General features: G+C 51.7%; 55 protein-coding genes, 1 other RNA gene and 1 pseudogene (2 of these 57 running past the window's edge). 27 read left to right on the plus strand and 30 right to left on the minus strand.

Annotation, left to right across the window (positions count from 1 at the left end; translation table 11 throughout):
• Both mscK and acrR read right to left on the minus strand, forming a co-directional pair.
• Nucleotides 1-2,797, minus strand: partial view of a mechanosensitive channel MscK gene (gene mscK / locus BZK40_RS14010; RefSeq protein ID WP_048235963.1) — the 5' portion only. The gene continues 569 nt to the left of window position 1, outside the view; the window shows 2,797 of its 3,366 coding nt (coding positions 1-2,797); it begins with the start codon at nt 2,795-2,797; the stop codon falls past the left edge of the window.
• A 128-nt stretch (nt 2,798-2,925) separates the two neighbouring features.
• Nucleotides 2,926-3,576 (minus strand): multidrug efflux transporter transcriptional repressor AcrR, encoded by a 651-nt coding sequence (gene acrR / locus BZK40_RS14015; protein WP_003831045.1) that lies wholly within the window; start codon nt 3,574-3,576, stop codon nt 2,926-2,928.
• Nucleotides 3,577-3,717: 141 nt separating this feature from the next.
• On the opposite strand from acrR, the gene acrA reads away from it, so the two are divergent.
• The 6 genes from acrA (at nt 3,718) to BZK40_RS14045 (ending at nt 10,512) form a co-directional block, all read left to right on the plus strand.
• The gene (acrA, locus tag BZK40_RS14020) at nt 3,718-4,911 is read left to right on the plus strand and encodes a multidrug efflux RND transporter periplasmic adaptor subunit AcrA (RefSeq protein ID WP_003831044.1); all 1,194 of its coding nucleotides are present in this window, start codon (nt 3,718-3,720) and stop codon (nt 4,909-4,911) included.
• Between the two features lie 22 nt (nt 4,912-4,933).
• Nucleotides 4,934-8,083: an efflux RND transporter permease AcrB gene (gene acrB, locus BZK40_RS14025; protein WP_008783964.1), complete on the plus strand. Its 3,150-nt coding sequence runs from the start codon at nt 4,934-4,936 to the stop codon at nt 8,081-8,083.
• A 488-nt stretch (nt 8,084-8,571) separates the two neighbouring features.
• Nucleotides 8,572-8,946 carry an Hha toxicity modulator TomB gene (tomB, locus tag BZK40_RS14030; RefSeq protein ID WP_003021733.1) on the plus strand — a complete coding sequence of 125 codons (375 nt, stop codon included), beginning with the start codon at nt 8,572-8,574 and terminating at the stop codon, nt 8,944-8,946.
• Between the two features lie 27 nt (nt 8,947-8,973).
• Nucleotides 8,974-9,192 carry a hemolysin expression-modulating protein Hha gene (gene hha, locus BZK40_RS14035; RefSeq protein WP_002892050.1) on the plus strand — a complete coding sequence of 73 codons (219 nt, stop codon included), beginning with the start codon at nt 8,974-8,976 and terminating at the stop codon, nt 9,190-9,192.
• A gap of 181 nt (nt 9,193-9,373) precedes the next feature.
• Nucleotides 9,374-9,925, plus strand: coding sequence for a maltose O-acetyltransferase (gene maa / locus BZK40_RS14040; RefSeq protein WP_079934842.1), 552 nt, complete (start codon nt 9,374-9,376; stop codon nt 9,923-9,925).
• Nucleotides 9,926-10,041: 116 nt separating this feature from the next.
• On the plus strand, nt 10,042-10,512 hold the full coding sequence (locus BZK40_RS14045; RefSeq protein WP_063941318.1) for a YlaC family protein: 471 nt from the start codon (nt 10,042-10,044) through the stop codon (nt 10,510-10,512).
• 78 nt (nt 10,513-10,590) lie between these two features.
• On the opposite strand, the gene ykgO is transcribed toward BZK40_RS14045, so the two are convergent.
• Both ykgO and BZK40_RS14055 read right to left on the minus strand, forming a co-directional pair.
• Nucleotides 10,591-10,731 (minus strand): type B 50S ribosomal protein L36, encoded by a 141-nt coding sequence (gene ykgO, locus BZK40_RS14050; protein WP_005125190.1) that lies wholly within the window; start codon nt 10,729-10,731, stop codon nt 10,591-10,593.
• A gap of 1 nt (nt 10,732) precedes the next feature.
• A complete protein-coding gene (locus tag BZK40_RS14055) occupies nt 10,733-10,993 on the minus strand; it encodes a type B 50S ribosomal protein L31 (RefSeq protein ID WP_008783961.1) in 261 nt (86 codons plus the stop codon).
• A 188-nt stretch (nt 10,994-11,181) separates the two neighbouring features.
• Here BZK40_RS14055 and BZK40_RS14060 point away from each other — a divergent pair, with 188 nt between their 5' ends.
• Nucleotides 11,182-12,735 carry a cyclic di-3',5'-guanosine monophosphate phosphodiesterase PdeB gene (locus BZK40_RS14060; protein ID WP_079934843.1) on the plus strand — a complete coding sequence of 518 codons (1,554 nt, stop codon included), beginning with the start codon at nt 11,182-11,184 and terminating at the stop codon, nt 12,733-12,735.
• A gap of 51 nt (nt 12,736-12,786) precedes the next feature.
• Here BZK40_RS14060 and BZK40_RS14065 read toward each other — a convergent pair whose 3' ends face one another.
• Nucleotides 12,787-13,140 carry a DUF1428 domain-containing protein gene (locus BZK40_RS14065; protein WP_008783959.1) on the minus strand — a complete coding sequence of 118 codons (354 nt, stop codon included), beginning with the start codon at nt 13,138-13,140 and terminating at the stop codon, nt 12,787-12,789.
• Between the two features lie 64 nt (nt 13,141-13,204).
• Nucleotides 13,205-13,834, minus strand: coding sequence for a membrane protein YczE (yczE, locus tag BZK40_RS14070; RefSeq protein ID WP_079934844.1), 630 nt, complete (start codon nt 13,832-13,834; stop codon nt 13,205-13,207).
• Nucleotides 13,835-13,920: 86 nt separating this feature from the next.
• Here yczE and yczR point away from each other — a divergent pair, with 86 nt between their 5' ends.
• Nucleotides 13,921-15,345: a MocR-like transcription factor YczR gene (gene yczR, locus BZK40_RS14075; protein ID WP_079934845.1), complete on the plus strand. Its 1,425-nt coding sequence runs from the start codon at nt 13,921-13,923 to the stop codon at nt 15,343-15,345.
• A gap of 59 nt (nt 15,346-15,404) precedes the next feature.
• On the opposite strand, the gene BZK40_RS14080 is transcribed toward yczR, so the two are convergent.
• From BZK40_RS14080 to ffs, 3 genes are all read right to left on the minus strand, one after another.
• Nucleotides 15,405-15,623, minus strand: coding sequence for a hypothetical protein (locus BZK40_RS14080; protein WP_032942544.1), 219 nt, complete (start codon nt 15,621-15,623; stop codon nt 15,405-15,407).
• A complete protein-coding gene (locus tag BZK40_RS14085) occupies nt 15,620-15,871 on the minus strand; it encodes a hypothetical protein (RefSeq protein WP_003831029.1) in 252 nt (83 codons plus the stop codon). The genes BZK40_RS14080 and BZK40_RS14085 overlap by 4 nt, the downstream gene beginning before the upstream one ends.
• Nucleotides 15,872-16,069: 198 nt before the next feature.
• An RNA gene (ffs, locus tag BZK40_RS14090) (signal recognition particle sRNA small type) lies at nt 16,070-16,166 on the minus strand.
• 84 nt (nt 16,167-16,250) lie between these two features.
• Here ffs and BZK40_RS14095 point away from each other — a divergent pair.
• Nucleotides 16,251-16,640 (plus strand): annotated as a pseudogene (locus tag BZK40_RS14095) (MGMT family protein).
• Between the two features lie 31 nt (nt 16,641-16,671).
• Here BZK40_RS14095 and BZK40_RS14100 read toward each other — a convergent pair.
• Complete coding sequence (locus BZK40_RS14100) at nt 16,672-17,241, minus strand: YbaY family lipoprotein (RefSeq protein ID WP_003021666.1); 570 nt, start codon at nt 17,239-17,241, stop codon at nt 16,672-16,674.
• A 212-nt stretch (nt 17,242-17,453) separates the two neighbouring features.
• On the opposite strand from BZK40_RS14100, the gene tesB reads away from it, so the two are divergent.
• Nucleotides 17,454-18,314: an acyl-CoA thioesterase II gene (gene tesB, locus BZK40_RS14105; protein ID WP_003831027.1), complete on the plus strand. Its 861-nt coding sequence runs from the start codon at nt 17,454-17,456 to the stop codon at nt 18,312-18,314.
• 50 nt (nt 18,315-18,364) lie between these two features.
• On the opposite strand, the gene amtB is transcribed toward tesB, so the two are convergent.
• The 5 genes from amtB to decR form a co-directional block, all read right to left on the minus strand.
• Entirely contained in the window at nt 18,365-19,651 is a 1,287-nt protein-coding gene (gene amtB / locus BZK40_RS14110; protein ID WP_008783954.1) for an ammonium transporter AmtB, read from the minus strand.
• 31 nt (nt 19,652-19,682) lie between these two features.
• Entirely contained in the window at nt 19,683-20,021 is a 339-nt protein-coding gene (gene glnK / locus BZK40_RS14115) for a P-II family nitrogen regulator (RefSeq protein ID WP_003021657.1), read from the minus strand.
• A 248-nt stretch (nt 20,022-20,269) separates the two neighbouring features.
• A complete protein-coding gene (locus BZK40_RS14125; protein ID WP_008783952.1) occupies nt 20,270-22,048 on the minus strand; it encodes a SmdB family multidrug efflux ABC transporter permease/ATP-binding protein in 1,779 nt (592 codons plus the stop codon).
• The gene (locus BZK40_RS14130; protein WP_079934846.1) at nt 22,041-23,813 is read right to left on the minus strand and encodes a SmdA family multidrug ABC transporter permease/ATP-binding protein; all 1,773 of its coding nucleotides are present in this window, start codon (nt 23,811-23,813) and stop codon (nt 22,041-22,043) included. The genes BZK40_RS14125 and BZK40_RS14130 overlap by 8 nt, the downstream gene beginning before the upstream one ends.
• 44 nt (nt 23,814-23,857) lie before the next feature.
• Entirely contained in the window at nt 23,858-24,316 is a 459-nt protein-coding gene (gene decR, locus BZK40_RS14135) for a DNA-binding transcriptional regulator DecR (protein WP_003831023.1), read from the minus strand.
• Nucleotides 24,317-24,432: 116 nt separating this feature from the next.
• On the opposite strand from decR, the gene BZK40_RS14140 reads away from it, so the two are divergent.
• Nucleotides 24,433-25,488, plus strand: a complete 1,056-nt coding sequence (locus tag BZK40_RS14140) for a PLP-dependent cysteine synthase family protein (RefSeq protein WP_220471131.1) — start codon at nt 24,433-24,435, stop codon at nt 25,486-25,488.
• Nucleotides 25,489-25,538: 50 nt separating this feature from the next.
• Here the strand turns inward: BZK40_RS14140 and cof are convergent, their stop codons facing one another.
• On the minus strand, nt 25,539-26,357 hold the full coding sequence (gene cof, locus BZK40_RS14145; RefSeq protein WP_008783948.1) for an HMP-PP phosphatase: 819 nt from the start codon (nt 26,355-26,357) through the stop codon (nt 25,539-25,541).
• A 144-nt stretch (nt 26,358-26,501) separates the two neighbouring features.
• Here cof and BZK40_RS14150 point away from each other — a divergent pair, with 144 nt between their 5' ends.
• Nucleotides 26,502-28,202, plus strand: coding sequence for an SgrR family transcriptional regulator (locus tag BZK40_RS14150; RefSeq protein WP_048214789.1), 1,701 nt, complete (start codon nt 26,502-26,504; stop codon nt 28,200-28,202).
• A gap of 65 nt (nt 28,203-28,267) precedes the next feature.
• On the plus strand, nt 28,268-28,963 hold the full coding sequence (queC, locus tag BZK40_RS14155; RefSeq protein ID WP_079934847.1) for a 7-cyano-7-deazaguanine synthase QueC: 696 nt from the start codon (nt 28,268-28,270) through the stop codon (nt 28,961-28,963).
• A 105-nt stretch (nt 28,964-29,068) separates the two neighbouring features.
• Here the strand turns inward: queC and fadM are convergent, their stop codons facing one another.
• The 9 genes from fadM to bolA form a co-directional block, all read right to left on the minus strand.
• Nucleotides 29,069-29,467: a long-chain acyl-CoA thioesterase FadM gene (fadM, locus tag BZK40_RS14160; protein WP_003021636.1), complete on the minus strand. Its 399-nt coding sequence runs from the start codon at nt 29,465-29,467 to the stop codon at nt 29,069-29,071.
• Nucleotides 29,468-29,573: 106 nt separating this feature from the next.
• Nucleotides 29,574-29,948 carry a helix-hairpin-helix domain-containing protein gene (locus BZK40_RS14165; RefSeq protein ID WP_079934848.1) on the minus strand — a complete coding sequence of 125 codons (375 nt, stop codon included), beginning with the start codon at nt 29,946-29,948 and terminating at the stop codon, nt 29,574-29,576.
• A 146-nt stretch (nt 29,949-30,094) separates the two neighbouring features.
• Complete coding sequence (gene ppiD, locus BZK40_RS14170; RefSeq protein ID WP_003831016.1) at nt 30,095-31,969, minus strand: peptidylprolyl isomerase; 1,875 nt, start codon at nt 31,967-31,969, stop codon at nt 30,095-30,097.
• 268 nt (nt 31,970-32,237) lie between these two features.
• Entirely contained in the window at nt 32,238-32,528 is a 291-nt protein-coding gene (hupB, locus tag BZK40_RS14175) for a nucleoid-associated protein HU-beta (RefSeq protein WP_219352570.1), read from the minus strand.
• A gap of 190 nt (nt 32,529-32,718) precedes the next feature.
• The gene (gene lon, locus BZK40_RS14180) at nt 32,719-35,073 is read right to left on the minus strand and encodes an endopeptidase La (protein WP_003831014.1); all 2,355 of its coding nucleotides are present in this window, start codon (nt 35,071-35,073) and stop codon (nt 32,719-32,721) included.
• Nucleotides 35,074-35,257: 184 nt separating this feature from the next.
• Nucleotides 35,258-36,532: an ATP-dependent protease ATP-binding subunit ClpX gene (clpX, locus tag BZK40_RS14185; RefSeq protein WP_003831013.1), complete on the minus strand. Its 1,275-nt coding sequence runs from the start codon at nt 36,530-36,532 to the stop codon at nt 35,258-35,260.
• 126 nt (nt 36,533-36,658) lie between these two features.
• Nucleotides 36,659-37,282 carry an ATP-dependent Clp endopeptidase proteolytic subunit ClpP gene (gene clpP / locus BZK40_RS14190; RefSeq protein ID WP_003021624.1) on the minus strand — a complete coding sequence of 208 codons (624 nt, stop codon included), beginning with the start codon at nt 37,280-37,282 and terminating at the stop codon, nt 36,659-36,661.
• Between the two features lie 247 nt (nt 37,283-37,529).
• On the minus strand, nt 37,530-38,828 hold the full coding sequence (tig, locus tag BZK40_RS14195) for a trigger factor (RefSeq protein WP_003021622.1): 1,299 nt from the start codon (nt 38,826-38,828) through the stop codon (nt 37,530-37,532).
• A 344-nt stretch (nt 38,829-39,172) separates the two neighbouring features.
• Entirely contained in the window at nt 39,173-39,490 is a 318-nt protein-coding gene (gene bolA / locus BZK40_RS14205; RefSeq protein WP_003021619.1) for a transcriptional regulator BolA, read from the minus strand.
• A gap of 306 nt (nt 39,491-39,796) precedes the next feature.
• Between bolA and BZK40_RS14210 the strand changes: the two genes are divergently transcribed.
• The 7 genes from BZK40_RS14210 to cyoE all read left to right on the plus strand — a co-directional run bounded on the left by BZK40_RS14210 (nt 39,797) and on the right by cyoE (nt 47,341).
• Complete coding sequence (locus BZK40_RS14210) at nt 39,797-40,375, plus strand: lipoprotein (RefSeq protein WP_016152050.1); 579 nt, start codon at nt 39,797-39,799, stop codon at nt 40,373-40,375.
• Between the two features lie 44 nt (nt 40,376-40,419).
• On the plus strand, nt 40,420-41,895 hold the full coding sequence (gene ampG, locus BZK40_RS14215) for a muropeptide MFS transporter AmpG (RefSeq protein WP_048214791.1): 1,476 nt from the start codon (nt 40,420-40,422) through the stop codon (nt 41,893-41,895).
• A 652-nt stretch (nt 41,896-42,547) separates the two neighbouring features.
• Nucleotides 42,548-43,495 carry a cytochrome o ubiquinol oxidase subunit II gene (cyoA, locus tag BZK40_RS14220; protein ID WP_032942534.1) on the plus strand — a complete coding sequence of 316 codons (948 nt, stop codon included), beginning with the start codon at nt 42,548-42,550 and terminating at the stop codon, nt 43,493-43,495.
• Between the two features lie 19 nt (nt 43,496-43,514).
• Complete coding sequence (cyoB, locus tag BZK40_RS14225; protein ID WP_003831008.1) at nt 43,515-45,506, plus strand: cytochrome o ubiquinol oxidase subunit I; 1,992 nt, start codon at nt 43,515-43,517, stop codon at nt 45,504-45,506.
• Nucleotides 45,496-46,110 (plus strand): cytochrome o ubiquinol oxidase subunit III, encoded by a 615-nt coding sequence (locus BZK40_RS14230; RefSeq protein ID WP_003831007.1) that lies wholly within the window; start codon nt 45,496-45,498, stop codon nt 46,108-46,110. Before cyoB ends, BZK40_RS14230 begins: the two co-directional genes overlap by 11 nt.
• Nucleotides 46,110-46,439, plus strand: coding sequence for a cytochrome o ubiquinol oxidase subunit IV (locus tag BZK40_RS14235; RefSeq protein WP_003831006.1), 330 nt, complete (start codon nt 46,110-46,112; stop codon nt 46,437-46,439). Before BZK40_RS14230 ends, BZK40_RS14235 begins: the two co-directional genes overlap by 1 nt.
• 11 nt (nt 46,440-46,450) lie before the next feature.
• Entirely contained in the window at nt 46,451-47,341 is an 891-nt protein-coding gene (cyoE, locus tag BZK40_RS14240) for a heme o synthase (protein WP_003831005.1), read from the plus strand.
• A gap of 64 nt (nt 47,342-47,405) precedes the next feature.
• Here the strand turns inward: cyoE and BZK40_RS14245 are convergent, their stop codons facing one another.
• The 3 genes from BZK40_RS14245 to BZK40_RS14255 are packed head-to-tail and all read right to left on the minus strand — an operon-like array spanning nt 47,406 to nt 48,708.
• Complete coding sequence (locus BZK40_RS14245; RefSeq protein WP_048214792.1) at nt 47,406-47,765, minus strand: DUF1493 family protein; 360 nt, start codon at nt 47,763-47,765, stop codon at nt 47,406-47,408.
• Nucleotides 47,765-48,214, minus strand: a complete 450-nt coding sequence (locus BZK40_RS14250; RefSeq protein ID WP_048214793.1) for an STM2901 family protein — start codon at nt 48,212-48,214, stop codon at nt 47,765-47,767. The genes BZK40_RS14245 and BZK40_RS14250 overlap by 1 nt, the downstream gene beginning before the upstream one ends.
• An 11-nt stretch (nt 48,215-48,225) precedes the next feature.
• A complete protein-coding gene (locus BZK40_RS14255; protein ID WP_079934863.1) occupies nt 48,226-48,708 on the minus strand; it encodes an Hcp family type VI secretion system effector in 483 nt (160 codons plus the stop codon).
• A gap of 182 nt (nt 48,709-48,890) precedes the next feature.
• Between BZK40_RS14255 and BZK40_RS14260 the strand changes: the two genes are divergently transcribed.
• A complete protein-coding gene (locus tag BZK40_RS14260) occupies nt 48,891-50,255 on the plus strand; it encodes an MFS transporter (protein ID WP_071445875.1) in 1,365 nt (454 codons plus the stop codon).
• A gap of 46 nt (nt 50,256-50,301) precedes the next feature.
• Here the strand turns inward: BZK40_RS14260 and BZK40_RS14265 are convergent, their stop codons facing one another.
• Entirely contained in the window at nt 50,302-50,793 is a 492-nt protein-coding gene (locus BZK40_RS14265; RefSeq protein WP_003831002.1) for a YajQ family cyclic di-GMP-binding protein, read from the minus strand.
• Between the two features lie 174 nt (nt 50,794-50,967).
• Between BZK40_RS14265 and panE the strand changes: the two genes are divergently transcribed.
• The 3 genes from panE to BZK40_RS14280 are packed head-to-tail and all read left to right on the plus strand — an operon-like array spanning nt 50,968 to nt 53,547.
• Nucleotides 50,968-51,879, plus strand: coding sequence for a 2-dehydropantoate 2-reductase (panE, locus tag BZK40_RS14270; RefSeq protein WP_032942532.1), 912 nt, complete (start codon nt 50,968-50,970; stop codon nt 51,877-51,879).
• Nucleotides 51,842-52,432, plus strand: coding sequence for a protein deglycase YajL (gene yajL / locus BZK40_RS14275; protein WP_008783935.1), 591 nt, complete (start codon nt 51,842-51,844; stop codon nt 52,430-52,432). Before panE ends, yajL begins: the two co-directional genes overlap by 38 nt.
• Nucleotides 52,433-52,464: 32 nt before the next feature.
• Nucleotides 52,465-53,547 (plus strand): hypothetical protein, encoded by a 1,083-nt coding sequence (locus BZK40_RS14280; RefSeq protein ID WP_079934849.1) that lies wholly within the window; start codon nt 52,465-52,467, stop codon nt 53,545-53,547.
• A gap of 65 nt (nt 53,548-53,612) precedes the next feature.
• Here BZK40_RS14280 and thiI read toward each other — a convergent pair whose 3' ends face one another.
• Entirely contained in the window at nt 53,613-55,061 is a 1,449-nt protein-coding gene (gene thiI, locus BZK40_RS14285; protein WP_008783933.1) for a tRNA uracil 4-sulfurtransferase ThiI, read from the minus strand.
• A 196-nt stretch (nt 55,062-55,257) separates the two neighbouring features.
• On the opposite strand from thiI, the gene xseB reads away from it, so the two are divergent.
• The 3 genes in view from xseB to dxs are tightly spaced (at most 24 nt apart) and all read left to right on the plus strand, a layout consistent with a single transcriptional unit that may run on beyond the window.
• Nucleotides 55,258-55,500 carry an exodeoxyribonuclease VII small subunit gene (gene xseB / locus BZK40_RS14290; RefSeq protein ID WP_003021586.1) on the plus strand — a complete coding sequence of 81 codons (243 nt, stop codon included), beginning with the start codon at nt 55,258-55,260 and terminating at the stop codon, nt 55,498-55,500.
• Complete coding sequence (ispA, locus tag BZK40_RS14295; RefSeq protein WP_008783932.1) at nt 55,501-56,400, plus strand: (2E,6E)-farnesyl diphosphate synthase; 900 nt, start codon at nt 55,501-55,503, stop codon at nt 56,398-56,400. It abuts the gene before it with no gap.
• A gap of 24 nt (nt 56,401-56,424) precedes the next feature.
• Nucleotides 56,425-57,671: the 5' portion of a 1-deoxy-D-xylulose-5-phosphate synthase gene (dxs, locus tag BZK40_RS14300; RefSeq protein WP_003830996.1), read on the plus strand. Its footprint extends 616 nt past the window's final position; 1,247 of the gene's 1,863 nt are visible here — the first part of the coding sequence; the start codon lies at nt 56,425-56,427; the stop codon falls past the right edge of the window.

The following is a 57,671-nucleotide window of genomic DNA, read 5'->3' on the forward strand; positions in this document are numbered from 1 at the left end:
TACCGAAGATTTCCTGCAAGCCAAAACCAAGACCAACCGACAGGGCTGCTGCCAGCCACTGTAGCTTATCCCATGAAACACCGAGCGATCCGAAGACCGTCATCGCGCCGATGGCGATGATCGCGTAGTTAAGGATCGTGGTGATCGCATACGAAGCGCCCTGACGCATCTTCAGTCGCGACAGCACCAGCACTTCCAGCAGGCCGGGTAAGTTACGGATCAGCGCCCACGCGACCATTGAGGCAATAATCGCAAACAGCAGGCTGCCCATGGTGACGTCTTTCACCACCGCAGCTCCCGCTTCGGTGCCGTTGTAATGCCAGAGCGTAATGCTATCGAGATAACTGAACACGGTAATTAGATCGGACCAAATTGCCCAGAACAGAATACCAAACAGCGCAACCATCACCAGCATTGTTATACGCAGCGTTTGCTGGTTAACCTGCTCAAGCGCAATGGTCGGTTCTTCCTGCGGCTCGGCTCCTTCCGCCCCTTCTTTCACCAGGTTCTGACGACGCGCTAAGGCACGGCGCCAGGCGATACGACGTGCCGCCACGCTCAATCCACGCAGTACCGTCTGATACAGCAGGTTCCAGAGGATAACCAGATAGACCGTTTCAATCCAACGACCGGCCAGGCGCAACGTGGTGTAGAAATACCCTGTCGCCGTCAGCACCATTAATGCAATCGGGATAATTGAGAGGACAGTAATGGTAACCAGACGCAAGCCATGCGACTCTTTGTCGCGCCAGCTTTCACGACACATTGGCCATACCAGGAAGGCGATCAGCAGCAGGTTGAGGAAAATAACTACCTGACCCAGCACATCGTCCATCAAATTAAGCGGCGACAGCTCAGCAATGACCGACCAGAAGTTGAGCGGTAACAGCGCCAGGCTAATACGCACGATCTGGCGGCGCCAGTGGCTTGTCTGTTTCGCTGGCATACCAAAATGACGAATTGCCACGCCATCTTTTTCCAGCACCTTCCAGCACAGACCAAACACCAGCCAGAAGACTGTCATCTTCTTACTGAACGCCCACAGCAGATCGCTGATATTCAACTGCATGGTAAGCAGAATCAGGCCCAAGGCGAGGATAATCAGGCACGCAGGTAACGCTCGGATCAGATCGATCAGAATCGCTTTTGGTGTATTGAGCTGACTGTCATTACGCAGGTTCCCTACTGCGGCGGCTAATTTCGCCTGATACTCTTTCAACCATTTCAAACGCCAGCGGATTAACCCGGCAATAAGCAGCAGTGGCAGCCCCGCCAGGAACGCAATAAAGACGGCGGGCCAGGCTTTTTCCCAGTTCACTGTGATTTTCATCGACTTAAACTGGTCTTTTAGCGTTTGCGGGAAGGCTTTGATCCAGTCCCAGTCCATCGGACGGTTACTATTAACCCAGAAGATTTGCTGCGTGAGGATCCCTTTCAGGTTCTTCGACACGCTCATTAGCTGCTGTTGATTGATTTGCAGGTTAATCGCCATCATCAACTGGTTGCCCAGCTGCTTGTTCAGCTGATCCAACAGTTCACGGCGCATATCCACAACCTGCAGCAGGGCATCATGGACTTCACCATTCACTTCGTTGCTGTGCCCTTCTTCCAGTTTGGCGACAAACGCATCGTTCTGGAATAGCGCATCACGCTGCTGGTTAATCTCAAACTGTTCCAGACGCAAATCAGCGATCCGGTTAGTCATATCGGCAAGTTCATCCGCCGACGGCAGTGTTTGTTGTTGCTGATACAGAATACGCGACAGCAGCAGACTGCCTTTCAGGACAGCAATCTGTTCTTTAATGTTGCGTTCGGATTGCAGCGCGCGGTCAAGCCAGTTTTTGACTTTGATATTCTGCTGCATCAGGTTGTTGCCGTTTTCGGTCGCGGCTATCAGACGCTGACTTAGCTGATGGTTAACGTCCAGTTCCTGCTTCACTAACGGATTTGACTGAATACGCTCGGCTTCATCCGGCGTTACCGCTTCCTGAGCTGTCTTTTCGGTTAACGTCAGTCGTTTGCTGTTCACCGCTTCTTGCAGAAGCTGGAGCTGATGTTCAAGCCGGTTACTGTTAGCTGTTACGTAATCACGTTGTTTTTGCAAGGTATCCTGCAAAACAGTATTACCTTCGAGGCTCTTACGCTGTTGGTCGATCTGCGCACTCAGCAGCGCCTGCTGTGCCTGCAGCAACACCTGCTGGCTGGGGCGTAACGCAGCCTCTCCCACATTGTTGCCATCGAGTCGATTACGAATTTGCTGCATTTGCTGCGACGCGGTGTACATCGCATTCTGCACACGCTCTGGCTGCGTCTGGAGCGACACCAGTTGGCTGTTGTAAGCGGCAAGATCGTTTTGCGCACTTTGCAGGTCATCCAAAACCTGTGCCACGCGCGACTCAAGCTGTCGCAAGGAGAGTGTACTCAGCGTTTTTCGCGTTTCATCGTCGTTATCGACATCGCTGAGCGAATTTAACGCATCCGTCGCCTGACGCATTTTCTCCGGTGCCTGGGCAACTTTCTGGCGAAGCTGTACGGTCTCATCTTTCACGCGATCGATTTTATCCAACGTGGCGATGGTATCGATGAGATCCTGTTGGACCAGCTTATCCTGCGCGGAGAGATCTTTTTGTTTACTCAGCGCGTCCAGTTGGCTCTGAATATCCGCTTTCGTCGGCAGTTCACCACTCTGTTGCGCCCGCGCAAAAGCAGACGACTGGCAAGATAGCAAGAGAATGAAGAAAAGAATGGTAATAGCAATAAGATGCTGTGAACGTTTATAGAGCTGCAACATAGTCATGAGAATGAACGTTTCTGAACCGGAAAAGTGACCGAAAATAGTCAAGCGGCAAGAATATCACGGCTGTGACCGGCAGAATAGCAGCAGGCAAAACGACCAGGAGAATTCCTGGTACAGGCCCAAAACGTTTAGTGGATTTCCGCCACGCCAAGCCGCAGAGTTGGGCACATAAGGCACATCTCCAGCAGCACAGCGACGTATTCCCGAGCTTCTTTTTTCAGATCAAACGATTCGGGGGCAAATAACCAGTTTTCTATGATTCCGGTAATATAGCTGCGCAACAGGACCGCCACGCGACGGGTGTTCAGGTTTTCCGGCAGCATATTGGCATCCATACAGTGCCGCAATGTTTGTTCGATACGATCGTAATTTTCAATACAAAGATGGCGTTGAGCTAACTGAACAGAGGCCATTTCCCCGACAAATTCGCATTTGTGGAATATAATTTCCAGCAACAAACGTCGGCGTTCTTCTGTCACGGTAGCTTCAAGAACGTAAATTAAAATTTCTCTTAATACTGATAGTGGATCGTCGGGGAATTTTGCCTGATACTCAGTCTCTAACTCATCAATGTTAGGTTTTGCTAGCTCCCAGATTTCACTGAATAAATCCGACTTGTTTTTGAAATGCCAATAGATTGCGCCGCGCGTGACACCAGCGGCTTTTGCGATCTCCGCAAGCGAGGTGGATGATACCCCTTGTTGCGAAAACAAATGCAGAGCAACATCGAGAATATGCTGTCGTGTTTCCTGTGCTTGTTGTTTGGTTTTTCGTGCCATATGTCAGTGAATTTACAGGCGTTAGATTTACATACATTTGTGAATGTATGTACCATAGCACGACGATAATATAAACGCAGCAATGGGTTTATGGGCTTTAAGCCATTGATCAATTTGAAATCGGACACTCGAGGTTTACATATGAACAAAAACAGAGGGTTAACGCCTCTGGCAGTCGTTCTGATGCTCTCAGGCAGCTTAGCGCTAACAGGATGTGACGACAAACAGGCCCAACAAGGGGGCCAGCAGATGCCAGAGGTTGGAGTTGTTACGCTCAAAACTGAACCTCTACAGATAACAACTGAGCTTCCGGGTCGCACCAGTGCGTTTCGCATTGCAGAAGTTCGTCCTCAGGTTAGCGGTATTATCCTGAAGCGTAATTTCACGGAAGGTGGCGATATCGAAGCGGGTGTATCTCTCTATCAGATTGATCCTGCAACTTACCAGGCCGCTTATGAAAGCGCAAAAGGCGATCTGGCCAAAGCACAAGCCGCAGCAAATATCGCTCAACTGACGGTTAAACGTTATCAGAAACTGTTGGGTACCAAGTACATCAGTCAACAGGACTATGATAGCGCGCTGGCAGACGCACAGCAGGCAAACGCCGCCGTTGTCGCCGCGAAAGCCGCGGTAGAAACTGCACGCATCAATCTGGCCTATACCAAAGTGACGTCGCCGATCAGCGGCCGCATTGGTAAATCATCCGTTACGGAAGGCGCTCTGGTGCAAAACGGTCAAGCGACCGCGCTGGCGACCGTTCAACAGTTGGACCCGATCTACGTGGACGTGACGCAGTCAAGCAACGACTTCCTGCGCCTGAAACAAGAGCTGGCCAACGGCACGCTGAAGCAAGAGAACGGCAAAGCGAAAGTCGAACTGGTAACCAATGACGGCATTAAATTCCCGCAGTCCGGCACGCTGGAATTTTCTGATGTGACGGTTGATCAAACTACCGGGTCGATTACGTTACGCGCCATCTTCCCTAACCCGGATCACACCTTACTGCCGGGTATGTTCGTTCGCGCACGTCTGGAAGAAGGGATTAACCCAACGGCATTACTGGTTCCACAGCAAGGCGTTACCCGTACACCGCGTGGCGATGCCAGTGCATTGGTTATCGGTGCAGACAACAAAGTTGAAACTCGTCAAATTGTCGCCGCACAAGCGATTGGCGACAAATGGTTAGTCACTGATGGACTTAAGCCGGGCGACCGCGTGATTGTCACTGGGCTGCAGAAAGTACGTCCTGGCGCGCAGGTAAAAGCGCAGGAAATCACCGCTGATAACAACCAGCAAGGCCAAAGCGGTAGCCAGCCTGAACAGTCCAAGTCTTAACTTAAACAGGAGCCGTTAAGACATGCCTAATTTCTTTATCGATCGCCCAATATTTGCGTGGGTGATCGCCATTATCATCATGTTGGCAGGGGGGCTCGCGATCCTCAAATTGCCGGTAGCGCAATATCCGACTATTGCACCGCCAGCAGTGACGATCTCCGCGACCTACCCTGGCGCTGATGCCAAAACAGTACAGGATACTGTTACGCAGGTTATCGAACAGAACATGAACGGTATCGATAACCTGATGTACATGTCCTCTAACAGTGACTCCACGGGTACCGTGCAGATCACCCTAACCTTCCAGTCTGGTACTGATGCGGATATTGCGCAGGTACAGGTGCAGAACAAACTGCAGCTGGCCATGCCGTTGCTGCCTCAGGAAGTACAGCAACAAGGGGTTAGCGTTGAGAAGTCATCCAGCAGCTTCCTGATGGTTGTCGGTGTTATCAACACCAACGGCACCATGACGCAGGAGGATATTTCCGACTACGTTGGCGCCAACATGAAGGATGCCATCAGCCGTACTTCAGGTGTGGGTGATGTTCAGCTGTTCGGTTCTCAGTACGCGATGCGTATCTGGATGGATCCGAACAAACTGAACAACTTCCAGCTGACGCCGGTTGATGTAATCAGCGCCATCAAAGCGCAGAACGCCCAGGTTGCAGCCGGTCAGTTAGGTGGTACACCACCGGTGAAAGGCCAGCAGCTTAACGCGTCAATCATCGCGCAAACCCGTCTGACCTCTGCTGATGAGTTCAGCAAAATTCTGCTGAAAGTGAATCAGGATGGTTCCCAGGTTCGTCTGCGTGACGTGGCGAAAGTGGAACTGGGCGGTGAGAACTACGACATCATTGCGAAGTTCAACGGTAAACCGGCATCCGGTCTGGGTATCAAGCTGGCGACAGGTGCTAACGCCCTGGATACAGCAAACGCTATCCGCGATGAACTGAAGAAGATGGAACCGTTCTTCCCGTCAGGTCTGAAGATCGTTTACCCGTATGACACCACGCCGTTCGTGAAAATATCTATTCACGAAGTAGTGAAAACGCTGGCGGAAGCAATCATCCTCGTGTTCCTGGTAATGTATCTGTTCCTGCAGAACTTCCGCGCGACGCTGATTCCGACTATCGCCGTGCCGGTGGTGCTCTTGGGTACGTTTGCCGTCCTTGCGATTTTCGGCTTCTCGATAAACACCCTGACGATGTTCGGGATGGTGCTCGCCATCGGCCTGCTGGTGGATGACGCCATCGTTGTGGTCGAGAACGTTGAACGTGTAATGGCTGAGGAAGGACTACCGCCGAAGGAAGCAACGCGTAAATCAATGGGCCAGATTCAGGGCGCACTGGTGGGTATCGCGATGGTACTGTCAGCGGTATTTATCCCAATGGCGTTCTTCGGGGGTTCTACCGGTGCAATTTACCGTCAGTTCTCCATCACCATTGTTTCCGCGATGGCGTTGTCTGTACTGGTGGCATTGATTCTGACCCCTGCCCTGTGTGCGACCATGCTCAAACCGATTGCTAAAGGCGATCACGGAGAAGGCAAAAAAGGCTTCTTCGGCTGGTTTAACCGCATGTTCGATAAGAGTACGCACCATTACACCGATAGCGTAGGCGGTATTCTGCGCAGCACCGGTCGTTATCTGGCGCTGTATCTGATCATCGTTGTGGGCATGGCCTATCTGTTCGTTCGTCTGCCAAGTTCGTTCCTGCCAGATGAAGATCAGGGGGTATTCCTGTCTATGGCTCAGCTGCCAGCGGGTGCAACGCAAGAGCGTACCCAGAAGGTGCTGGACGAAATGACGGATTACTATCTGACCAAAGAAAAAGCGAACGTTGAATCGGTGTTTGCCGTTAACGGCTTCGGTTTTGCAGGTCGTGGTCAGAACACCGGTATCGCATTCGTCTCTTTGAAAGACTGGAGTGAACGTCCAGGTAAAGAGAACAAAGTTGAAGCGATTACTCAACGTGCAATGGGCGCATTCTCGCAGATCAAAGACGCGATGGTCTTTGCCTTTAACCTGCCAGCGATTGTGGAGTTAGGGACCGCAACCGGTTTTGACTTCCAGTTGATTGACCAGGCAGGTCTGGGCCATGAGAAGCTGACTCAGGCGCGTAACCAACTGTTTGGTGAAGTCGCGAAGCATCCTGATCTGTTGGTCGGTGTTCGTCCTAACGGTCTGGAAGATACGCCGCAGTTCAAGATCGATATCGATCAGGAAAAAGCGCAGGCTCTGGGCGTTTCCATTAGTGATATTAATACAACGCTGGGTGCAGCATGGGGCGGAAGCTACGTGAATGACTTCATCGACCGTGGTCGTGTGAAGAAAGTTTACGTCATGTCTGAAGCGAAATACCGTATGTTGCCGGAAGATATTGGAAACTGGTATGTCCGCGGCAGCGATGGACAGATGGTACCGTTCTCCGCCTTCTCTACCTCACGTTGGGAATACGGTTCACCGCGTCTGGAACGCTATAACGGTCTGCCGTCCATGGAAATCTTAGGCCAGGCCGCTCCGGGTAAAAGTACCGGTGAAGCCATGGCCATGATGGAGCAACTGGCCAGCAAACTGCCATCCGGTATCGGTTATGACTGGACCGGTATGTCCTACCAGGAACGACTGTCCGGCAACCAGGCCCCTGCCCTGTATGCCATTTCACTGATCGTCGTGTTCTTGTGTCTGGCAGCGCTGTACGAGAGCTGGTCAATTCCGTTCTCCGTAATGCTGGTTGTACCGCTGGGTGTTATCGGTGCATTGCTGGCAGCAACGTTCCGCGGCTTGACCAACGACGTTTACTTCCAGGTAGGCCTGCTCACAACCATTGGGTTGTCGGCGAAGAACGCGATACTTATCGTCGAATTCGCTAAAGACTTGATGGATAAAGAAGGTAAAGGTCTGATAGAGGCGACGCTGGACGCAGTACGCATGCGTTTACGTCCAATCCTGATGACGTCACTGGCCTTTATTCTGGGCGTAATGCCGCTGGTCATCAGCTCCGGCGCAGGTTCCGGTGCACAGAACGCCGTTGGTACTGGCGTAATGGGCGGGATGGTGACGGCAACCGTGTTGGCGATCTTCTTTGTTCCGGTGTTCTTTGTGGTGGTACGCCGCCGCTTTAGCCGCAAAAATGAAGATATTGAGCATAGCCACTCAGTAGAGCATCATTGATACATCTCTAAAGATAAGGCCGCGCAAGCGGCCTTTTTTCTGGAAAAATCATAAAAATCACTTATTGCCATTCCGTTTATTTTCTATCGGATAAATAAGCGATATAATCCTTGCAGCCTTAAAGGCTATTCTTAAAAAAACAGCGAGAGTTCTTATTTACTTTAATAAATATTAAGATTAATCCTATCCACTGGTTCACATTGTCGGTTGTTGCCTTTCGTTGCTAAACCTAAACAAGATAACCCGATGATTGCCCGAAGAATAAAGAAATTGTCCCATTTCGAATAGCGGCATTTATCTGTTAAAATGTAAAAATGACGTAGCATCATAATTTTACATAATTGTAATTTTTCGTGATATGACGATGAAATCTTTTTTAGAGTAGATTATAGTTAAATCATCAGGAGTCGCGGGCAAGTTCCAGGTAGTTGTTGTATCCATCCCGAAAGGTGTTCGGTTAGTTTAAGCCACTAAGAAGGGGATGCGTTATGGATGAATACTCACCCAAAAGACATGATATCGCGCAGCTTAAATTTCTCTGCGAAACTCTGTATCATGACTGTCTTGCAAACCTTGAACAAAGTAACCATGGCTGGGTTAATGACCCTACCTCTGCAACCAGCTTGCAGCTCAATGAACTGATAGAGCATATTGCAACCTTCGCACTTAATTATAAAATTAAGTACAATGAGGACAATAAGCTGATCGCGCAGATAGATGAATACCTGGATGACACTTTTATGTTGTTCAGCAGTTATGGTATTAATACGCAGGATCTGCAGAAATGGCGGAAGTCAGGTAATCGACTGTTTCGCTGTTTTGTCAATGCCACCAGGGCTAATCCTGTAAGTTTGTCTTGTTAAAAATTATTACAATCATAGGTAAGAGTTATGTCCGATAAACCATTAACTAAAACAGATTATTTGATGCGCCTGCGACGTTGCCAGACAATTGATACGCTAGAGCGCGTTATTGAAAAAAATAAATATGAATTGTCCGACAACGAACTGGCTGTATTTTACTCAGCAGCAGATCATCGCCTTGCTGAATTGACCATGAATAAGCTTTACGACAAGATTCCAACTTCTGTTTGGAAATTCATTCGCTAATTGCACTCAAGGTTAAGTCAGGTATAGCGGTACAGTTGTCTGGCTGACCATTTTCGTATTTACAATGGTTATTTAATTAAAATCGCGTGACTATGATCACAGTAAAGAAGCGGGAACGTTCCCCTTTTCTGCATTACGTTTTACTGTGCTGAAATAACCTTCAGTACACAGGGAATTCGTAATGCGTAATGAAAAGCAAAAAATGATCGCCGGCGAATACTATCGCCCGGCAGATGAAACGCTGCGCAGTGACCGACTACGCGCTCGTCAGTTGATCCATCGCTACAATCTCACCGCACCCGATGAAAAAAATGAGCGTCAGGCAATCCTGCACGATCTGTTAGGTCAGAGTGAGGGAGCCTATATTGAACCCTCTTTCCGTTGTGATTACGGTTATAACATCTATCTTGGTAAAGACTTTTACGCTAATTTCGACTGCGTTATGCTCGACGTCTGTCCAATTCATATTGGCGACAACTGCATGCTGGCACCAGGCGTTCATATCTATACCGCGACCCATCCGCTGGATGCTACCGAGCGCAACAGTGGCCTGGAGTTCGGGAAGCCCGTGACTATCGGCAATAATGTCTGGATAGGTGGCCGTGCAGTGATCAATCCCGGCATCACGCTGGGCGATAACGTGGTTGTGGCATCAGGCGCAGTGGTCACTAAAAGCGTTCCGGCAAACACCGTGGTTGGGGGCAATCCCGCAAGGATCATCAAAACGCTGTGATCTTAAATGTAACTGTTATGCTAAATTGCGGTTAATCTGTTACTTTCTTCAAAGGGTATCCCCTTTTAAAATAGGGCGATCCCTCCTGAATTTTGCAGATATCACGAAGGCAAGAGATGACAGAAATACAGCGCCTGCTTACTGAAACAATCGACGACTTAAATATTCGCGAGAAGCGCGACAACAAACCGCGCTTTAGCATCAGCTTTATTCGCAAACACCCAGGGCTGTTTATCGGCATGTATGTTGCGTGGTTTGCCACGCTGGCGGTGATGCTACAGTCAGAAACGTTAGTCGATTCGGTATGGCTGCTGGTGGTACTGTTCGTTGTACTCAACGGCTTTTTCTTTTTCGACGTTGCGCCACGATACCGCTTTGAAGATATCGACGTTCTGGATTTTAGAGTTTGCTATAACGGAGAATGGTACAACACGCGCTTTGTCCCCTCCTCGCTCATCGATACTATCCTGCACTCACCGTCCGTGGATAGCGAACATAAAGCACAGTTGCAAAAGATGATATCGCGCAAAGGCGAACTCTCGTTTTACGATGTCTTTACGCTTACCCGCGCCCAGAACAGCCAGTAACGGCATCTCAGCACAGATAAAAAAAGTGCGTTCCTGCGAAGGTAACGCACTTTAATCCCTGAAATGCTGGCAAAGAAACTAACGTCTTTTTTTACGCCCCTGTACTGCTTTAAAGCGCGGATTCGTTTTGCAGATAACGTACAAACGCCCTTTACGTTTCACTATCTGGCAGTCAGGATGGCGCTGTTTTGCGCTGCGAAGTGAATTGAGTACCTGCATTTTAACCCCGCTTAACGCCAATAAAATGACCAAAACGTTTTTGGAAACGTGCTGCACTACCTTCATTATCAAAGGTTTTTTGTTTCCCGGTATAGTACGGATGTGATTTAGAAGAGATATCGAGGGTCACGTACGGGTACATTTTCCCCTCAAACTCAATTTCACGCTCAGTCTTGATGGTCGAACCGACCTTAAAGAATTCATTGGCACTGGTATCGTGAAACACTACGGTACGGTAAAAAGGATGAATATCCGGTTTCATGGCAACCTCAATTTGATACGTTATAACATAACCATAAAAATACACCACTCTTGCACAAACCACAACCTGATTTACGCTACAGGGAGTCAAACGGGATGATAAATGGCCGTAAATATATGATGCCAATCGAATAGCTTTTTGGGGTTTCGGATATACTTTCCCTACGCTGTGTAAATAAGGATATCACTGTGACAACACGACATTTGATAAGCCTGGTGACTGGGGTACTGTTCCTTTCCATCCTCGCGCCGGTAGGTTTAAGCCTGTGGCTGGCACATCGACAGGTCGAAACGAAATTTATCGATGAACTCGATATGTTCTCAACGCGAGTCGCATTACGTACGGAACGCGTAGGCGAGCAGGCGAAAAAAGCATTGCGCCATATTGAAGCATTTCAGGGGGTGCCTTGCAGTGAAGAGCATCTGCTGGAAATGCGTCGTTTGTCCTATAGCTACCGCTATATTCAGGAAGTGCTGTACCTCAAAGATAATGTTCCGCAATGCTCATCTCTGGAAAAAAGAAGCCAGGCAGAGGCATTTCCACCCGCAATGAAAGTCACGCCTGATGGATATCGCGCATGGCTTACCACGCAAAATGATTTGGGCATCAAGCGCTTTATGGCAGCATTAGGGAGCGAACATTATGTTGTGATGGTCGATCCGGGTTCTTTCATTGACGTCATCCCTTTTGGCTCATGGCCGATTGAAGTGACTATCATTGGCACCGTGCGCAACGTTGTTGTTGCCAGTAGCGCCGATCTGCCATCGGACGTTTTGCAGCATGTACAGCAAGAAAAATCGATTACTCATTTTAAAAAAGATGGCAGCATTTATAACGCCCGCCCCTTTCCTGAGTTGGGTATTACGATCGTAACCTGGGCATCTACCCTGCCGTTACAAAAAACCTGGCACCGACAGGCGCTGATCTGGCTTCCGGCAGGCATTCTTATCGGATTGCTCACCGCCGCCTTTGTTTTGCGCATTTTGCGCCGCTTACAGTCGCCCCATCACCAATTACAGGACGCTATCCAGCATCGGGATATCAAGGTCTACTACCAACCGATTATCTCGCTCAAAACGGGAAAAGTCGTCGGGGCTGAAGCACTGGCTCGCTGGCAACAGGCTGACGGAAGCTATCTGTCGCCAGAAATTTTCGTCGCGCTGGCGCAAGAGACCGGGCTGACAGAGCCTCTCACACGGTTGATTATTGAAAGCGTATTTGAAGATTTAGGTAAATGGCTGCGTCAGCATCCGGAGCAGCATATATCCATCAATCTTGAGTCAGCCGATCTCGCCTCCGAAACGCTTCCTGCTCTGTTAAGCCAGAAAGTGAACCACTGGCAACTTAAGCCTACGCAAATCGCGCTGGAACTAACCGAACGCGAGTTTGCCGACCCGAAAAACAGCGCGCCGTTTATTGCTAAATACCGTCAGGCAGGCCACTCGATCTATATCGATGATTTTGGCACCGGCTATTCCAGCCTGAGCTATTTACAGGATCTGGATGTCGACATCCTGAAAATAGACAAATCGTTCGTTGATGCACTGGAGTACAACAACGTGACGCCACATATTATCGAGATAGCGAAAACGTTGAAGCTGGAGATGGTGGCGGAAGGTATCGAAACCGAGAATCAGGAAGCCTGGCTACGCCAGCACGGCGTCCAGTACGGTCAGGGCTGGCTTTACAGCAAAGCGCTGCCGAAGGCGGAATTTATTCTGTGGGCAGAAAAACGGCTTTAACATTGCTGTTGATGTTGAGATGGCTGGCGGCACGCCGCACAGCCAGTCACATCACTCTTCCATAATGGGCGCAAATCCACCGTAGATCATTCGCTTGCCATCAAATGGCATAGATTCACCGAACTCCTTCATACGGGGATCGGACATCATCTTCTGATTCGCCGCATCGCGGACCTCTTTGGAAGGGTATTCAATCCAGCTGAATACCACTTCTTCATGCTCCTGTGCTTTCACAGCCATGCGAAAATCGGTCAGTTTGCCGTCGGGGACATCATCTGCCCAGCACTCCACTACGCGCAATGCACCGAACTCCTTGAAAAGCGGAGCTGCTTTTGCCGCCATCGCAATGTACGCCTCCTTGTTTTCAGCGGGTACGGCAACCACAAAGCCATCAACATACTTCATGAGAAAAACCTCCGAAGTGTACTGCGCGGCAAGCCGATTCCGGCCGCGTCAGTCGAGGTTAAGTTTAGTCGCCAGTAGGCGATCGCGCCCCAGGTGCATTCCTGATACGCGTACATGACTGCGGCTGATGCCGAAACCACGGCAGGCAAAGCTGAATCAACGGTCCGATAGCCAAGGCATACAGCACCGTACCAACCCCCACGGTTCCCCCCAGCAGCCAACCGATAAGCAGCACCGACACTTCGATTGCGGTTCGAATTCGTCGTACTGGCCAGCCGGTACGCGTGTGGATACCGGTCATCAGACCATCACGCGGACCGGCGCCAAAACCTGCGCCAATGTACAGGCTGGTTGCTAACGCATTCAATATTACCGCTGACACCAGCAGCCCGCTGCGCGCCAGCAGAGATTCAAATCCAGGAATCACCAGCAGCGCGGCATCTGCCGCCAGCCCGATCATAATCACGTTGCTCAGCGTGCCAAAGCCTGGACGCTGGCGTAACGGTATCCACGCCAGCAACACCAACACGCCAACGGCAATAATCACCACGCCGATATTCATCGACAATAAATTGGCTACACCCAGGTGAAACACGTTCCACGGATCGGCCCCTAAATCAGCACGGACAAACATGGCCGTCGATACACCGTACAGCGCCAGCCCGATATATAACTGAAGTAAACGACGCAGCATGCATTTCCCTCCCACTCTCGGATAACTTTCATCTTCACCGCAATTGGCACTATGATTAATGTCCAGTTTTCAAAAAGTGGACTGTTATGTCATCTCGCCGTTATGGAAGTCAGTCTTTGCAACGCCTGCTCGGACACTGGCTGGAAAGCCCCTCGCGAACGCCCATCTGGCGACAGCTGGCAGAAGCGTTACGTCTGCTTATTCTCGATGGTCGGCTGGCGCTGGATAGCCGCTTACCGGGTGAACGCGAGCTCGCCGTCGTCCTGCAAGTAAGTCGAACTACCGTCGCCAGCGCTATGGCGCAACTGCGTGAAGAGGGATATCTGGAAAGCCGTCATGGTAGCGGCTCACGGGTGATCCTGCCGGAACATATTCGCCATGTGCCAACCCGGACCAGCACCGGCACAGCGCTTGATTTGTCCACGGCGGCGCTAAGTGCCGGTCCCGAAATTCATCAGGCTTACCAGCAGGCGCTGTTTGCTATGCCACAGCATTTGCTGAGCTCCGGGTATTTGCCGCAGGGGCTGTCGGTATTGCGTGAGTCCATCGCTCAGCATTATTGCGATCGCGGGCTCCCGACGCAGCCCGATGAAATCATGGTCGTGAATGGTGCAGTCAGCGGCCTGGCGCTGATCCTGCGTTTGCTCACCGGCCCCGGCGATCGCGTAGTGGTCGATCACCCCACTTATCCGCTGGCGATTGCCGCGATTCAAGGCGCATCCTGTCGCCCCGTCGGCGTGTCGCTACCCGAGCACGGTTGGGATACCGCGGGTCTGGTCGCCACCATCGCGCAAACCGCACCGAGAATGGCCTACCTGATGCCGGACTTTCACAATCCGACCGGGCGTTGCATGGACGCTGCAACTCGCCAGGTCGTGGCGGATATTGCCGAACGAACCCGCACTACCCTGGTGGTCGATGAGACGATGGTGAACCTGTGGTATGACGCCCCGCCGCCGCCGCTTGCCGCATTCAATCGCGACGCGCCGATCATTCTATTGGGTTCAGCCGGGAAAAGCTTTTGGGGGGGATTACGTCTGGGCTGGATCCGGGCGTCGGCGCGAACCATTGCGGCGCTGGTACAAACCCGCGACACCTTCGATTTAGGCTCCCCGGTGCTTGAACAACTTGCCACCAGCTGGCTGCTGGATAACGCCGCCGACTTTCTTCCTGACAGAAGACGGCTACTCACATCGCAGCGCGATCTGTGCTCGAGCCTGATGAACGCACATTTCCCGGAGTGGCAGTTTACCCAGCCACAGGGAGGACTCTCTTTTTGGGTTGAACTGCCCGATACGCTGGCAACGCTATTCGCTACGCGCGCCGAAAGCGTAGGCATTCAATTAGGAACCGGTACGCGGTTTGGGCTTGATGGCGCATTCGATCGTTTTTTGCGTATGCCTTTCACGTTGCCGGATGACACAGCGCGTGCCACCTTCAGGGTGTTACAACCCATTTGGGATAACCTGCGTTTGCAGGCCAGCAGCGGGAAAGTACGCAAAATAATCTAAGCGACGAGTCAAAGGACTCGCCCTTATAAGCCGGGATGGATGAGAGAGTCCCGGTGATATTACCGCTGAGGGGGAACCGGAAAACCCTTCAGTGAAATCACGAAATTTTCACCGTCTTTCTTAATTTTTGCCCCGGCATCACACCAGTCTGAGGCAATACGGAAGAACTCGTCGCTGCCGACATTCCAGCTCAGGCGGACATGTTTCACATAACCGGAGCGCAGCATTTCACAAGCTTCTCCGTAATTACTGGCAGTTGAGAGCGGTTGTTGTTTCATTTTTTCTTCTTCAGTAGTCTGCGCAATGCTTTGATTTCTTTAGGAGTCAGTGCTTCAACTACGGACTCTTCCGTATGCTGGCTATCGATATCCTCAGCGGAGACTCCCGCCTCTTCAACGGCGGTAAACGCAATCAGCAGCAGTTTTTCCGTCGCAACACTTAAATTTTCATTATGCACTTCAGCGTAATGGCGAAGCTTTTCTTTTAGCGCCTCATCAATTTTGACATTCAATACAGCGGTCGACATCGTAGAAAATCCTTGTGGTCAGCCAAAACACACCGAATGTAAGACCCTGTCGTTACAGCGCGATGGCGGTGGCAAAAGCATCAAATAACATCCCCGAAACACATTGACAGCATTTGATGACAATAAAATGACATTACGATGACAAAGAAAAGAAGATAAGCAGAAGGGAAATTGCCGGACGGCAGAATTGGGTGGGGGCCCTGCCAGCTACATCCCGGCACACACGTCATCTGCCTTGGCTGCTTCCTTCCGGACCTGACCTGGTAAACAGAGTAGTGTTGCGGGAGAACCAACAGAGCCCCCATTGAGAGCGTTGTTAACCAACGCGCAGGCGCATTATCACTGCTGCACCCTGTAATTGCAACCCATCCAGCATCGGATGCTGTTTTCTTGTGCAATGCGGCTTCACTCCCTCGCCATTCGGCATTATGCTGGAGGATTAGCGCAGGAATAAATAATGGATATACAAGACACTTTCCCCCAACGCGTCTGGCAAATCGTCGCGTCAATCCCCGAAGGTTTCGTCACCACGTATGGCGATGTTGCCAGGCTTGCCGGTTCGCCGCGCGCTGCGCGCCAGGTCGGCGGCGTGCTTAAGCGTCTCCCCGAAGGCAGCACTTTGCCCTGGCATCGGGTGGTTAATCGTCATGGTGCCATTTCGCTGACCGGCCCCGACTTACAACGGCAGCGTCAGGCGTTGCTGGCAGAGGGAATAGTGGTTTCAGGAAGCGGGCAGATCGATTTACAGCGCTATCGCTGGGTGTACTAACCCTCTCCAGGCGGAGAGGGTTACGACTGCCTTAGTACTGCGTGGGAGCAGGAACGGCAGAAGAAGGATTCACCTGGGTTGGTGACGTTGACGGCACCGTGGTGGCTGCCCCACCGCTTGCCTGAACCGGTACTGCTGTTTGCTGTACAGGAACCAGCGTCAGATCGGCTTTCGTACCACCCTGATTAATGACCGTCTGAACGGTATCAGTAATAAAGACCAGTTTGTCATTAACCGTAATTGCCGCACTCAGCAGAATACGGGCGTTAGGCTGAATATCTGCCGGGTTAAATGGTAATACAAAGCTGAATGGGGCCTGCTTACCTTCAGTACGGACCGCTTTTTGCGACAGCACTTTTGACGGTGCATCGGCCAGCGACGCATCTGACAGCGTGACGGTCAGCACCGCATCGGGTGGCAAGGCCACTTTCTGGCGGATCCATACCGTACCAGAAACATTTGGCTGTTGAATTTTAGACTGTGTGTCAGCAATTGACGTATTAGGGCTTGGCGCAGGTGTCTGAATATCTGCACTTTTATCAGCACAGGCCGCCAGAGCGACCGCAACCGCTAAACCACTTACCATGTGCACGAGTTTCATTAAATTCTCCTTATCATCTATGCACCAGCGAGAACTTTCCTCGCCAGAAGAGTGGTTAACAAAAACATAACGTGACTAAGTGTGGCACAAGACAGCTGTTTTTGCCTGTAATAGGCCTTTAATTCAGACAATTGCACCCATCGGACCACTTTCAAAATTGCGTTATACTCTGCCTACCTCGCTGCGAGATCGATATAACCTGGAGAGCACGTATGAGTCTGGCGCTGAAAAATTTGCTGACATTGTTAAATCTGGAAAAAATTGAAGAAGGACTCTTTCGGGGCCAAAGTGAAGACTTAGGGTTACGTCAGGTTTTTGGGGGACAGGTTGTCGGTCAGGCGCTGTATGCCGCCAAAGAAACCGTACCGGAAGAGCGTCTGGTGCACTCCTTCCACAGCTATTTTTTACGCCCCGGCGATAGCCAAAAACCCATCATCTATGATGTAGAAGTCTTGCGTGATGGTAACAGCTTCAGCGCGCGCCGCGTTGCCGCAATTCAGAATGGTAAACCCATTTTTTACATGACCGCCTCTTTCCAGGCACCGGAAGACGGATTTGAGCATCAGAAAACCATGCCGGATGCGCCGGGTCCCGATGAGCTGAAATCAGAAACAGAAATTGCCCGGTCAGTGGCGCATTTGCTGCCGCCGCTGTTGAAAGAAAAATTTATCAACGATCGTCCGTTGGAAGTGCGCCCGGTTGAATTTCATAACCCCTTAAAAGGTCACGTCGCACCTCCGGCGCGCCAGGTATGGATCCGTGCAAACGGCGAGCTGCAGGACGATCTGCGCGTCCATCAATATCTGCTGGGTTATGCCTCAGACCTGAACTTCCTACCTGTAGCGCTGCAACCGTACGGGATTGGTTTTCTGGAAAAAGGGATTCAGATCGCCACCATTGACCATTCAATGTGGTTCCACCGTCCGTTCAATATTAATGAGTGGCTGTTGTATAACGTCGAGAGTACTTCGGCCTCCGGTGCCAGAGGTTTTGTACGCGGGGAGTTTTATACGCAGGACGGCGTGCTGGTCGCCTCTACCGTGCAGGAAGGGGTAATGCGTAATCGCAATTGAGAATTACCGGATGGTGGCGCAAAAGCGTTACCATCCGGCAGATTGAAACATCAAGCGTTGTAAGCGTTCTCGCCGTGACTGTTCACATCCAGACCTTCGCGTTCCTGCTCTTCCGGTACGCGCAGACCCACCGTCATATCCGCCAGCTTATAGCCAATGAAGGCCACCACGCCGGACCAGACGATGGTGATCGCCACGCTTTCCAGTTGCACCAGCAGCTGATGCCCCATGGTAACACCCTCAGCAAATCCCACGCCGCCCAGAGAGCTGGCAGCGAAAACCCCGGTCAGGATGCAGCCAACAATACCGCACACGCCGTGCACGCCAAACACGTCACACGGATCGTCCACGCGCAGAAAACGCTTCAGCATGGTTACGCCCCACAGACCAGCCAACCCCGCAACCACACCGATAATCAGCGCCCCGCCGACACCGATGTAGCCACATGCAGGTGTTACGCCCACCAGACCTGCAATAGCACCGGAACAGGCGCCCAGCAGAGACGGTTTACCACGCAGCGCCCATTCACCGAAGATCCATCCGAGGATGGCGGCAGCGGTGGCGACCACGGTATTGACGAAGGCCAGTGCAGCAATTTCATTCGCCGTTCCCGCTGAACCGGCGTTAAAGCCAAACCAACCAATGTAGAGAATAGCGGTACCGGTGAAGACCATCGGCAGGTTATGCGGTTTAAAGGCTTCTTTGCCAAAACCGACGCGTTTGCCAATCAGATAAGCGCCAACCAGACCGGCAATCGCTGCGTTGATGTGCACGACCGTCCCGCCCGCAAAATCCAGTGCGCCGTGAGAAGCCAGCAATCCGCCGCCCCAGACCATATGTGCAATGGGGATGTACGACAGCGTTAACCACACCACCACAAAAATCAGCACCGCAGAGAAACGAATACGCTCAGCCAGCGCCCCGACAATCAGCCCAACGGTGATGCAGGCAAAAGATCCCTGAAAAGCAACGTGAATGTACTGGTAGAAGCTCCCCGTGACCGCCGTCAGCGCGATGTTCTTCAGCAATACCCAGTTGAAGTTGCCGAAGAAATTATTCCCTTCGCCAAAGGCCAGTGAGTAGCCATAAACCACCCATAGAATACAAACCAGAGCGAATGTCACCGTCACCTGAGTCAGCATCGACAGCACGTTCTTACCGCGAATCAAACCGCCGTAGAACAACGCAATGCCAGGGATAGTCATAAACAGCACCAGCGCGGTACAGATCATCATAAAAGCGTTATCTGCTTTATCCGCAACCGCCGGTGCCGCCATCGCCAGTCCCGGCAGTAGCGCCAGTGAAGCAATACCCGTTTTCATCGTTGCTATCTTCATTTTTTGGTTTCCTATCACTGTGTGCCAGAAGTTACAGTGCGGCTTCGTCGGCTTCGCCGGTACGAATACGAATCACACGTTGCAGCTCGGCGACGAAGATTTTGCCGTCGCCAATTTTTCCGGTGTATGCCGCCTTACTGATGACATCAATCACGCCATCCAGTTGGTCGTCGGCAATCGCCACATCAATCTTCACCTTTGGCAGAAAATTGACGCTATATTCAGCCCCACGGTACAGCTCAGCATGACCTTTCTGTCGGCCAAACCCCTTCACTTCGGTGACGGTCAGCCCCTGAATACCAATAGACGACAGTGCTTCACGGACGTCTTCCAGTTTGAACGGTTTGATTACCACGGTAACCAGCTTCATAGATCCCCTCCAGTCAGAATTCAGTAGTGGCTGCAGATACACGAGAGGAATATTGCAAGGGGTGTGCCAGGAATGAAAAACGCGGAATGATTCAGGTTCGCCGGGTACTGCCGGGAGAGAAAAAGAAAAAACGCACTATAACGGTGCATAGTGCGTTACATTTTTGCACCAGATTGTTGATTGCCGGATGGCGGCGTAAACGCCTTACCCGGCCTACGATACCGCGTGGCCGGATAAGCACTGCGCCGTCAGGCGATAACAGAATCCTCTTGTGTGCTGGCGGCTAACTCTTCGCCCGCCAGTTGCAGCTGATACATCTGCCAGTAACGGCCTTGCGCCGCCAGTAATTGCTGGTGCGTACCACGCTCAACCGCCTGACCGCGATGCAGCACCAGAATGGTATCCGCATCGACAATCGTCGATAACCGATGCGCAATCACCACCAGCGTAGTGTGTTCACGGACCGCCGCCAGCGCGTGCTGAATGGCCTGTTCAGTACCGGAATCAATACTGGCCGTGGCTTCATCGAGAATCAGCACCTGCGGTGTTTCAACCAATACCCGCGCCAGCGCCAGCAGCTGTTTCTGCCCAACGGAGAGATTATTGCCCTGCTCGCCCAGCCGGGTATGAATCCCCTCGCTCAAACCCCGAGCCAGTTCTGCCAGTTGCACGGTCTCCAGAGCCTGCCAGACCCGCTCTTCTGAGATATCGCGACCCAGCGTGACGTTTGCCAGGAAGGTATCCGCCATCACCACCGGATCCTGCTGCACCATCGCGATGCCCTGACGTAACGCACCGTGGCTCAGAGAAGACAACGGACGTCCGTCAAGGCGGATTTCCCCCTGCGTCAGCGGGTAATATCCCATCAGCAGGCTTGCCAGCGTGCTTTTGCCGCTGCCTGTGTGTCCGACCAAAGCCACAAAGCTGCGCGAAGGCACGGACAGACTGATGTTTTGCAGCACCAGGTTGTCGTCGCGATAGGCAAATGACACGTTATCCACCTCAATGTCTCCGCTTTTGAGCGGGCGATCGTCTTCACCATAGCGCTGACGAGGCCCATCCATCAGTTCGAACACTCGCTCACCAGCGACAACCGCCTGCTGCAGCATTGATTGCTGGGTGGTCAACTCGATCAGCGGTTCGTTCAAACGGCCGAGGTAGCTGATGAACGCGTACAGCACGCCAACCTCGATGGAGGTGCCAGAGGTAAAACTGAACAGCATCAGCAAACCGCAGAGGATCAGTGCCGAGAACAGGCTCAGCAGCGGACGCAGCAAAAAACCATCCAGTCGCAGGGTTTGCATACGCGCCATATAGTGCGAGCGGCTGGCCTCGCCCATTCTCTCGCCAAACCTTGCCTGCTGGCGGAACTGCTGGATAACGCTCATGCCGTTGATGACTTCGTTAAAGCCATCGTTAATATCCGCCAGATAAGCGCGCACCCGGCGCACAATCGGGGTGCTGTAGCGTTGGTAAATCACCATCACCACCAGCACGGCCGGGAAAATGGCCATTGCCACCAGCGCCATGCGCCATTCCAGGCTGAACATTGCCACCAACATCGCGCCGATTAAGGCCGCGCTGCGCAGGACCGTTGCGACCACCGTCACGTAAAGGTCGCGAATAACTTCAGTATCATTGGTCACGCGGGAGATAAGCTGCCCGACGGGCTGAGTATCAAAAGCGCTGAGCGGCTGACGCAGCGCAGCGTCCATTACGTCGGTGCGTAACTGTTGTACTACGCCAACCGCCGCCTGGTTAAACAGCAATGACTGAGCGTAATGCAGACCTGCCGCCAGCAGTTGCAGACCGACATAGGCCGCAACCAGCCCGGCAACCATCGCCAATGGCAGATTGTTCTTCGCCACCATGTTATCGATAAAATAGCTAATCAGCAGCGGACCGCTGACTTCCGCCGCAGCCGCCACCCACAGCATAACTACCGCAATCGCCAGCTGTTTTCGCCATGGGGAACCATACGCCAGCAGTCTTTTCAGAGTTGGCCATAATTGCCCGAAACTACGCATTAGCCGCCTCCTCGTTTATCTCTGGTGCATCAGACAGCGCCGCTTCAAGTTGCTGATAGCGGTACATGTCGCGATACCAACCGGGCTGTTGCACTAAAGATTCATGCTCACCGCGCTGAGCAATATGCCCATGCTGCATCACGATAATCTCGCTGGCTTCCGTCAGAGCCGATAAACGGTGTGCGCTGATAATCACGGTTCTGCCTTCGCCCCACTGGCGCAGGTTATGTAGGATCTGATGTTCGGTACGACCATCCACCGCCGACAGCGCATCATCCAGAATCAGAATTTCAGCGTTCAGCAATAACGCTCGAGCGATAGAAATACGCTGTTTTTGCCCGCCAGACAGCATCACCCCGCGTTCGCCCACTTCGGTGTTGTAGCCCTGAGGAAGACGTAAAATATCCTCATGAACGCTGGCAAGGCGCGCCACATGCTCGATCTCTTCCTGCGTGGCCTGCGGGCGTCCTAAGGCGATGTTATTACCGACGGTATCGGAAAACAGGAATGGCGTCTGGCTGACAACCGCCAGTCGGCTGCGCCAGCTATCCAGCTGTAAGCGCATTAATGGGATATCATGAAAGCGCACATCGCCTTGGGTGATATCAAAATGACGCTGGATCAGCGACAGTACCGTACTTTTTCCCGCGCCGGTCGGACCACAGATGCCCAGCATCTGTCCAGGTTTGAGCTGGAAATTCACATTTTCCAGCGCCGGGTGGGTGGTTTGCGGGTAACAAAATTCGCGAATCGCCACCGCCAGCTCGCCGCGTCCTTCCGGCACCGGTTCAGTACCGTCATCCACTACCGGCGCTTCTGCCAGCATGGCGCGAATTCGGCTATACGCGGCGCTGCCGCGTTCGACGATATTAAACATCCAGGCCAGCGCCAGCATCGGCCAAATCATCAGACCGAGATACATCATAAAGCTGGTGAGCTGCCCGAGCGTCAGCGAGCCGTGAACCACCATCCAGCTTCCCCCGGCAATCGCCAGCAGGTTAGCCATACCAATGGCGATATAAATGGTAGGATCAAAGCGGGCATCAATGCGCGCCACACGAAGGTTTTTCTTACCGGTATCTTCAGCATCAGCGGCAAATAATGCCGACTGCCGATCCTCCAGCCCAAAGGCCTTGATCATACGAATACTGGTCAGGCTTTCCTGAGTACGATCGTTGAGACTGGAAAACGCCGCCTGCGCCAGCTTAAAACGGTTATGGAGTCGATCGCCGTAACGTTTGATCATCAACGCCATCACCGGCATCGGCAGCAGCGCAATGAGCGTCAGTTGCCAACTTATCTGCGTTGACATCACGATCAGCACCGCACACCCCATAACCAGCGAATCTACCAGCGTCAGCACCCCTTCTCCGGCGGCAAATACGACGCGATCGACATCGTTGGTTGCCCGCGCCATCAGATCGCCCGTACGGTGACGCAAATAAAATTCAGGATGCTGGCGACTCAACTGACGGTAATAATCTTCCCGCAGCTCAACCGCCAGTTGGTAGGATGCGCCAAACAGCAGCACGCGCCAGACATAACGCAGCAAATAAACCACCACGGCAATCAGGGCAATTGTCCCCACCCACATCAGCACCCGCTCGGTGGTGAAGCGTTGAGTCGTCACGCCATCCACAATGATCCCGACCACTTTCGGCGGAATAAGCTGAAGGATAGCGATGATGATAAGCAAGGCCACTGCCCCGAGGTAGCGACGCCACTCCCGGCGGAAGTACCAGCTTAATTGAGCAAATAATCGCACGCGTTATGTCCTGACAAGGTTTCCGGCAATAAGCGCCGGGAGAATTATTCAATAGGTAGAGCAGTTGTGTATTTAATCTGTTCCATGGCAAAGCTGGAAGTGACGTCAGACAGGCCCGGTACGCTGTTCACCAGGCGCTTATAGAATTCATCATAGCTTTTCATATCAGCAACCTGCACTCGCATCAGGTAGTCATACTCCCCTGCCATACGCCAAAACCCCAGAACCTCGGGCATTCCGGTCACTTCAGTGACAAAGCGGCAATACCATTCGCTGCTGTGATGCTGAGTTTTGATCAGCACAAACGCGGTGAGTCCCAGCCCCAGTTTTTCTGGATCCAACAGGGCGACTCTGCCCAGCAGGATACCGTCATCCTCAAGTCGTTTGAGACGTTTCCAGCAAGGGGTGGTAGTCAGATTAACGGCATCTGCTAATGCCTGCAAAGAAAGGGTGCAGTCCTGTTGCAGTAAGCCGAGTAGCTTGCGGTCAATTTTGTCTAACATATCCACTCCACAGAGAAGAATTTTCTCCTTACATTCTATTTTAAAGGCTAAATGGCAACAATTTTTTCCGTGCTTTTCGCTATTCTGGGCACAAAATGACAAATGGATATCTATTAATGATGAATAGCTCCTGGGTTAAAAACGCCATCAATGAAATCAACGCGGATTATCAGCGTTCTGCGGATACGCATCTCATTCGCCTGTCGCTACCGGCGTTCCCGGGCATTCAGCTCTATTTAAAAGATGAGAGCACGCATCCGACCGGGAGTCTGAAGCATCGTCTGGCGCGCTCACTGTTTCTGTACGGATTGTGCAATGGCTGGATCAAAGAAGGCACCACCATCATTGAATCATCGTCCGGTTCAACGGCGGTCTCTGAGGCTTATTTCGCTCGACTGTTAGGGTTGCCATTTATTGCCGTCATGCCTTCCTGTACGGCAAAACGTAAAGTTGAACAGATTGAATTTTACGGCGGTCGCTGTCATTTCGTGGAAAGCGCCTGCGAAATCTATGCGGCCTCTGAGCAACTGGCGCGTGAGCTGAACGGTCATTACATGGACCAGTTCACTTACGCTGAGCGCGCCACCGACTGGCGCGGCAATAATAATATCGCCGACAGCATCTTTCGTCAGATGCAGTGCGAGCCCAACCCCGTTCCCCGCCATATTGTGATGAGCGCCGGAACCGGTGGCACCTCAGCAACCATTGGCCGCTATATTCGCTGTCAGGGCTACGATACTCAACTGATGGTGGTAGACCCGGAAAACTCGGTCTTTCTGCCCTTCTGGCAGGATCGCGATGCCACGTTACGCAGTCCGGTAGGAAGTAAAATTGAAGGCATTGGCCGCCCGCGTGTCGAACCGTCTTTCATTCCTGACGTGGTCGATGAAATGCTGCGCGTGCCGGATGCCGCAAGCGTGGCCACCGCACACTGGCTGGAAACGCAGTTGGGCCGCAAGGTCGGCGCCTCTACCGGCACAAACATGTGGGGAACGCTACAACTTGCCGCCCGTATGCGCGATGCAGGCGTTACCGGTTCGCTGGTGACACTGTTGTGTGACAGCGGCGAACGCTATCTGGAAACCTACTACAACCCACAGTGGGTCGATGCACACATCGGTGATTTAACGCCGTGGAAAGCGGAGCTTGCCCAACTACTGAACACCCATTAATGGGATAAAAAAAAGCCAGACGCGAAGTCTGGCTTGCTGGAAGGGATCTCTCATTCGGGGGAATAAGGTAGATGTGGATTGTCCAGCCAATGCGTCAAAAAGTGTGACACTGCCTGATTACGGCAATGCCCAATCACCGATAAATGAGGCAGTTCAGCAATCAGTTGCGGCATCGCGTTACCCATAATCAGCCCGCGCCCAACGCTGCCTAACATTTCGCGATCGTTCATGGCATCGCCAAACGCCATACACTCGGCCATTGAATAACCTAAATGGTCGCTCAACACCGCCAATGCCGATCCTTTATTACAGCCCAGCGGCAGCACCTCAAGGCAATCAAACGCGGAAAAACAGAGATTCGCCTGTTCACCCAGCGCTTCATTCAGTTGAATGCGCAATTGGATAAGAGAGTCATGATCGCCGCAGAAGCAGACTTTGGTGACCTGATGCGCCGGAATACGTTTCACATCGACGATCTGATAGCGAAATCCGCTATATACATGCGCCTGCAGCAGCGAGGGGATCTCTTGTCCGGTGAACCAGCCATTGTCATTAAAGACATGCATGCTGGCGGTAGTGTCCCACTTCTGATGCAACACAATATCCGCGACATTCGGATCCAGATCCTGACGGTGTAACACATCGCCCTCAACAGAGTGAATGCGCGTGCCATTACCCGTGATCAAAAAGGCGTCCAGTGAGATCGAGCCTAAAATATGGCGCATCTCAAGCACATGTCGGCCGGTAGCAAATGTCAGAGTAATATCGCGTTCACGCAGGCGCGACAGCGTTGAAAGCGTTTCGTCACCTAAATGGTGATTCGGCATCAAAAGGGTGCCATCCATATCAAATGCAGCCAGACGAGCCATTTCTTTCTCCACACTGTGACGCGGTTAACTTGTGATCCAGTATCACCTGAGATATACGGAAGTAATAGTGAATAGATAAAATGAATTGTTCCGGGTTTCTCTACGCATAAACCGTTAACGAACATCCTGAAGGAAAAAGTATTAATGCGTCTGCTTAATCGCCTGAACCAGTACCAACGCCTGTGGCTGCCCTCGAACGGCGAACCGCAGTCGGTGACCGTCGGGGAACTGGCCGAACGCTGTTTTTGTAGCGAACGCCATGTACGTACCCTGCTAAAGCAAGCGCAGGATGCGGGCTGGCTGGAGTGGCATGCCCAGTCGGGGCGCGGGAAACGCGGGCAGCTGCGGTTTTTAGTGACGCCAGATTCACTGCGCAACACCATGATGGAACAGGCCCTGCAAAAGGGCGAGCAGCTTAGCGTACTGGAACTGGCTCAGCTGGCGCCGGGCGAATTGAGAACACTGCTACAACCGTTTATGGGCGGTCAGTGGCAAAACGACACGCCAACCCTGCGTATACCCTATTACCGCCCGCTCGACCCCTTGCACCCCGGTTTTCTCCCCGGTCGCGCGGAGCAACACCTCGCTGGACAAGTTTTCTCTGGCCTGACCCGGTTTGACAGCACTACGCAACGTCCCTGTGGAGACTTAGCCCACCACTGGAATATCTCCGCTGACGGCCTGCGCTGGGATTTCTATATTCGTTCCACCCTGTACTGGCATAACGGCGATGCGGTCAGCAGCACACAGCTACATCAGCAGTTGCTGAAGCTGTTAGAACTCCCCGCGCTGAATAAGCTGTTTATCAGCGTAAAGCGCATTGAGGTGACGCATCCCCAGTGTCTGACCTTTATTCTGCATCGTCCCGACTTCTGGCTGGCGCACCGTCTGGCAAGCTACAGCAGTCACCTGGCGCATCCTGAGCACCCGTTTGTGGGTACCGGCCCGTTCCGGCTGACGCTGTTTACTCCTGAGCTGGTGCGTATCGAGAGTCACGATCACTACCATCTGAGTCATCCGCTGCTAAAAGCCATTGAATACTGGATAACCCCGCAGCTCTTCTCCCAGGATTTGGGCACCAGCTGTCGCCATCCGGTGCAAATTGCGATTGGTAAACCCGAAGAGTTGCCTATGCTAAGCCAGGTAAGCAGTGGGATCAGCCTCGGTTTTTGCTATCTCACGCTCAGAAAAAGCGCGCGACTGAATACGCAGCAGGCCCGTAGACTGATCAATATCATCCACCGTTCTTCCCTGCTACAAACGCTTGAAGTGGATGAAAATCTGATCACGCCAAGCAATGCACTGCTCCCCGGATGGACTATCCCGCAATGGGATGAACTCGACGAGGTAGCGCTGCCGGAAAAGCTGACGCTGGCTTATCACCTGCCGGTAGAACTTCACGCTATGGCTGAACAGCTTCGCCAGGCGTTGGCGCTGCTCGGCTGTGAATTAACGCTTATTTTTCATAATGCTAAAAACTGGGATGGCGATCATCCCTTAGCCCAGGCCGACCTGATGATGGGCGACAGGCTGATTGGTGAGGCACCTGAATATACTCTCGAACAGTGGTTGCGCTGCGATCAGCTCTGGTCACATGTATTGAATGCGCCAGCATATACACATTTGCAAACGACCCTGGATGCCCTTCAAATTCAGGCCGATGAGGACGATCGCCACGCGGCTTTACAACAAGTTTTCGCCACGCTAATGCATGACGCTACCCTGACGCCACTGTTCAATTATCACTATCGCATCAGCGCGCCACCGGGCGTGAACGGCGTACGCCTGAATCCTCGTGGCTGGTTCGAGTTTACCGAAGCCTGGCTGCCACCTCCTTCCGCGTGAAGAAGCTGGTCGACGGCACGCCCAGGCGCTACCATAAGGGCTTCGTTATTTTGTCAGGAAAAGCCATGAAACGTGCCGTTGTTGTATTCAGTGGAGGTCAGGACTCCACGACTTGTCTGGCGCAAGCGCTGCATCAGTATGATGAAGTGCACTGCGTGACCTTTGATTATGGTCAGCGCCATCGCGCTGAGATTGATGTCGCACGTGACCTGGCCTTAAAACTTGGCGCGCGCGCGCACAAAGTGCTTGATGTCACATTGCTCAGTGAACTGGCTGTCAGCAGCCTGACCCGCGATAACATTCCGGTACCCGATTACGAACCGGATGCGAACGGCATTCCCAATACCTTTGTGCCAGGACGCAATATTCTGTTCTTAACGCTGGCAGCAATTTACGCGTACCAGGTGCAGGCAGAGGCGGTCATTACCGGCGTTTGTGAGACCGATTTCTCCGGCTATCCGGACTGTCGCGATGAGTTCGTTAAAGCCCTGAACCATGCTGTAAGCCTGGGGATGGCGAAAGATATTCGCTTTGAAACCCCACTGATGTGGATCGATAAAGCCGAAACCTGGGCACTGGCCGATTATTGGGGCAAGCTGGACCTGGTACGCGAAGAAACGCTGACCTGCTATAACGGCATCAAAGGTGACGGTTGCGGTCACTGTGCGGCGTGTAATCTGCGTGCCAACGGCCTGAACCATTATCTGGCGGATAAACCGGCAGTGATGGAGGCAATGAAGCAGAAAACCGAGTTAAAGTGATTGTATTGCCGGATGGCGCTTTGCGTATCCGGCCTACATGCAGTTGCAGCAACTCTTGTAGGCCGGATAAGACGCTTGAGCGTCGCCTTCCGGCAGTCGCAGCCACTACTGCACCATCTGCTCCAGTTTTTCGCGCAACTCCCCTTCCAGCGGCAACGCTTTTTGCGTTTTCAAATCAATACAGACGAACGTAATCAGCGCGTCTGCCACCACCTGCCCTTCCGGCTCCAGAGTAATGGTCTGATTTAACACACCACTTTTGCCATTTAACTGTTGAACCTGACTGGTGATAGTCAGCAGGTCGCTCAGCACCGCAGGTCGTCGGTAGTTGATATTAATATTCACGACCACAAAAGCGATGTTGTGTGCTGTCATCCACTGAAAGCTGTCGCTGTTTTCCAGACCATCCCAGCGGGCTTCTTCCAGAAACTCCAGATAGCGGGCATTGTTAACGTGCTGATAGACATCAAGATGAAAACCACGAACTTTGATTTGTGTTTGCATAGCGCAGGAGCCTTACGTTGTTTTTATAGGAACAGATTTTTGGGTAAAGAGGTCATAACTGGTATGACCTCTACAGTCTGGCAAACTTTCAGCGCTCTGCAAGTTATTAAAGTGTTAAAACTGCCAGGTTACGCTCAACCAGTGAACTGCCCATGCCCGGCACCTGTTTTAAATCGTCCACCGTTTTAAACGGCCCGTACTCCTCACGATAGCTCACAATCGCCTGCGCTTTCTTTAGACCCACGCCATTCATAACTCGCGCTAAATCCTCCGCAGAAGCGCTGTTGATGCTTACCCTGGTGCCCTCATCGTCGCTTGCTTTAGCGGGCTGTGTGGCTTTGCTTTGTGCCGCCCCTGGGTTTTCCGCTTTGGTTTGAGTCGCCTGGCTTTTGGCGACAGGCTCAGCCGCCAATGCGGTTTGGGCCATACCAGCGCAGGTCAATGAAAGAGTGATAAGCAGAGCTTTGATTCCATGTTTCATACTGTTTTCTCCTTGTTTGTTAACAGTGGAATCACGATAGCGAGGTGCAGAACGGCAGACAAACGGCAAATATCAGAAATGGAAAAGGCCGCGAAAGCGGCCTTTGGTAGATACAACTTTTTGCAATTTTTTGCGAACTGCCTCGGTTATTGCTGCTGTTCCAGCGCATCCCCGATTTTAATTTTTGCGGCTTTACGCAGGTTGCTCATCAGCGCTTCGAAGACAATCTGCGCGTTGTTCTGAGTGATCCCCTGAACCATCGCTTTCTTCTGCGCTTCAGGCATAGAACCGGCTTTCACCTCGTCCAACGCCAACAGAACAACGTTACCCTGCATGTCGTTCGCGACGCCGTAGCTCGGTTTGTCTTTCGCCGGCAGGCTCAGACCAAAGGCAGCCTGGCTCAGCGGATCCTGACCCGTACGGCTCAGCGTTTTCGCCTCGCCAAAGCTCAGACCCGCCGCTTTCATCGCTTCATCGCCTTTACCGGCTTTCAGATCCGCCAGCAGTTTATCGGCATCAAGCTTCGCCTGCTGCTCTGCTTTATTGTGCTTAACGAGCGCAGTTACCTGCTCTTTCACTTCAGCCAGTGGCTTCACGGCTTCGGCTTTGTGCTCTGCAATACGCAGCACGAACGCACGATCGCCGTCCACGGTGATGATATCGGAGTTACTGCCAGGCGTACCGTTCTCACCAACCAGACCACCATTGAAAATGATGTCAGCGACTGGTTTGAAATTCAGTTCTTCCGGCAGGCTGTCACGGCTAAACCAGCCCGTTTCAACCGCTTTCATACCCGCAGCCTGCTCTGCACCCGCCAGAGATTCGTTATCATTGCTGGCCGCGTCGCTGACTTTCTGCTGCAGCGCATAGTACGCATCCAGCGCTTTTTCCTGCTTAACTTTTGCCGCAATCTCGTCACGGGCTTCGCTCAGCGGTTTAACTTGCGCAGGCTGTACGTCGTCAAGACGCGCAACGAGGAAACCAACGGAAGACTTAATTACGCCAGACAGTTGGCCTTTTTCTTTCAGACCAGCATTTTTCAGCTCATCCGGGGTGGTGGAATCTTCCAGCCATCCCATATCGCCGCCTTTACGGGCAGAGATGATATCGGCAGATTTTTCTTTCGCCAGCGCAGCAAAATCACCGCCTTTGTTCAGCTCGTCCAGTACCGCTTTGGCTTCATCTTCCGTTTTGGTCTGAATGATGCTGTAGCGGTTACGCTGCGGCTGAGTGAACTGATCCTGATGCTGGTCATAGTAAGACTGAATATCAGCATCGCTGGCCGTCTCCTGCATTGCAGCAGCGTCCAGCTTGATGTAGCTCACGCGGAACTGTTCCGGCGTCATAAAGTTGTTTTTATTCTGCTCGTAGTAGCTGGCAACTTCCTGCTCGGTAACAGACTGCTTCGCGGCCAGTGCGTTAACGTCAATCGTCGCCTCGCGCACGATACGCTGCTGTGCGACCAGCGCCGCCAGTTCGTCCGTTTCACCTTTCAGCATGAAGTCCGTACCGGCAACACCGTTAATCAGCTGCTGTGTCGTAAGCTGATTACGTAATGCCTGAGCATACTGGTCTGCAGTCATTCCCATTTGATTGACAATCGCGTTGTAGCGGTTGTTATCAAACTTGCCGTCCACCTGGAACGCAGGCGTGGCGAAAATGGCCTGTTTAACCTGATCGTCGCTGATGTTGAGCTTAAGCTCGCGGGAATACTGATCCAGCAGTGCTTCGTCAACAAGACGATTCAGCACCTGCTGACGCAGCGTTTTCATATAACCTTCGTTAGCGGCCAGCTCGGAGTATTGATCGCCCAGCTGTTGCTGCATGCGGTTACGTTCGCTGTTGAACGCATTCTCGAACTGCCCGCGGCTGATCTCCTGGCCATTCACTTTGGCGGCGAAGTTATTGCCTCCGCCAATCAGGTAACCACTCACGCCGGTCAAAATGAACGACACGATAATGATACCGAAAATAATCTTGAGCACGAGACTGTTAGCAGCCGTGCGTAAGCTGTCCATCATGGTGTAACCACACTCCGCTGTAGATGACTATACGCGTTATCCTCTCTGCTGCCCCCGCGTTGATGACAACAACGGCAACAAGGATTTTGAGTATATATGCTTCACGCAGCATAGCGTTTCCTGAACGCTGCGCACAAAGGTCTATTGTGACAAGAAACAGGGGCAATTGTCAGCCCACAACGCGTAGAAAGTACCGGAATTACAAATAAAAAAGGCACATCAGTCGATGCGCCCTTGTACTTCGTCACATCCCCAAAGGGGAAATCACTTAGTTTACCGCGTCTTTCAGTGCTTTACCTGCACGGAAGCCCGGTACTTTAGCCGCGGCGATGGTGATCTCTTTACCTGTTTGCGGGTTGCGACCAGTACGGGCAGCACGCTCTTTAACGGCAAAAGTACCAAAACCTACCAGCGCTACGTCATCACCTTCTTTCAGAGATTCGGTAACAGAAGCAATAATTGCATCTAACGCACGTCCAGCCGCAGCTTTAGAGATATCAGCCCCTGCAGCAATTTTGTCGATCAGTTGAGATTTATTCACTCTTCTCTTCCTCTTTATAATTTATATCGCACCTGAATCCTTCAAAGTGCGACCGCGCAGCAGTTATATCAGGCCTGCCATGCCCTTACAACACCCGTTAATGATGGCAAGCCTAATCCGTTATCTAAATTAGCTATACAAAAAAAGGCTGGCAAGCCCGAAATGGCCTGCCAGCCCTGTTTTTATTAATGCTCTTTGCGCGAGGTCACTATTTTGCCGTCACAACCTGCATTCCAGAGGGTTCATTTTGCAATGCAAGAGTCAGAACTTCCTCAATACGTTTCACCGGGTGAATATTAAGATCGGCAATTACGTTGTCCGGAATCTCTTCCAGGTCACGTTTGTTCTCATCGGGAATTAAGACCGTCTTAATGCCGCCACGGTGTGCCGCCAGCAGTTTTTCTTTCAAACCACCGATAGGCAGAACCTGACCACGCAGGGTGATCTCACCCGTCATCGCCACGTCGGCGCGAACTGGGTTACCGGTAAGACAAGAAACCAGCGCAGTACACATAGCAATACCCGCACTTGGACCGTCTTTCGGCGTAGCCCCTTCAGGTACGTGAACGTGGATGTCGCGTTTTTCGTAAAAGTCCGGGTTAATACCCAGTTTTTCCGCACGCGCACGCACCACGGTCAGCGCAGCCTGAATCGACTCCTGCATGACTTCACCCAGAGAACCGGTGTAGGTCAACTTACCTTTACCCGGTACGCAGGCGGTTTCGATAGTCAGCAGATCGCCGCCAACTTCCGTCCACGCCAGACCCGTCACCTGACCAACGCGGTTTTCGTTGTCCGCGCGGCCATAGTCAAAGCGCTGTACACCCAGATAATCGTGCAGGTTGTCGCCATTGATCTCAATATGTTTCAGCGATTTATCCAGCAGCAGCTGTTTCACCGCTTTACGGCACAGTTTAGAGATTTCACGTTCCAGACTACGTACGCCTGCTTCACGGGTGTAGTAACGAATAATGCCCACAATGGCGCTATCGTCGACCGTCAGCTCACCTTTTTTCAGCGCATTACGCTCAATCTGTTTCGGCAACAGGTGACGTTTGGCAATGTTCAGCTTTTCGTCTTCGGTATAACCGGACAGACGGATCACTTCCATACGATCCAGCAACGGTGCCGGAATATTCATGGAGTTAGAGGTCGCAACAAACATTACGTCGCTGAGATCGTAGTCCACTTCCAGGTAGTGATCGCTGAACGCCACGTTCTGCTCTGGATCCAGCACCTCAAGCAGTGCGGAAGCCGGATCGCCACGCATGTCGGAAGACATTTTGTCGATCTCATCAAGCAGGAACAGCGGGTTTTTAACGCCCACTTTGGCCATTTTCTGGATCAGTTTACCCGGCATAGAACCGATATAGGTCCGGCGGTGGCCACGAATTTCGGCTTCATCACGCACGCCGCCCAGCGCCATACGGATGTATTTACGCCCAGTTGCCTTAGCGATGGACTGCCCCAGAGAGGTTTTACCTACCCCCGGCGGTCCAACCAGACACAGGATCGGCCCCTTGATTTTATTTACACGGCTTTGAACCGCGAGATACTCAAGGATACGGTCTTTGACGCGCTCCAGACCATAATGGTCGGTATCGAGGATTTCCTGCGCCTGACGCAGGTCTTTTTTGACCTTGCTACGCGCATTCCACGGCACCTGTACCATCCAGTCGATGTAGCCACGCACCACGGTCGCTTCCGCCGACATAGGAGACATCATTTTCAGCTTCTGCAGTTCTGCTTCCGCTTTCTCTTTTGCCTCTTTCGGCATTTTCGCCGCGTCGATTTTACGCTTCAACGCTTCGTTTTCGTCCGGTGCATCGTCCATCTCACCGAGTTCTTTCTGAATAGCTTTCATCTGCTCGTTCAGATAGTACTCGCGCTGAGATTTTTCCATCTGCTTTTTCACGCGGTTGCGAATGCGTTTCTCAACCTGCAGCAGATCGATTTCAGACTCCATCATCGCCATCAGATATTCCAGACGTTCGTTAACGTCGGACATCTCCAGCACGGACTGCTTGTCAGCCAGCTTCAGCGGCATGTGTGCAGCGATGGTATCCGCCAGACGTGCAGGATCGTCAATGCTGTTCAGCGACGTCAGCACTTCTGGTGGGATTTTCTTGTTCAGCTTGATATAGCCTTCGAACTGGCTGATAGCGGTACGCACCAGCACTTCCTGTTCGCGCTCATCAATAGCAGGCGAGTCAAGGTACTCTGCTTTCGCAGAGAAATGCTCGCCGTTGTCAGACAGCGCAGAAATACGCGCACGCTGTAACCCCTCGACCAGCACTTTTACGGTGCCGTCAGGCAGTTTCAGCATCTGCAAAATAGAGGCCACGGTCCCGACGGTGAAAAGATCGTTTACACCCGGCTCATCCGTTGACGCTTCTTTCTGTGCGACCAGCATGATTTTTTTATCATGGTCCATAGCCGCTTCCAGACAACGGATAGATTTTTCCCGCCCTACAAATAAGGGTATGACCATGTGCGGATAAACCACCACATCGCGCAACGGCAATACGGGGATTTCAATGCGTTCAGAACGCTCAGGATTCATAGAGCTCTCTCTTAGTTTAGTTTCCGCCAGGTAATCAGGTGGTACGACTGTGCTTCACACCACCTTTAACATGTATGTCAGTATATGGGGATGTTTCCCACACATTCAACGCCATGTTTACGGAAAAATAAAAGGGGAGATAAAATCCCCCCTTTTTAATTAAATGTCTGTATGAATTGATGAATTATTCGCCAGATGCCTGCTGCGCTTCCGGCTTACCGTAAATCAGTAATGGCTTGCTCTGACCGCCAATCACCGACTCATCGATCACCACTTTTTCGACGTCTTCCATAGAAGGCAGATCGTACATGGTGTCGAGCAGCGCGGCTTCGACGATAGAACGCAGACCACGAGCACCGGTTTTACGCGCCATCGCTTTCTTAGCGATCGCATCCAGCGCTTCCTCACGGAATTCCAGATCGACACCTTCAAGATTGAACAGCGCCTGGTACTGCTTGGTCAGGGCGTTTTTCGGCTCTTTGAGGATCTGGATCAACGCTTCTTCGCTCAGCTCGCTCAGCGTTGCCACAACCGGCAGACGACCGATGAACTCAGGGATCAGACCAAATTTGATCAGATCTTCCGGTTCAACCTGCGACAGCAGTTCACCTTCGCTGGCTTTATCAGACTGTGCTTTTACCGTTGCGCCAAAACCAATGCCGGAGCCGGTTTCAACACGGTTAGCAATCACTTTATCCAGACCGGCAAAGGCACCACCGCAGATAAACAGGATCTTGGAGGTATCAACCTGCAGGAATTCCTGCTGAGGATGTTTACGACCACCCTGTGGCGGAACGGCAGCAACCGTCCCTTCGATCAGTTTCAACAGCGCCTGCTGTACACCTTCGCCGGAAACGTCACGGGTAATAGATGGGTTATCAGACTTACGAGAAATCTTGTCGATCTCATCGATATAGACGATCCCACGCTGTGCTTTCTGCACGTCGTAATCGCACTTCTGCAACAGCTTCTGAATAATATTTTCAACATCTTCACCCACATAACCGGCTTCGGTCAGCGTGGTGGCATCAGCCATGGTGAACGGAACGTCCAGCAGGCGCGCCAGCGTTTCAGCCAGCAGCGTTTTACCGGAACCCGTCGGGCCAATCAGCAGGATGTTACTTTTGCCCAACTCGACGCCATTGCTGGTGTCGCCGTTGCGCAGACGTTTGTAATGGTTGTATACCGCGACCGCCAGCACTTTCTTCGCCTGCTCTTGACCGATAACGTAATCGTCCAGGTGGTTGCGAATTTCATGTGGCGTCGGCAGCGCACTGCGTTCACGGTGCGGTGCTACTTCCTTAATCTCTTCGCGAATGATGTCGTTGCATAAATCAACACATTCGTCGCAGATATACACGGATGGACCGGCAATCAGCTTACGCACTTCATGCTGGCTTTTGCCGCAAAAAGAGCAGTACAACAATTTGCCCGAGCCATCTTTGCGTTTATCTGTCATGGGTCAAAACCTCTTCTTTGTTCTTTGTGCCGCACACGACGACGCAAATGCCATTCTCAGGCGCAAGACGCTAGTCAGCGTTGTGCCGCTCCAGGTAATTATAGCGGCACACCTGCGCACTGGGCATTAATTACGATGGGTCAAAATCGAGTCAACCAGACCATACTCTACCGCTTCAGAAGCGGAGAGGAAGCGATCGCGCTCGGTATCACGTTCAATCTGCTCAAGAGATTGACCCGTATGATGCGCCATAAGTTCGTTCATGCGCCCTTTTACCTTCAGGATTTCACGGGCATGAATTTCAATATCCGTTGCCTGGCCCTGGTAACCGCCCAGAGGCTGGTGGATCATGACGCGAGAGTTAGGCAGGCAAAAACGTTTGCCTTTCGCCCCGGCGGTCAGCAGGAACGCGCCCATTGAGGCCGCCTGGCCCATACAAATGGTGCTGACGTCCGGCTTAATAAACTGCATGGTGTCATAGATAGACATCCCGGCAGTGATCACTCCACCAGGGGAGTTGATGTACAGGTAGATATCTTTTTCTGGGTTTTCTGCTTCCAGGAACAGCATCTGCGCCACGATCAGGTTAGCCATATGGTCTTCGACCTGGCCGGTCAGAAAAATGACGCGTTCCTTAAGTAGACGAGAATAGATATCAAAAGAGCGCTCACCACGTGAGGTCTGTTCAATGACCATCGGCACCAGCGCCATATGGGGTGCAAAGTTATCTCGTTCGCCGCTGTATGACATTTCCGTCTCCTGGATAAAATTTGAAAAAACCTGCTGTGCTGATTGTAACCTTATGGACGGATTATCAGCTAGTCCCTCAGTAATGGGTACGACATCGCCATAATTCAAGCATAACAATCTTTTGTTGTAACGCTAACACTGAAACGCTGTTTTCGCACTCTTCCCATGCAAAATGCGTGACAAAAAAAAACCCGCCACCAAAAGGTGACGGGCTTGCGTACGAAATTCGAGCTAAAAAAGCGACGAATTACGCCTGCTGGTTCATCAGTTCGTTGAAGGAAGTGGCTTTTTCAGTCACTTTCGCTTTCGCCAGAACGGCTTCAACAGCCTGCTCTTCCAGAGCGACGTTACGCATGTTGTCCATCAGCTCTTTGTTTTTGCTGTAGAACTCAACAACTTCTTTCGGATCTTCGTAAGCAGAAGCCATCTCTTCGATCAGGCCTTTAACGCGATCTTCGTCAGCTTTCAGTTCGTTGGTACGAATCACTTCGCCCAGCAGCAGACCAACAACTACGCGACGCTTAGCCTGTTCTTCGAACAGTTCACGCGGCAGTTCCAGAGCTTGTTTCTCGTTGCCGCCGAAACGTTGTGCAGCCTGACGACGCAGAACGTCGATTTCGCTGTCGATCAGAGCAGCCGGAACGTCGATGTCGTTAGCTTTTACCAGGCCTTCGATCGCCTGAGACTTAACGCGGTTACGCACAGCGCCTTTCAGCTCGCGTTCCATGTTTTTACGGACTTCAGCGCGCAGACCTGCTACGGAACCATCTTCAACGCCGAAACGTTTGATGAATTCTTCAGTCAGTTCTGGCAGTTCGCGTTCTTCAACTTTCTTCAGGTTGATAACGAACTTCGCAGCTTTACCTTTCAGGTTTTCAGCGTGGTACTCTTCCGGGAAGGTCACGTCGATAGTGAACTCTTCGCCAGCTTTGTGGCCTTTAACGCCTTCTTCAAAGCCCGGGATCATACGACCCTGGCCCATCGCCAGTACGAAGTCAGACGCTTTGCCGCCTTCGAACTCTTCGCCGTCTACAGAACCGGTGAAGTCGATGGTTACACGGTCTTCTGCATCAGCAGCGCCGTCTTTGTCTTTCCAGGTAGCCTGCTGCTTGCGCAGGGTGTCCAGCATTACGTCAACGTCAGCGTCGGTAACTTCAACAACCGGTTTTTCAACTTCGATTGCTTCCAGGCCAGTCAGCTCAACTTCCGGGTAAACTTCAAACTCTACCGCGTAAGTAAAATCTTCACCCAGTTTGTATTCGCCCGGAACGTAGTTCGGTGCGCCAGCCGGATTGATTTTTTCTTTGATGATCGCGTCAACGAAGTTGCGGCTCATCAGGTCACCCAGAACGTCCTGGCGAACAGACGCGCCATAACGCTGAGCAACAACATTCATCGGTACTTTTCCTTTGCGGAAACCGTCAATACGCACTTTCTTCGCTACGTTGACCAGCTCGCTTTTCACAGCGGTCTCGATGCTGTCAGCAGCGATAGTAATCGTTACACGGCGGCCAAGGCCTTGAGTGGTTTCAACTGAAACTTGCATCTTGTTACCTCAAAAAATCACAGTGCTCGGTCAACTCTTCTCCGCAAGCACAGGTTGTTGGCTTCGCGGAACTGGGATGTTCTCATAAGCAATCACATTCCCTGTCGTCAGAATCATCCCGAAGACATTCCGAAAAATAAGACGCGCATTATAGCGGCATCACTTTTATGAGTCGAGAACGGTTATCGCGCGTTGCTGCGGCTTTTTTCACAATTCCCGGCTAATTTTTGTCTGAATACTGTACGACTGCCCCAGAATTCAGACAAAACAAAACGGCCCGCAGGCCGTTTTCACATAATCTGTAGCAACATACTGGAAAAGCGTCGGTTGTTGCAAATCCGTTTTTACGCGATGCTTCCCGCTCCACGACACGGAGGCGATGCAAAAATCGTATCCTGCAACGCTTCCCACTCCTTAATAGTGTAGGTATGCAGGGCAAGCGCATGAACGGTTGTGGAAAGCTCCGCCGTTAACGTGCTGTAAATCATCCGATGACGATTAAGAAAACGTTCACCTGTAAAGCGATCGCTAACCAGTACAACCTTAAAGTGGCTTTCAGAACCAGCCGGGACATTGTGACGATAGCTTTCATCCACAACTTCGAGGAACACGGGTTCGAACGCTGCCCTTAATTTTTCTTCTATTTGCTCACGAATCATCATGAAATTTTTCCTCCGACAACGCTGAGATGTCACCCATCCCTTTAAATACTAGCCGCTTTTACCGTTTTCATTACACCTTAGCAACAAAAAATTAGCGCTTGTCTGATTTTCTCATTCAAACGGATGAAGTTCACTGATTCCTCACTCCAATTTATTGCAAAAAGTCCGTTTATAGTCTCCACAAAGTCATAAAACGGACAACACAATGAATTTACATGCGTTACCCACTTCCCCTCATCGTTGGCGATGTTATGATGGCGGGAATTTTCTCTAACCATACAATTTAGATTCGCTGAGAGCCCTGGCATGTTTAAAAAAATCCTCGTCCCGTTTGTCGCACTGTTTATGTTAGCTGGATGCGCAACGCCGCCGACCACTATTGAAGTCTCCCCGAAAATTACCCTGCCGCAGCAGGACCCGAGCCTGATGGGTGTGACCGTTAGCATCAACGGAGCCGACCAGCGCCAGGATCAAGCGCTGGCAAAAGTCACCCGCGACAACCAGTTGGTGACCCTGACCGCATCCCGCGACCTGCGTTTCCTGCTGCAAGAAGTACTGGAAAAACAGATGACCGCACGCGGTTATATGATTGGACCGAACGGTGCAGTCAACCTGCAAATCATTGTTAGCCAGCTGTATGCTGACGTGTCTCAGGGTAGCGTGCGCTATAACATCGCCACCAAAGCAGACATCGCCATCATTGCTACCGCCGCCAACGGCAACAAGATGACCAAAAACTACCGCGCAAGCTATTCTGTTGAAGGTGCACTGCAAGCCTCTAACAAAAATATCGCTGATGCCGTTAACAGCGTGCTGACCGACACCATCGCTGATATGTCTCAGGACACCAGCGTTCACGATTTCATCAAGCAGAACGCTCGTTAATTTCTGCCCATATGGCCCGGCGTTCGTCGGGCCTATAGAAGCCCATGTCCAGTCAATACTTACGTATTTTTCAGCAACCACGTTCAGCTATCCTGCTCATTCTGGGGTTCGCCTCCGGTTTACCGCTCGCACTCACCTCCGGTACGCTTCAGGCGTGGATGACAGTCGAGAATATCGATCTTAAAACCATCGGTTTCTTTTCCCTGGTCGGTCAGGCCTACGTATTTAAATTTCTCTGGTCCCCGTTGATGGACCGTTACACGCCACCGTTTTTAGGTCGGCGTCGCGGCTGGCTGCTGGCGACCCAGGTGCTGTTGTTAATTTCTATCGCTGCGATGGGCTTTCTGGAGCCTGGCACACAGTTACGCTGGATGGCCGCACTCGCAGTAGTGATCGCTTTTTGCTCGGCATCGCAGGATATCGTCTTTGATGCCTGGAAAACCGACGTATTGCCCGCAGAAGACCGCGGTACCGGCGCGGCTATCAGCGTGCTGGGCTATCGATTAGGGATGCTGGTTTCAGGCGGATTGGCCTTGTGGATGGCCGATCGCTGGCTGGGCTGGCAAGGGATGTACTGGCTGATGGCTGCACTGTTGATTCCCTGTATCATCGCCACTCTGTTAGCACCTGAACCAACTGACACCATTCCGGTGCCTAAAACGCTGGAACAGGCAGTTGCGGCTCCGCTGCGAGACTTCTTTGGTCGTAACAACGCATGGCTGATCCTGCTGCTTATTGTGCTGTATAAGCTCGGGGATGCTTTCGCCATGAGCCTGACCACCACCTTTTTAATCCGCGGCGTTGGGTTTGATGCGGGTGAAGTTGGCGTGGTGAATAAGACGCTGGGGCTACTGGCCACCATTGTTGGCGCGCTGTACGGTGGGATCCTGATGCAGCGCCTTTCGCTGTTTCGCGCCTTGCTTATTTTCGGCATCCTGCAAGGGGCGTCGAATGCGGGCTACTGGCTACTGTCCATCACTGACAAACACATGTTCAGCATGGCGGCGGCCGTCTTCTTTGAAAACCTGTGCGGCGGAATGGGCACGGCGGCATTTGTCGCCTTATTAATGACGCTGTGCAATAAGTCCTTCTCAGCGACCCAGTTCGCCCTGCTCTCCGCGCTTTCAGCCGTTGGTCGCGTTTACGTTGGCCCGGTAGCGGGTTGGTTTGTCGAAGCACACGGCTGGCCGACGTTTTATCTGTTCTCCGTGTTTGCCGCGATCCCCGGTCTGATACTGCTGCTGGTATGTCGCCAGACCCTGGAACATAGCTGGCAAAATGAAAGCTTCATTCCGCGCACGGAATTTCGTGGAGCATACAGTCTGGCATTAATGACGCTAGTTGCGGGCTGCTGCCTGCTGCTGGTTTGGCTGTTGCTGTTAACCATGAACGCGCTGGATTACACCAACTTCTCCTTCCTGCCGGAACTGCTTGAAGTCTCAGTGGTGGTCGCGGTCTGCGGGGTCGTTTTTGGTGGATTGCTTGATTATCTGGCATTGCGCAAAACCCGTCTGGCATGATGTTGCATATTTATGCTCTAAATAATTCGAGTTACGGGACAAAAGGCGTGAGCGTTTTGAACAGCGCTTGCGCTGGCCCCGTAGGGGAGAGGCCGAGAGGCCGAATCACGCGGCGACGCAGCAAATCCCCAGGAGCTTACATAAGTAAGTGACTGGGGTGAGCGAGGAAAGCCAACACACCCGTAGCTTGAAGTATGACGAGCATATTTGGTCGTTGTAATCACCCTGCGTAATTATAACGGCGAAATAAGCAACAACTGCTAAAAATAATATTTGTTATTTTGTGCGCCAAAGAATTTGGAAATTATTGACGCCTTTTATATATACTATTTTCCTTACTCGATTCAGCCAAGAAAGATTTATTTTTTGTTCCTCAATTGTCCGTTTATTGATAATCAATTGTTAAGCAATTGTTTTATTTTCGTATTGGTTATACCAATTGCCCTCAGTACGCCCCCCACCTGCCCGCTTTCGTTATAACGTGATGTTGCAACAGGTTCTTAAAGCCAAAGCGACATATATTGCAACATATGTGACATGCACGGCAGAACCCAGTAACACAGATCTAGAGATGTTTACAGTAATGTAACCTTCCCGTAAAATGCCCTCACACTTTAAACGCCACCCGGTCCCGTGGAATTGAGGTCGTTAAATGAGACTCAGGAAATACAATAAAAGTTTGGGATGGTTGTCATTAATTGCAGGCACTGCATTACTCAGTGGCTGTAATTCTGCGCTGCTTGACCCTAAAGGACAGATTGGACTGGAACAACGGTCATTGATACTGACGGCATTTGGCCTGATGTTGATTGTCGTTATTCCCGCCATCTTGATGGCTGTTGGTTTTGCCTGGAAGTATCGTGCAAGCAATAAAGATGCGAAGTACAGCCCGAACTGGTCACACTCCAATAAAGTGGAAGCTGTGGTCTGGACGGTGCCGATCTTAATCATCATTTTCCTTGCCGTTCTGACCTGGAAAACCACTCACGCTCTTGAGCCAAGCAAACCGCTGGCGCATGACGAGAAGCCCATTACCATCGAAGTGGTTTCCATGGACTGGAAATGGTTCTTCATCTATCCGGAACAGGGTATCGCTACCGTGAATGAAATCGCCTTCCCGGCGAATACTCCGGTTGAATTCAAAGTGACTTCCAACTCCGTGATGAACTCCTTCTTTATCCCGCGTCTGGGTAGCCAGATTTATGCCATGGCCGGTATGCAGACTCGACTGCATCTGATCGCCAACGAAGTCGGTACTTATGATGGTATCTCCGCAAGTTATAGCGGACCAGGCTTCTCCGGTATGAAGTTCAAGGCTATCGCAACAAAGGACCGCGCCGAATTCGACCAATGGGTTGCTAAAGCTAAACAGTCCACGAACACCATGAGCGACATGGCAGCGTTCGAGAAAGTGGCTGCGCCAAGCGAATACAACCAGGTGGAATACTTCTCCAACGTGAAACCGGATTTGTTTAAAGATGTTATTAACAAATTTATGGCTCACGGTAAGAGCATGGACATGACCCAACCCGAAGGTGAGCACAGCGCACACGAAGGAATGGAAGGCATGGACATGAGCCACGCGGAATCCGCTCACTAAGGGGCCGAGGAAGAATACGATGTTCGGAAAATTGACGCTGGATGCAGTTCCGTTCCATGAACCTATTGTCATGGTTACGATTGCTGCCATTATCATCGGTGGTGCGGCCTTACTGGGCCTTATCACTTACTTCGGTAAGTGGACCTACCTGTGGAAAGAGTGGCTGACTTCTGTTGACCACAAACGCCTTGGCATCATGTATGTCATCGTCGCAATCGTCATGTTGATTCGTGGCTTTGCCGACGCCATCATGATGCGTAGTCAGCAAGCGCTGGCTTCTGCAGGTGAAGCGGGCTTCCTGCCACCTCACCACTACGACCAGATCTTCACGGCTCACGGCGTGATTATGATCTTCTTCGTGGCAATGCCATTTGTTATCGGTCTGATGAACCTGGTGGTTCCGCTGCAGATCGGCGCACGTGACGTTGCATTCCCGTTCCTGAACAACCTGAGCTTCTGGTTCACCGTTGTCGGCGTAATCCTGGTTAACCTTTCTCTGGGCGTGGGTGAATTCGCGCAGACCGGTTGGCTGGCGTATCCGCCACTTTCGGGAATAGAGTACAGTCCAAGCGTCGGGGTCGACTATTGGATATGGGCAGTCCAGTTGTCCGGTATTGGTACAACTCTGACCGGTATCAACTTCTTTGTGACCATCATTAAGATGCGTGCACCAGGAATGACCATGTTCAAGATGCCAGTGTTTAGCTGGGCATCTCTGTGTGCAAACATCCTGATTATCGCTTCTTTCCCAATCCTGACGGTTACCGTCGCGTTGCTGACCCTGGATCGCTATCTGGGCACCCATTTCTTTACCAACGATATGGGCGGCAACATGATGATGTACATCAACCTGATTTGGGCCTGGGGCCATCCGGAAGTGTACATTCTGGTTCTGCCAGTCTTCGGCGTGTTCTCCGAAATCGCAGCAACCTTCTCGCGTAAACGTCTGTTTGGTTACACCTCGCTGGTGTGGGCAACCGTGTGTATCACCGTTCTGTCGTTCGTTGTTTGGCTGCACCACTTCTTCACCATGGGTGCAGGCGCTAACGTAAACGCCTTCTTCGGTATCACCACCATGATTATCGCCATCCCGACCGGGGTGAAGATCTTCAACTGGCTGTTCACCATGTATCAGGGCCGTATCGTATTCCACTCAGCAATGCTGTGGACGATTGGCTTTATCGTCACCTTCTCAGTCGGCGGCATGACCGGTGTACTGCTGGCGGTGCCGGGTGCGGACTTCGTTCTGCACAACAGTCTGTTCCTGATTGCGCACTTCCATAACGTTATCATCGGCGGCGTCGTATTTGGATGCTTCGCTGGTATGACCTACTGGTGGCCAAAAGCGTTTGGCTTCACGCTGAACGAAACTTGGGGTAAACGCGCATTCTGGTTCTGGATCATCGGCTTCTTCGTAGCATTTATGCCACTGTACGTGCTGGGCTTCATGGGTATGACCCGTCGCCTCAGCCAGCAGATTGATCCACAGTTCCATCCGATGCTGGTCGTTGCCGCCTGCGGCGCCGCGCTGATTGCACTGGGTATCCTGTGCCAGCTGATTCAGATCTTCGTTTCTATTCGCGACCGCGAGCAGAACCGTGACCTGACCGGTGACCCATGGGGTGGTCGTACGCTGGAGTGGGCAACCTCTTCCCCGCCTCCGTTCTATAACTTTGCCGTTGTGCCGCACGTTCACGAGCGTGATGCCTTCTGGGAAATGAAAGAAAAAGGTGAAGCGTACAAGCAGCCTGCGCACTATGAAGAAATTCATATGCCGAAGAACAGCGGTGCCGGTATCGTCATTACCGCCTTCGCAACACTGTTTGGTTTCGCCATGATCTGGCATATCTGGTGGCTGGCGATTGCAAGCTTCGCAGGCATGATCATCAGCTGGATTGTGAAAAGCTTTGATGAAGACGTGGATTACTACGTGCCGGTCCCGGAAGTCGAAAAACTGGAAAACCAGCATTTCGATGAGATTACTAAGGCAGGGCTGAAAAATGGCAACTGATACTTTAACGCACGCGACTGCCCACGCGCACGAACACGGGCACCACGATGCAGGCCAGACCAAGATCTTCGGATTCTGGGTCTACCTGATGAGCGACTGCATTCTGTTCTCTATTCTGTTTGCAACCTATGCCGTTCTGGTGAACGGCACCGCAGGTGGCCCGACAGGTAAGGACATTTTTGAACTGCCGTTCGTTCTGGTTGAAACATTCCTGCTGTTATTCAGCTCCATTACTTACGGCATGGCAGCGATTGCCATGTACAAGAACAACAAGAGCCAGGTTATCTCCTGGCTGGCGTTGACCTTCTTGTTCGGTGCCGGATTCATCGGGATGGAACTCTATGAATTCCATCACCTGATTGTTAACGGTATGGGCCCGGATCGCAGCGGCTTCCTGTCTGCGTTCTTCGCGCTGGTCGGTACTCACGGTCTGCACGTCACCTCCGGTCTTATCTGGATGGCGGTGCTGATGGTGCAAGTTGCTCGTCGCGGCCTGACCAGTACTAACCGTACCCGCATCATGTGCCTGAGCCTGTTCTGGCACTTCCTGGATGTGGTGTGGATCTGTGTGTTCACTGTTGTTTATCTGATGGGGGCGATGTAATGAGTCATTCTAACGAGAGCGGCGGCGCATCCCATGGCAGCGTAAAAACCTACATGACAGGTTTTATCCTGTCGATCATCCTGACGGTCATTCCGTTTTGGATGGTGATGACAGGTTCTGCCTCACCGGCCGTCATTCTGGGAACTATTCTGGCAATGGCAGTGGTACAGATTCTGGTGCACCTGGTGTGCTTCCTGCACATGAATAGCAAATCTGATGAAGGTTGGAACATGACGGCCTTTGTCTTTACTGTGCTAATCATCGCCATCCTGGTTGTGGGCTCCATCTGGATTATGTGGAACCTTAACTACAACATGATGATGCACTAAGAGCGGCGATTATGATGTTTAAGCAATACCTGCAAGTAACGAAACCAGGCATCATCTTTGGCAACCTGATCTCGGTGATTGGGGGATTCCTGCTGGCCTCGAAAGGCAGCATTGATTATCCCCTGTTTATCTACACGCTGGTTGGGGTGTCACTGGTTGTGGCGTCGGGTTGTGTATTTAACAACTACATCGACAGGGATATCGACAGGAAGATGGAGAGGACCAAAAACCGCGTGCTGGTTAAAGGTCTGATTTCCCCTGCGGTCTCGCTGGTATACGCCACCCTGCTGGGTATTGCTGGCTTTATGCTGCTGTGGTTTGGCGCGAACCCTCTGGCCTGCTGGCTGGGGGTAATGGGCTTCGTGGTCTATGTGGGCGTTTATAGCCTGTACATGAAGCGTCATTCCGTTTATGGCACGCTGATTGGCTCACTCTCCGGCGCTGCGCCGCCGGTGATTGGCTACTGTGCCGTAACCGGTGAGTTCGATAGCGGTGCGTTGATTCTGCTGGCTATTTTCAGCCTGTGGCAGATGCCGCACTCTTACGCGATTGCGATTTTCCGCTTCAAGGATTATCAGGCTGCCAACATCCCGGTACTGCCGGTGGTGAAAGGTATTTCAGTCGCGAAGAACCATATCACGCTGTACATCGTGGCGTTTGCTATCGCCACGCTGATGCTAACCCTGGGCGGCTATGCAGGTTATAAATACCTGATTGTTGCCGCGGCGGTGAGCGTCTGGTGGTTGGGCATGGCGCTGCGTGGTTATAAAGTGGAAGATGACAGAGTCTGGGCGCGCAAGCTGTTCGGTTTCTCCATCATCGCCATTACCGCGCTCAGCGTGATGATGTCGGTCGACTTTATGGTGCCAAACTCGCAGAACCTGCTGACTTACGTCTGGTAAGAATCGGCAGATAAGAAAAGGGTGCTTTGGCACCCTTTTTATTTACTACGCTATTTTGAGAGCGTCAGGTCTCGTCTTTTTGTTTATCAGGCCAGATCTCAAACAACCATTTCCCCGCTTCAGCCGACTCAGCAAACATCCTTACGGTTAACGGTATGCGTGTTGCTTCCACTTCTTCCCGGTTAGCTTTGAACCATCTCGTGAATAGTGGCAGATTGTGCCATGGATAATAAGGTTTCCAGTTCACACATGATAAATCAACTTTGAACTCTTTCTCATATCGATCCAGAGCGCTGTGGAGATCATCTCCGGGGACATCAAACAATTCTGAGTCGAGTTCTAAAGAAACTTCCTTCCAGTTTTCATCCAAATACCCAGGTATTTCTTCCCTGAAAAGCTTTAACACATCGTCTTGAATACTCATTAGAATGATGTCCACTGAATGCGATCTTTAGGTCGAGCAATTAAGTTGTATTTTAGCTGCGTCTTTCTTGATACTTGCACAAGTGCATTTACCAGACCAATCCACCCAAGCCAAGGTATATACCGAGCAATCACAGCTGCAAGTTTGTTAGTGCTTTGTATCCTGAAACCTACTGGTGTGGGGACTTTAATACCAAATGGTACCCGCGTATCTCTCAGAAGCATTCTCCCGTATTTGGAAACAACACTTGTTCCTTCAATAGCCCCAGAAGGTTTCTGTCTAGTCTTCAACCAAGGCTGACCAGCCAGAATAGCTGCTCCCGATTCAATGCCAATTCCTAACTCATCACAAAACTGTTCCAGAAAGATGAGATCATACAATTCCCCAGCTGATAGATTGCTGTGACCATGATACCAATAGGTTCCATTCGCTTCTTCAGTGGTGTCCATTCAATCACCCATTATGCCGTCTGCCGGTCATTCCATGCGTCGGTATAGATAATGTTCCCGTCGCAATGCTTCCAGGTGATTTTTTCGTAGCGTAATTCTATGGTTTCAAGATGGTTATTGTTCATGTCCTCTGGACCAGCCATCGAAGGAGAAACGGAGACAATCCGCACCCCTTCCAGAAGCATATTGAAGTATTCAACTTCCTGACCCGCATCATTAATTTTGTACCAACGAATCTCTGCGGACTTAAGATTCTGACCAGAAGCGACCGCTTTGTATAAATACGGACTAGAGTAGTCAAACTCTTTGACTATCATCATCGGTGAATGTTGGCGAGTGCCTGTTGGCTTGCCTGTACCATTATCAGTGGGAATAGACAGATTATGATGAAAACCTTTAAATTCAATACTGTATTCTCTTCCCTTTACGTCACACCCGCCCTTTATCAGCGCGCCACCATCGTCATAAATCCACATATTGCCTGGAATTGCCATTTTCCTTTTCCCTGTTTCCATTAGAAATAACCACAAAAAGACTACACCTGTGATTATCGCAAGTAAATTAGTTTCAAAAGTAATTATTTCAATTATCCCACTACACAATTCCACATATCGTAGAGGTTTACCCCACCCCTTCCCCGCTTTACACTAGGCGCGAAATTAATACAGAGGTGGGAATGAACGATTACAAAATGACGCCCGGTGAGTTGCGCGCCACCTGGGGTTTAGGGACCGTATTTTCGTTGCGCATGCTTGGCATGTTTATGGTCCTGCCGGTTCTGACCACTTACGGTATGGCGCTACAGGGTGCCAGCGAAGCGCTGATAGGCCTTGCCATCGGCATATATGGTCTGGCTCAAGCCGTCTTCCAGATCCCCTTTGGCCTGCTCTCTGACCGCATCGGTCGTAAGCCGCTTATTGTCGGCGGGCTGGCGGTATTTGTTCTCGGCAGCATAATTGCTGCTCTCTCCGATTCAATCTGGGGAATTATTCTTGGCCGGGCCTTGCAAGGCTCTGGCGCGATTGCTGCGGCCGTAATGGCGCTACTTTCCGACTTAACCCGTGAGCAAAACCGTACCAAAGCGATGGCGTTTATCGGCGTCAGCTTTGGTATCACCTTCGCCATTGCGATGGTGCTGGGACCAATCGTTACCCATGCGCTGGGGCTACACGCGCTGTTCTGGATGATTGCAGCCCTTGCTACCACGGGTATCGTGCTGACCATTTGGGTCGTTCCCAATAGCACTACCCACGTGCTGAACCGCGAGTCGGGGATGGTAAAAGGCAGCTTCAGTAAAGTGCTGGCAGAGCCCAAACTGCTGAAGCTCAACTTTGGCATCATGTGTCTGCACATATTGCTGATGTCCACCTTCGTTGCCTTACCAGGCCAACTGGCGAAAGCAGGCTTCCCCGCCGCAGAGCACTGGAAAATTTATCTGGTGACGATGCTGCTGTCTTTTGTTTCCGTGGTGCCGTTCATCATTTACGCCGAAGTGAAGCGCCGCATGAAACGCGTGTTCCTCGCCTGCGTGTTACTGATACTTATTGCAGAGATTGTATTGTGGAGCGCTAACGTGCGTTTCTGGGGGTTGATTGCGGGCGTGCAGATATTCTTCCTCGCCTTCAACCTGATGGAAGCCCTCCTCCCCTCGCTTATCAGTAAAGAGTCTCCGGCTGGCTATAAAGGCACGGCAATGGGCGTTTACTCCACCAGCCAGTTTCTTGGCGTGGCGATTGGCGGTTCGCTCGGCGGTTGGGTGGTTGAAATGTTTGATGGTCAGGCCGTATTCCTGGCCGGTGCGCTTCTGGCGGCAGTGTGGTTATTGGTGGCGAGTACAATGAAAGAGCCGCCGTATGTCAGCAGCCTGCGGGTGGAAATCCCACCTGAAATTGCTGCGGATGACACCCTGAAGCAGCGTCTGCTGGCTAAAGAAGGGATAAGCGAAGTGTTAATTGTCGCGAAAGAACATTCGGCCTACGTGAAAATCGACAGCAAAGTCACCAATCGATTTGAGGTTGAGCAGGCCATCAGCCAGGCGTAAAGATGAGATTTGTCAGATGGCGGCTTACGCCATCTGACATAACGACTTAATCGCGGAAGTTCTTGAACTGGAACGGTTGACCGAGGTCGCCGCCGCGAACCAGCGCCATAACGGATTGCAGGTCGTCACGCGCCTTGCCGGTTACACGGATTTCTTCGCCCTGAATCTGCGCCTGCACCTTCAGTTTGCTGTCTTTGATCAGCTTAACGATCTTCTTTTGCACTGCACTTTCAATGCCTTGTTTCAGCTTAGCTTCAACAAACCAGGTTTTACCGCTGTGCACGAAGGTTTCTGGTACGTCCAGCGACGTGCCTTCAATACCGCGTTTGAGCAGCTTGGCACGCAGAATATCCAGCAACTGATTGACCTGAAAATCAGATTCGCTCAGCACCTTAATCGTCTTATTTGACTCATTCAGCTCAAAAGTCGCTTCAACGCCACGAAAATCAAAGCGTGACTCCACTTCGCGGCTGGCGTTATCTACCGCGTTACGGGCTTCCTGAAGATCAACTTCAGAGACAATATCGAAAGATGGCATCTTTTCCTCTCCCTTCATTTTTGATGCGAAGCATAATACCTGCAAAGTTACCCAACAGACAGCGCTATACTAGGCTGTATCCTTTAATTGTACGTGGTACTGATACCTGCGAACAATAATGGGGTACGGCCGATATGGATTAACACCTGGTGCTGTTGCAGGTGAGGAGGAAGAATGAAAATTACCGTACTGGGATGTGGAGCGCTAGGACAGCTTTGGCTTACCGCGCTATGCAAACATGGACATGAGGTGCAAGGGTGGCTACGCGTACCGCAACCCTATTGCAGCGTAAACCTGATCGACACGGATGGGTCAGTTTTTAATGAATCCCTGACGGCAAACGACCCCGACTTTTTGGCAAAAAGCGACCTGCTACTGGTCACCCTTAAAGCCTGGCAGGTTTCTGATGCGGTAAAAGGCCTGGCCGCAATTCTGCCTGAAACTACTCCCATTCTGCTGATTCACAACGGCATGGGGACAATTGAAGAGCTGCATAACATTAAGCAACCTCTGCTGATAGGTACCACCACCCACGCAGCACGCCGTGACGGCAACGTCATCATTCATGTCGCTCAGGGAACAACGCGCATTGGTCCTGCGCGTGAACAAGACGGTGATTTCAGTTATCTGGCTGAAGTCCTGCAAGAGGTGCTACCGGACGTCGCCTGGCACGACACTATTCGCGCCGAGCTGTGGCGAAAGCTGGCCGTCAACTGCGTCATTAACCCGCTGACCGCATTATGGGATTGCCCAAACGGCGAGTTACGACATCATCCTGAAAAAATAGCACTCATCTGCGAGGAAGTGGCCGCGGTCATTGAACGCGAAGGCCACCATACATCTGTGGACGATTTACGCTATTATGTCGAGCAAGTGATTGACAGTACGGCGGAAAATATCTCATCAATGCTGCAAGACATTCGTGCCCTGCGTCATACAGAGATCGACTACATTACCGGATATTTGTTAAAACGCGCCCGCGCGCACGGCATCGCCGTCCCGGAAAACGCCCAACTGTTTGAAATGGTAAAGAGAAAGGAAAGTGAGTATGAGCGCTCAAGCACTGGTATGTCTCGCCCCTGGTAGTGAAGAGACCGAAGCGGTCACCACTATCGATCTGCTGGTGCGCGGCGGAATTAAGGTCACGACCGCTAGCGTCGCCAGCGATGGCGACCTGACGATCGTGTGCTCACGCGGAGTGAAGCTGCTGGCGGATGCGCCATTAGTCGAAGTTGCTGACGGCGATTTCGACATTATCGTGCTACCGGGCGGTATTAAAGGCGCCGAGTGTTTTCGCGACAGCCCGCTGCTAATCGAAACCGTGAAACAGTTTCATCGCTCCGGGCGCATTGTCGCGGCAATTTGCGCCGCGGCCGCCACCGTACTCGTCCCACACGATATTTTCCCCATCGGTAACATGACCGGTTTTCCGGCGCTGAAAGACCAAATTCCCGCTGACCAGTGGCAGGACAAGCGCGTCGTATGGGATCCTCGCGTCAACCTGTTAACCAGCCAGGGACCGGGGACTTCCATTGATTTCGGTTTGAAAATCATTGATCTTCTGGTGAGTCGCGAAAAAGCTCACGAGGTGGCGTCACAACTGGTGATGGCCGCGGGAATCTATAACTATTACGAGTAAATCTTCGAGCCACTCCCTTATAAGGAATCATAATGAAAGGATATCTGAGTGGAGTGGCTTTACTGCTCCTTTCCGGTTATGCCACAGCGACACAACTCGAAATAAAGAGTATTGAATATCGCTATCCCGGAAGCACTGAAATGCAGTATCGCGTGCCATGGTTTTCCTCGACGGATAACCCCAACGTTGCAAAACGCATTAACGATTATATTTTCGCAAGCTTTATCAATCAGCTACCGGGCAATACTCCACAGGCCACAGTAAATCAGTTTGCGAAATCAGCCATGAATCCCACCGCAAACCTTGACTACACGGTTGAGTATCGCGACGCAAAAATCCTGACGCTCAACATGTTTATCGAAGGTTGCGGGGCGTATTGCGAGTCGTACAATGTGCCGATCAGCTTCGATTTAGCCAGCGGTGCGGCAATTACCCTTAACGATCTCTTTTCCCGGGCTACAATCGCCGAATTAAACACCCGCATCAGAAAAGATATCCGCGGCCAAATCGATACCTTTGTTACGGCGCATAATTCGCAAACACCAGAACAAATAAAAGAAGAGAAAGGTGAAGATTTTAACTATGCCGAATTCTACGCATCGTGCGCAACCTACACCGACGGTTTGTACTACATCGACAAATTCTCCCTGCAAAAAGACCATCTGGCTTTCCTGAACGGACGCTGTAGCAACCACGCCAGCCGTGCGCTCGACGAGTTGGGTGATTTCACAACGAAAATCCCAACCGCGGAACTGCAAAATCGACTCACACCGTACGGCCAATATCTGACTACAGCAAAGAGTACAACACCAGTTTCGCCAGCGCCCGGCATTGACGGCAAAGTCATGTACGGCACGCTGGGAAAAAGCATGCGTATTGTGTTGAAGGTGGACTGCAAATACGGTGATTTTTTTGAAGGGGCTTACTTTTACCAAAAATTTGGCGCACCGATTGAATTGACCGGCAAATGCGACACAGCCGACAATCAACATTATGAACTGAAGACATCTGCGGCTGAACAAACGCAAGAGAAGATAACGCTAGAGTTAAAAGACGGTGTCTATCAGGGGGTCTGGGAGTCGAACGGGAAGACGCTTCCCGTTCGTTTTGAATAATATCGTTATATTGCCGGATGGCGGCGTAACCGCCTTATCCGGCCTACAACACGATGTTTACTCAATTACGGGCGATACACCTTCACGTTCTCAAAGCCCTGCTCGCGCAGATAAAGCGCCTGCAGACGGCTCATCACCCCGCGTTCACACCACAGCAGCCAGGTTTTACTCTGGTCCAGATCGCCGAATTTAGTGCTCAGCTTGTAGAATGGCAGAGAAACGACGTCCACACCTTCAACCTTCAGCGGTTTATCATCCTGTTCATCCACAGAACGGATATCAAGGATTACGTCATTCGGGCCGAAACCGCTCACGGTTTCCACTTCTACCACGGTCTGCTGCGTCTGCTGGGCGATATCGCGAATATCGATATTGTTCGCTTCTTCAACCACTTTATCGAGGATAGAGAAATCGAAGTTTTCTTCTTCGGCCTCAATCTTCGCTTTGATCGCTTTCACCGTCGGGCTTTTTGAAATTACACCGCAGTATTCCGGCATGGTACGGGCAAAGTCCTCGGTACCAATTTCACGCGCCAGATTGATGATGTGCTCTTTATCATGGGAGATAAGCGGGCGCAGGATCAGGGTGTCAGAAACGTTATCGATCAGACGCAGGTTGGTCAGCGTCTGGCTGGACACCTGGCCCAGTGCTTCACCGGTTACCAGCGCCTGTACGCCGTAGCGCTCAGCGACTTTCGACGCCGCGCGAACCATCATACGTTTGAGAACCACGCCCATCTGGCCGTCATCAACTTTCTCCAGGATCTCACCGACCACCGGTTCAAAGTTGATAGCAACAAAACGCACGCGATGCGAACTACCGAAGCGATTCCACAGGTAATGCGCCACCTGGCGAACGCCGATTTCATGCGCTGCGCCGCCAAGGTTAAAGAAGCAATAGTGAACACGGCAGCCGCGACGCATCAGCATATAGCTGGATACACCAGAGTCGAAACCGCCGGAAATCAGCGACAGGACGTCTTCCTGCGTACCAATCGGGAAACCGCCAATACCTTCATAGCGGCCTTTAACCAGCAGCAGACGGTCGTTTTCGATTTCAAGATTAACGGTCACATCCGGCTTCGTCAGCTTCACGCGTGCAGATTCAATATGTTGGTTCAGTCCACCGCCAACATAACGTTCCACCTCAATGGAGCTAAACTCATGCTTCCCGCGACGCTTCACGCGAACACAGAAGGTTTTACCTTCCAGTTGATCGCGATACTGCACCAGTGCCTTCTCGAAAATATCGTGCATATCGGTAAACGGCACGTCTTCTACTTCGAGAATGTGGTGGATACCCGGAATACGGGTCAGCGCGTCGCGAATATCCAGGCGCTGGCTTTCATCTTTAGCGCGAACCTCAACGTGATCCCAGTGACGGACAACGGCAAGGTCTTCATCATAGTGCTTTAAAACGTTACGAATGTTCCCTGTCAGAATTTTTATAAAGCGCAAACGCACAGATTGGCTTTTGATGGTGATTTCTGGGAACAATTTAATGATAAACTTCATGGCGGCAATGGTTCTTAGGCAAGTCTGAATGACTTGTAATGGAAAAAAATACAGCAGCCCATACCCGCGACTGCATCCAGGCGCGCAAGTATATCACCATCACGCGGCTACTGTGCACATTGCGCGTTATTTGCTTATCAGTGCGAGTCCGTTACCATAGTCTTGTGCTGCCAATACAGAGAGTCAGACATTCATTATGCCGAAGAAAAATGAAGCGCCCGCCAGTTTTGAAACCGCGCTGAGCGAGCTGGAACAAATTGTTACCCGTCTGGAAGGCGGCGACCTGCCGTTAGAAGAAGCGTTGAACGAATTCGAACGTGGCGTACAGTTGGCGCGTCAGGGACAGGTCAAATTGCAACAGGCTGAACAGCGCGTACAAATCCTGCTGTCAGATACTGAAGACGCGGCCCTTACGCCTTTTACACCGGATAATGAGTAAATGGATTTTACGCAGCAGCTACAGGCTTGCGTTGAGCAGGCAAACCAGGCACTGAGCCGTTTTATCGCGCCACTGCCCTTTCAGAACACTCCCGTGGTCGAAACCATGCAATATGGCGCATTATTAGGCGGTAAACGCCTGCGCCCGTTCCTGGTGTATGCGACCGGTCAGATGTTTGGTGTCAGCCTGAGTACGCTTGATGCTCCCGCTGCCGCCGTCGAATGCATTCATGCCTATTCGCTGATGCACGATGATTTGCCCGCGATGGATGACGATGACCTGCGACGCGGTCTGCCGACTTGCCACGTAAAATTTGGCGAGGCAAATGCGATCCTGGCCGGAGATGCGCTACAAACGCTGGCATTCTCCATTATCAGCGACGCCCCAATGCCGGAAGTCACTGACCGTGACCGCATCGCGATGATCTCTGAACTGGCTCAGGCCAGCGGCATCGCCGGTATGTGCGGCGGCCAGGCACTGGATCTGGAAGCTGAAGGTCATCAGGTTGAGCTGGATGCTCTGGAGCGGATTCATCGCCATAAAACCGGAGCATTGATTCGCGCCGCCGTGCGTTTGGGGGCGTTAAGTGCTGGCGATAAAGGGCGAGAATGCCTGCCAATACTCGACAAATACGCAGAAAGCATCGGTCTGGCTTTCCAGGTTCAGGATGACATCCTGGATGTGGTAGGCGATACTGCAACATTGGGTAAACGTCAGGGTGCTGACCAGCAGCTTGGCAAAAGTACCTATCCTGCACTTCTGGGTCTTGAGCAAGCCCAGAATAAAGCCCGGGATTTAATCGAGGACGCCCGCCAGTCGCTAAGTCTGCTGGCCGCACAGTCACTCGATACCTCGGCACTGGAAGCGCTAGCGGACTACATAATCCAGCGTGATAAATAAACCAACATATCCCATGAGCTTGCGATGAGTTTTGATATAGCCAAATACCCGACCCTGGCGCTGGTCGACTCCACCCAGGAGTTACGTCTGCTGCCAAAAGAGAGCCTGCCAAAGCTTTGCGACGAACTGCGCCGCTATTTGCTCGACAGCGTAAGCCGTTCCAGCGGGCACTTCGCCTCTGGTCTGGGCACGGTGGAACTCACCGTCGCGCTGCACTATGTCTACAACACCCCGTTTGACCAGTTAATCTGGGATGTGGGACATCAGGCTTATCCGCACAAAATTCTGACCGGTCGCCGCGATAAAATCGGCACCATTCGTCAGAAAGGCGGCCTGCATCCGTTCCCATGGCGCGGTGAAAGCGAGTATGACGTACTGAGCGTTGGGCACTCTTCAACCTCCATCAGCGCAGGTATCGGTATTGCCGTTGCCGCCGAGAAAGAAGGTAAAGAGCGCCGTACCGTGTGTGTGATTGGTGATGGTGCCATCACCGCAGGGATGGCGTTTGAAGCGATGAACCACGCGGGCGATATTAGGCCCGACATGCTGGTTATCCTCAACGACAACGAAATGTCGATTTCAGAGAACGTTGGCGCGCTGAACAATCATCTGGCACAGCTGCTCTCTGGCAAACTCTACTCATCGCTGCGCGAAGGCGGGAAGAAAGTCTTCTCCGGCGTGCCGCCGATTAAAGAACTGCTCAAACGTACTGAAGAACACATCAAAGGTATGGTTGTGCCGGGGACTCTGTTTGAAGAACTGGGCTTTAACTATATCGGTCCGGTGGACGGTCACGACGTGCTGGGGCTTATTACTACGCTCAAAAACATGCGCGATCTGAAAGGCCCGCAGTTCCTGCACATCATGACCAAAAAGGGTCGTGGCTATGAGCCTGCGGAAAAAGATCCGATTACGTTCCACGCGGTACCAAAATTTGATCCGTCCAGCGGATGCCTGCCGAAAAGCAGCGGCGGTCTGCCGAGCTATTCAAAAATTTTCGGTGACTGGCTGTGCGAGACGGCGGCGAAAGACAATAAGCTGATGGCAATCACCCCGGCAATGCGCGAAGGTTCCGGAATGGTGGAGTTTTCACGTAAGTTCCCGGACCGCTATTTCGATGTGGCGATTGCCGAGCAGCACGCGGTGACGTTTGCTGCCGGTCTGGCGATTGGCGGCTACAAGCCGGTGGTAGCCATTTACTCGACCTTCCTGCAACGCGCCTACGATCAGGTGCTGCACGATGTAGCCATCCAGAAACTGCCGGTCCTGTT

It is taken from the genome of Citrobacter portucalensis (assembly GCF_002042885.1).
GTDB classification, from domain to species: domain Bacteria; phylum Pseudomonadota; class Gammaproteobacteria; order Enterobacterales; family Enterobacteriaceae; genus Citrobacter; species Citrobacter portucalensis.

Coding starts and splice junctions, on each gene's coding strand:
- hha (WP_002892050.1), top strand. CDS start 8,974: ATGTCCGATAAACCATTAACTAAAACAGATTATTTGATGCGCCTGCGA.
- xseB (WP_003021586.1), top strand. CDS start 55,258: ATGCCGAAGAAAAATGAAGCGCCCGCCAGTTTTGAAACCGCGCTGAGC.
- lon (WP_003831014.1), bottom strand. CDS start 35,073: ATGAATCCTGAGCGTTCTGAACGCATTGAAATCCCCGTATTGCCGTTG.
- BZK40_RS14080 (WP_032942544.1), bottom strand. CDS start 15,623: ATGAAACAACAACCGCTCTCAACTGCCAGTAATTACGGAGAAGCTTGT.
- ampG (WP_048214791.1), top strand. CDS start 40,420: ATGTCCAGTCAATACTTACGTATTTTTCAGCAACCACGTTCAGCTATC.
- BZK40_RS14165 (WP_079934848.1), bottom strand. CDS start 29,948: ATGAAACATGGAATCAAAGCTCTGCTTATCACTCTTTCATTGACCTGC.
- tig (WP_003021622.1), bottom strand. CDS start 38,828: ATGCAAGTTTCAGTTGAAACCACTCAAGGCCTTGGCCGCCGTGTAACG.
- acrB (WP_008783964.1), top strand. CDS start 4,934: ATGCCTAATTTCTTTATCGATCGCCCAATATTTGCGTGGGTGATCGCC.
- BZK40_RS14065 (WP_008783959.1), bottom strand. CDS start 13,140: ATGAAGTATGTTGATGGCTTTGTGGTTGCCGTACCCGCTGAAAACAAG.
- BZK40_RS14245 (WP_048214792.1), bottom strand. CDS start 47,765: ATGAGTATTCAAGACGATGTGTTAAAGCTTTTCAGGGAAGAAATACCT.
- ppiD (WP_003831016.1), bottom strand. CDS start 31,969: ATGATGGACAGCTTACGCACGGCTGCTAACAGTCTCGTGCTCAAGATT.
- BZK40_RS14255 (WP_079934863.1), bottom strand. CDS start 48,708: ATGGCAATTCCAGGCAATATGTGGATTTATGACGATGGTGGCGCGCTG.
- BZK40_RS14260 (WP_071445875.1), top strand. CDS start 48,891: ATGAACGATTACAAAATGACGCCCGGTGAGTTGCGCGCCACCTGGGGT.
- clpX (WP_003831013.1), bottom strand. CDS start 36,532: ATGACAGATAAACGCAAAGATGGCTCGGGCAAATTGTTGTACTGCTCT.
- yczR (WP_079934845.1), top strand. CDS start 13,921: ATGTCATCTCGCCGTTATGGAAGTCAGTCTTTGCAACGCCTGCTCGGA.
- BZK40_RS14140 (WP_220471131.1), top strand. CDS start 24,433: ATGATGAATAGCTCCTGGGTTAAAAACGCCATCAATGAAATCAACGCG.
- BZK40_RS14045 (WP_063941318.1), top strand. CDS start 10,042: ATGACAGAAATACAGCGCCTGCTTACTGAAACAATCGACGACTTAAAT.
- BZK40_RS14055 (WP_008783961.1), bottom strand. CDS start 10,993: ATGAAACCGGATATTCATCCTTTTTACCGTACCGTAGTGTTTCACGAT.
- acrA (WP_003831044.1), top strand. CDS start 3,718: ATGAACAAAAACAGAGGGTTAACGCCTCTGGCAGTCGTTCTGATGCTC.
- clpP (WP_003021624.1), bottom strand. CDS start 37,282: ATGTCATACAGCGGCGAACGAGATAACTTTGCACCCCATATGGCGCTG.
- ispA (WP_008783932.1), top strand. CDS start 55,501: ATGGATTTTACGCAGCAGCTACAGGCTTGCGTTGAGCAGGCAAACCAG.
- thiI (WP_008783933.1), bottom strand. CDS start 55,061: ATGAAGTTTATCATTAAATTGTTCCCAGAAATCACCATCAAAAGCCAA.
- decR (WP_003831023.1), bottom strand. CDS start 24,316: ATGTTAGACAAAATTGACCGCAAGCTACTCGGCTTACTGCAACAGGAC.
- cyoE (WP_003831005.1), top strand. CDS start 46,451: ATGATGTTTAAGCAATACCTGCAAGTAACGAAACCAGGCATCATCTTT.
- BZK40_RS14150 (WP_048214789.1), top strand. CDS start 26,502: ATGCGTCTGCTTAATCGCCTGAACCAGTACCAACGCCTGTGGCTGCCC.
- BZK40_RS14230 (WP_003831007.1), top strand. CDS start 45,496: ATGGCAACTGATACTTTAACGCACGCGACTGCCCACGCGCACGAACAC.
- yajL (WP_008783935.1), top strand. CDS start 51,842: ATGAGCGCTCAAGCACTGGTATGTCTCGCCCCTGGTAGTGAAGAGACC.
- BZK40_RS14265 (WP_003831002.1), bottom strand. CDS start 50,793: ATGCCATCTTTCGATATTGTCTCTGAAGTTGATCTTCAGGAAGCCCGT.
- BZK40_RS14210 (WP_016152050.1), top strand. CDS start 39,797: ATGTTTAAAAAAATCCTCGTCCCGTTTGTCGCACTGTTTATGTTAGCT.
- cyoB (WP_003831008.1), top strand. CDS start 43,515: ATGTTCGGAAAATTGACGCTGGATGCAGTTCCGTTCCATGAACCTATT.
- BZK40_RS14235 (WP_003831006.1), top strand. CDS start 46,110: ATGAGTCATTCTAACGAGAGCGGCGGCGCATCCCATGGCAGCGTAAAA.
- cof (WP_008783948.1), bottom strand. CDS start 26,357: ATGGCTCGTCTGGCTGCATTTGATATGGATGGCACCCTTTTGATGCCG.
- glnK (WP_003021657.1), bottom strand. CDS start 20,021: ATGAAGCTGGTTACCGTGGTAATCAAACCGTTCAAACTGGAAGACGTC.
- BZK40_RS14125 (WP_008783952.1), bottom strand. CDS start 22,048: ATGCGTAGTTTCGGGCAATTATGGCCAACTCTGAAAAGACTGCTGGCG.
- tesB (WP_003831027.1), top strand. CDS start 17,454: ATGAGTCTGGCGCTGAAAAATTTGCTGACATTGTTAAATCTGGAAAAA.
- fadM (WP_003021636.1), bottom strand. CDS start 29,467: ATGCAAACACAAATCAAAGTTCGTGGTTTTCATCTTGATGTCTATCAG.
- BZK40_RS14280 (WP_079934849.1), top strand. CDS start 52,465: ATGAAAGGATATCTGAGTGGAGTGGCTTTACTGCTCCTTTCCGGTTAT.
- BZK40_RS14100 (WP_003021666.1), bottom strand. CDS start 17,241: ATGAAACTCGTGCACATGGTAAGTGGTTTAGCGGTTGCGGTCGCTCTG.
- yczE (WP_079934844.1), bottom strand. CDS start 13,834: ATGCTGCGTCGTTTACTTCAGTTATATATCGGGCTGGCGCTGTACGGT.
- maa (WP_079934842.1), top strand. CDS start 9,374: ATGCGTAATGAAAAGCAAAAAATGATCGCCGGCGAATACTATCGCCCG.
- bolA (WP_003021619.1), bottom strand. CDS start 39,490: ATGATGATTCGTGAGCAAATAGAAGAAAAATTAAGGGCAGCGTTCGAA.
- amtB (WP_008783954.1), bottom strand. CDS start 19,651: ATGAAGATAGCAACGATGAAAACGGGTATTGCTTCACTGGCGCTACTG.
- BZK40_RS14085 (WP_003831029.1), bottom strand. CDS start 15,871: ATGTCGACCGCTGTATTGAATGTCAAAATTGATGAGGCGCTAAAAGAA.
- tomB (WP_003021733.1), top strand. CDS start 8,572: ATGGATGAATACTCACCCAAAAGACATGATATCGCGCAGCTTAAATTT.
- cyoA (WP_032942534.1), top strand. CDS start 42,548: ATGAGACTCAGGAAATACAATAAAAGTTTGGGATGGTTGTCATTAATT.
- ykgO (WP_005125190.1), bottom strand. CDS start 10,731: ATGCAGGTACTCAATTCACTTCGCAGCGCAAAACAGCGCCATCCTGAC.
- acrR (WP_003831045.1), bottom strand. CDS start 3,576: ATGGCACGAAAAACCAAACAACAAGCACAGGAAACACGACAGCATATT.
- BZK40_RS14250 (WP_048214793.1), bottom strand. CDS start 48,214: ATGGACACCACTGAAGAAGCGAATGGAACCTATTGGTATCATGGTCAC.
- panE (WP_032942532.1), top strand. CDS start 50,968: ATGAAAATTACCGTACTGGGATGTGGAGCGCTAGGACAGCTTTGGCTT.
- queC (WP_079934847.1), top strand. CDS start 28,268: ATGAAACGTGCCGTTGTTGTATTCAGTGGAGGTCAGGACTCCACGACT.